The sequence below is a fragment of the Rhizobium sp. Leaf321 genome, assembly GCF_001423215.1.
Classification (GTDB): Bacteria; Pseudomonadota; Alphaproteobacteria; order Rhizobiales; family Rhizobiaceae; genus Neorhizobium; species Neorhizobium soli.
Genome location: NZ_LMOF01000008.1, coordinates 865022 through 920070, shown reverse-complemented (window position 1 = coordinate 920070; position 55049 = coordinate 865022). Strand labels below are relative to the sequence as shown.

At 61.0% G+C, this 55049-nt stretch carries 61 protein-coding genes (2 of these 61 running past the window's edge); 25 read left to right on the top strand and 36 right to left on the bottom strand.

What is annotated here, in order from left to right:
* The 5 genes from ASF70_RS21570 to ASF70_RS21550 all read right to left on the bottom strand — a co-directional run.
* Positions 1 to 365, bottom strand: the 5' portion of a protein-coding gene (locus ASF70_RS21570; protein WP_062455212.1) for an ABC transporter ATP-binding protein. 364 nt of this gene lie to the left of the window's left edge; 365 of the gene's 729 nt are visible here — the first part of the coding sequence; it begins with the start codon at positions 363 to 365; the stop codon falls past the left edge of the window.
* Positions 365 to 1243, bottom strand: a complete 879-nt coding sequence (locus tag ASF70_RS21565; RefSeq protein ID WP_062582650.1) for an ABC transporter ATP-binding protein — start codon at positions 1241 to 1243, stop codon at positions 365 to 367. The genes ASF70_RS21570 and ASF70_RS21565 overlap by 1 nt, the downstream gene beginning before the upstream one ends.
* Entirely contained in the window at positions 1243 to 2631 is a 1389-nt protein-coding gene (gene livM, locus ASF70_RS21560; RefSeq protein ID WP_062582647.1) for a high-affinity branched-chain amino acid ABC transporter permease LivM, read from the bottom strand. The genes ASF70_RS21565 and livM overlap by 1 nt, the downstream gene beginning before the upstream one ends.
* A 1-nt stretch (position 2632) precedes the next feature.
* A complete protein-coding gene (locus tag ASF70_RS21555) occupies positions 2633 to 3535 on the bottom strand; it encodes a branched-chain amino acid ABC transporter permease (protein ID WP_062455207.1) in 903 nt (300 codons plus the stop codon).
* Positions 3536 to 3815: 280 nt separating this feature from the next.
* On the bottom strand, positions 3816 to 6242 hold the full coding sequence (locus tag ASF70_RS21550; protein WP_062582646.1) for an FAD-dependent oxidoreductase: 2427 nt from the start codon (positions 6240 to 6242) through the stop codon (positions 3816 to 3818).
* A gap of 206 nt (positions 6243 to 6448) precedes the next feature.
* Between ASF70_RS21550 and ASF70_RS21545 the strand changes: the two genes are divergently transcribed.
* Positions 6449 to 6715: a hypothetical protein gene (locus ASF70_RS21545; protein WP_062582644.1), complete on the top strand. Its 267-nt coding sequence runs from the start codon at positions 6449 to 6451 to the stop codon at positions 6713 to 6715.
* 210 nt (positions 6716 to 6925) lie between these two features.
* On the opposite strand, the gene ASF70_RS21540 is transcribed toward ASF70_RS21545, so the two are convergent.
* From ASF70_RS21540 to ASF70_RS21525, 4 genes are all read right to left on the bottom strand, one after another.
* Positions 6926 to 7477, bottom strand: a complete 552-nt coding sequence (locus ASF70_RS21540) for a sarcosine oxidase subunit gamma family protein (RefSeq protein ID WP_062583164.1) — start codon at positions 7475 to 7477, stop codon at positions 6926 to 6928.
* A 10-nt stretch (positions 7478 to 7487) separates the two neighbouring features.
* Positions 7488 to 10445: a sarcosine oxidase subunit alpha family protein gene (locus ASF70_RS21535; protein ID WP_062582642.1), complete on the bottom strand. Its 2958-nt coding sequence runs from the start codon at positions 10443 to 10445 to the stop codon at positions 7488 to 7490.
* The gene (locus ASF70_RS21530) at positions 10442 to 10714 is read right to left on the bottom strand and encodes a sarcosine oxidase subunit delta (RefSeq protein ID WP_062582640.1); all 273 of its coding nucleotides are present in this window, start codon (positions 10712 to 10714) and stop codon (positions 10442 to 10444) included. Before ASF70_RS21530 ends, ASF70_RS21535 begins: the two co-directional genes overlap by 4 nt.
* A 62-nt stretch (positions 10715 to 10776) precedes the next feature.
* Complete coding sequence (locus tag ASF70_RS21525; protein ID WP_062582638.1) at positions 10777 to 12030, bottom strand: sarcosine oxidase subunit beta family protein; 1254 nt, start codon at positions 12028 to 12030, stop codon at positions 10777 to 10779.
* Between the two features lie 263 nt (positions 12031 to 12293).
* Here ASF70_RS21525 and ASF70_RS21520 point away from each other — a divergent pair, with 263 nt between their 5' ends.
* Both ASF70_RS21520 and ASF70_RS21515 read left to right on the top strand, forming a co-directional pair.
* Entirely contained in the window at positions 12294 to 13322 is a 1029-nt protein-coding gene (locus ASF70_RS21520) for a DUF2793 domain-containing protein (protein ID WP_062582636.1), read from the top strand.
* A 288-nt stretch (positions 13323 to 13610) separates the two neighbouring features.
* Positions 13611 to 13886, top strand: coding sequence for a DUF1153 domain-containing protein (locus tag ASF70_RS21515; RefSeq protein ID WP_062455190.1), 276 nt, complete (start codon positions 13611 to 13613; stop codon positions 13884 to 13886).
* Positions 13887 to 13974: 88 nt separating this feature from the next.
* Here ASF70_RS21515 and ASF70_RS21510 read toward each other — a convergent pair whose 3' ends face one another.
* Together ASF70_RS21510 and ASF70_RS21505 are read right to left on the bottom strand one after the other, a co-directional pair.
* Positions 13975 to 14433: a paraquat-inducible protein A gene (locus ASF70_RS21510; RefSeq protein WP_062455188.1), complete on the bottom strand. Its 459-nt coding sequence runs from the start codon at positions 14431 to 14433 to the stop codon at positions 13975 to 13977.
* Between the two features lie 154 nt (positions 14434 to 14587).
* A complete protein-coding gene (locus ASF70_RS21505; protein ID WP_062455186.1) occupies positions 14588 to 14938 on the bottom strand; it encodes a hypothetical protein in 351 nt (116 codons plus the stop codon).
* 427 nt (positions 14939 to 15365) lie between these two features.
* Here ASF70_RS21505 and ctrA point away from each other — a divergent pair, with 427 nt between their 5' ends.
* Positions 15366 to 16067 (top strand): cell cycle two-component system response regulator CtrA, encoded by a 702-nt coding sequence (ctrA, locus tag ASF70_RS21500; RefSeq protein WP_062455185.1) that lies wholly within the window; start codon positions 15366 to 15368, stop codon positions 16065 to 16067.
* A gap of 117 nt (positions 16068 to 16184) precedes the next feature.
* On the opposite strand, the gene ASF70_RS21495 is transcribed toward ctrA, so the two are convergent.
* The 3 genes from ASF70_RS21495 to ASF70_RS21485 all read right to left on the bottom strand — a co-directional run bounded on the left by ASF70_RS21495 (position 16185) and on the right by ASF70_RS21485 (position 17681).
* A complete protein-coding gene (locus ASF70_RS21495; protein WP_062582634.1) occupies positions 16185 to 16436 on the bottom strand; it encodes a hypothetical protein in 252 nt (83 codons plus the stop codon).
* Positions 16437 to 16490: 54 nt separating this feature from the next.
* Positions 16491 to 16853, bottom strand: coding sequence for a response regulator (locus ASF70_RS21490; protein WP_062455181.1), 363 nt, complete (start codon positions 16851 to 16853; stop codon positions 16491 to 16493).
* Between the two features lie 153 nt (positions 16854 to 17006).
* On the bottom strand, positions 17007 to 17681 hold the full coding sequence (locus ASF70_RS21485) for a histidine phosphotransferase family protein (protein ID WP_062455179.1): 675 nt from the start codon (positions 17679 to 17681) through the stop codon (positions 17007 to 17009).
* A gap of 255 nt (positions 17682 to 17936) precedes the next feature.
* On the opposite strand from ASF70_RS21485, the gene ASF70_RS21480 reads away from it, so the two are divergent.
* Both ASF70_RS21480 and ASF70_RS21475 read left to right on the top strand, forming a co-directional pair.
* Positions 17937 to 18473: an EipA family protein gene (locus tag ASF70_RS21480; protein ID WP_062457827.1), complete on the top strand. Its 537-nt coding sequence runs from the start codon at positions 17937 to 17939 to the stop codon at positions 18471 to 18473.
* A 100-nt stretch (positions 18474 to 18573) separates the two neighbouring features.
* Complete coding sequence (locus tag ASF70_RS21475) at positions 18574 to 19824, top strand: hypothetical protein (protein ID WP_062582633.1); 1251 nt, start codon at positions 18574 to 18576, stop codon at positions 19822 to 19824.
* A 16-nt stretch (positions 19825 to 19840) separates the two neighbouring features.
* On the opposite strand, the gene ASF70_RS21470 is transcribed toward ASF70_RS21475, so the two are convergent.
* Positions 19841 to 20662 carry an RNA methyltransferase gene (locus tag ASF70_RS21470; protein ID WP_062582631.1) on the bottom strand — a complete coding sequence of 274 codons (822 nt, stop codon included), beginning with the start codon at positions 20660 to 20662 and terminating at the stop codon, positions 19841 to 19843.
* Positions 20662 to 21051, bottom strand: coding sequence for a hypothetical protein (locus ASF70_RS21465; RefSeq protein ID WP_062582630.1), 390 nt, complete (start codon positions 21049 to 21051; stop codon positions 20662 to 20664). Before ASF70_RS21465 ends, ASF70_RS21470 begins: the two co-directional genes overlap by 1 nt.
* A gap of 45 nt (positions 21052 to 21096) precedes the next feature.
* Between ASF70_RS21465 and ASF70_RS21460 the strand changes: the two genes are divergently transcribed.
* Both ASF70_RS21460 and rpoH read left to right on the top strand, forming a co-directional pair.
* Positions 21097 to 22122 carry an RluA family pseudouridine synthase gene (locus tag ASF70_RS21460; RefSeq protein WP_062582628.1) on the top strand — a complete coding sequence of 342 codons (1026 nt, stop codon included), beginning with the start codon at positions 21097 to 21099 and terminating at the stop codon, positions 22120 to 22122.
* A gap of 205 nt (positions 22123 to 22327) precedes the next feature.
* Positions 22328 to 23230 carry an RNA polymerase sigma factor RpoH gene (gene rpoH, locus ASF70_RS21455; protein ID WP_062455169.1) on the top strand — a complete coding sequence of 301 codons (903 nt, stop codon included), beginning with the start codon at positions 22328 to 22330 and terminating at the stop codon, positions 23228 to 23230.
* 150 nt (positions 23231 to 23380) lie between these two features.
* On the opposite strand, the gene ASF70_RS21450 is transcribed toward rpoH, so the two are convergent.
* Positions 23381 to 25831 carry a hypothetical protein gene (locus tag ASF70_RS21450; RefSeq protein ID WP_062582626.1) on the bottom strand — a complete coding sequence of 817 codons (2451 nt, stop codon included), beginning with the start codon at positions 25829 to 25831 and terminating at the stop codon, positions 23381 to 23383.
* A gap of 58 nt (positions 25832 to 25889) precedes the next feature.
* A complete protein-coding gene (locus ASF70_RS21445) occupies positions 25890 to 27185 on the bottom strand; it encodes an adenylosuccinate synthase (RefSeq protein WP_062455165.1) in 1296 nt (431 codons plus the stop codon).
* Between the two features lie 337 nt (positions 27186 to 27522).
* On the opposite strand from ASF70_RS21445, the gene ASF70_RS21440 reads away from it, so the two are divergent.
* Positions 27523 to 28410, top strand: coding sequence for a DMT family transporter (locus ASF70_RS21440; RefSeq protein ID WP_062582624.1), 888 nt, complete (start codon positions 27523 to 27525; stop codon positions 28408 to 28410).
* An 83-nt stretch (positions 28411 to 28493) separates the two neighbouring features.
* On the opposite strand, the gene ASF70_RS21435 is transcribed toward ASF70_RS21440, so the two are convergent.
* Entirely contained in the window at positions 28494 to 29048 is a 555-nt protein-coding gene (locus ASF70_RS21435; protein ID WP_062582622.1) for a transglutaminase-like cysteine peptidase, read from the bottom strand.
* A 224-nt stretch (positions 29049 to 29272) separates the two neighbouring features.
* Here ASF70_RS21435 and ASF70_RS21430 point away from each other — a divergent pair, with 224 nt between their 5' ends.
* The 3 genes from ASF70_RS21430 to ASF70_RS21420 all read left to right on the top strand — a co-directional run bounded on the left by ASF70_RS21430 (position 29273) and on the right by ASF70_RS21420 (position 30737).
* The gene (locus tag ASF70_RS21430; RefSeq protein WP_062582620.1) at positions 29273 to 29620 is read left to right on the top strand and encodes a hypothetical protein; all 348 of its coding nucleotides are present in this window, start codon (positions 29273 to 29275) and stop codon (positions 29618 to 29620) included.
* A gap of 211 nt (positions 29621 to 29831) precedes the next feature.
* Positions 29832 to 29984 (top strand): hypothetical protein, encoded by a 153-nt coding sequence (locus tag ASF70_RS21425; RefSeq protein ID WP_210166808.1) that lies wholly within the window; start codon positions 29832 to 29834, stop codon positions 29982 to 29984.
* Positions 29985 to 30161: 177 nt separating this feature from the next.
* The gene (locus ASF70_RS21420) at positions 30162 to 30737 is read left to right on the top strand and encodes a hypothetical protein (protein WP_062455153.1); all 576 of its coding nucleotides are present in this window, start codon (positions 30162 to 30164) and stop codon (positions 30735 to 30737) included.
* Between the two features lie 35 nt (positions 30738 to 30772).
* On the opposite strand, the gene ASF70_RS21415 is transcribed toward ASF70_RS21420, so the two are convergent.
* Positions 30773 to 31201: a L,D-transpeptidase gene (locus ASF70_RS21415; protein ID WP_062457824.1), complete on the bottom strand. Its 429-nt coding sequence runs from the start codon at positions 31199 to 31201 to the stop codon at positions 30773 to 30775.
* 198 nt (positions 31202 to 31399) lie between these two features.
* Positions 31400 to 31789 (bottom strand): RidA family protein, encoded by a 390-nt coding sequence (locus tag ASF70_RS21410; protein ID WP_062582616.1) that lies wholly within the window; start codon positions 31787 to 31789, stop codon positions 31400 to 31402.
* A 180-nt stretch (positions 31790 to 31969) separates the two neighbouring features.
* Here ASF70_RS21410 and ASF70_RS21405 point away from each other — a divergent pair, with 180 nt between their 5' ends.
* Positions 31970 to 33010, top strand: coding sequence for a phytanoyl-CoA dioxygenase family protein (locus ASF70_RS21405; RefSeq protein ID WP_062582614.1), 1041 nt, complete (start codon positions 31970 to 31972; stop codon positions 33008 to 33010).
* Positions 33011 to 33053: 43 nt separating this feature from the next.
* On the opposite strand, the gene ASF70_RS21400 is transcribed toward ASF70_RS21405, so the two are convergent.
* The 5 genes from ASF70_RS21400 to galE all read right to left on the bottom strand — a co-directional run bounded on the left by ASF70_RS21400 (position 33054) and on the right by galE (position 36862).
* Entirely contained in the window at positions 33054 to 33677 is a 624-nt protein-coding gene (locus ASF70_RS21400) for an alpha/beta hydrolase (protein WP_062582612.1), read from the bottom strand.
* An 11-nt stretch (positions 33678 to 33688) separates the two neighbouring features.
* Positions 33689 to 34618, bottom strand: coding sequence for a VOC family protein (locus ASF70_RS21395; protein WP_062582610.1), 930 nt, complete (start codon positions 34616 to 34618; stop codon positions 33689 to 33691).
* A 143-nt stretch (positions 34619 to 34761) separates the two neighbouring features.
* A complete protein-coding gene (gene ung, locus ASF70_RS21390; protein ID WP_062582608.1) occupies positions 34762 to 35454 on the bottom strand; it encodes a uracil-DNA glycosylase in 693 nt (230 codons plus the stop codon).
* An 11-nt stretch (positions 35455 to 35465) separates the two neighbouring features.
* On the bottom strand, positions 35466 to 35861 hold the full coding sequence (locus tag ASF70_RS21385) for a VOC family protein (protein WP_062582606.1): 396 nt from the start codon (positions 35859 to 35861) through the stop codon (positions 35466 to 35468).
* A gap of 11 nt (positions 35862 to 35872) precedes the next feature.
* Positions 35873 to 36862: a UDP-glucose 4-epimerase GalE gene (galE, locus tag ASF70_RS21380; protein WP_062583162.1), complete on the bottom strand. Its 990-nt coding sequence runs from the start codon at positions 36860 to 36862 to the stop codon at positions 35873 to 35875.
* A gap of 193 nt (positions 36863 to 37055) precedes the next feature.
* On the opposite strand from galE, the gene ASF70_RS21375 reads away from it, so the two are divergent.
* A complete protein-coding gene (locus ASF70_RS21375) occupies positions 37056 to 37412 on the top strand; it encodes a YbaN family protein (RefSeq protein ID WP_062582604.1) in 357 nt (118 codons plus the stop codon).
* A 1-nt stretch (position 37413) separates the two neighbouring features.
* On the opposite strand, the gene ASF70_RS21370 is transcribed toward ASF70_RS21375, so the two are convergent.
* Genes ASF70_RS21370 through ASF70_RS21360 form a run of 3 tightly spaced genes read right to left on the bottom strand, consistent with a single transcriptional unit; the run spans position 37414 to position 40206 of the window.
* A complete protein-coding gene (locus tag ASF70_RS21370; RefSeq protein WP_062582602.1) occupies positions 37414 to 38196 on the bottom strand; it encodes a heme ABC transporter ATP-binding protein in 783 nt (260 codons plus the stop codon).
* A 22-nt stretch (positions 38197 to 38218) separates the two neighbouring features.
* Positions 38219 to 39307 (bottom strand): iron ABC transporter permease, encoded by a 1089-nt coding sequence (locus ASF70_RS21365; protein WP_082472008.1) that lies wholly within the window; start codon positions 39305 to 39307, stop codon positions 38219 to 38221.
* Positions 39307 to 40206, bottom strand: a complete 900-nt coding sequence (locus tag ASF70_RS21360; protein WP_062582601.1) for an ABC transporter substrate-binding protein — start codon at positions 40204 to 40206, stop codon at positions 39307 to 39309. The genes ASF70_RS21365 and ASF70_RS21360 overlap by 1 nt, the downstream gene beginning before the upstream one ends.
* A 161-nt stretch (positions 40207 to 40367) precedes the next feature.
* On the opposite strand from ASF70_RS21360, the gene ASF70_RS21355 reads away from it, so the two are divergent.
* Both ASF70_RS21355 and hutX read left to right on the top strand, forming a co-directional pair.
* Positions 40368 to 40715, top strand: a complete 348-nt coding sequence (locus ASF70_RS21355) for an antibiotic biosynthesis monooxygenase (protein WP_062582599.1) — start codon at positions 40368 to 40370, stop codon at positions 40713 to 40715.
* An 8-nt stretch (positions 40716 to 40723) separates the two neighbouring features.
* Positions 40724 to 41248, top strand: a complete 525-nt coding sequence (hutX, locus tag ASF70_RS21350) for a heme utilization cystosolic carrier protein HutX (RefSeq protein WP_062582596.1) — start codon at positions 40724 to 40726, stop codon at positions 41246 to 41248.
* A 78-nt stretch (positions 41249 to 41326) separates the two neighbouring features.
* Here the strand turns inward: hutX and ASF70_RS21345 are convergent, their stop codons facing one another.
* Entirely contained in the window at positions 41327 to 41569 is a 243-nt protein-coding gene (locus tag ASF70_RS21345; protein ID WP_062455136.1) for a hypothetical protein, read from the bottom strand.
* A 245-nt stretch (positions 41570 to 41814) separates the two neighbouring features.
* On the opposite strand from ASF70_RS21345, the gene ASF70_RS21340 reads away from it, so the two are divergent.
* From ASF70_RS21340 to ASF70_RS21330, 3 genes are all read left to right on the top strand, one after another.
* On the top strand, positions 41815 to 42105 hold the full coding sequence (locus ASF70_RS21340) for a hypothetical protein (RefSeq protein ID WP_062455134.1): 291 nt from the start codon (positions 41815 to 41817) through the stop codon (positions 42103 to 42105).
* A gap of 128 nt (positions 42106 to 42233) precedes the next feature.
* Entirely contained in the window at positions 42234 to 42626 is a 393-nt protein-coding gene (locus ASF70_RS21335) for a DUF983 domain-containing protein (protein WP_062455132.1), read from the top strand.
* Between the two features lie 99 nt (positions 42627 to 42725).
* The gene (locus ASF70_RS21330) at positions 42726 to 42974 is read left to right on the top strand and encodes a hypothetical protein (protein ID WP_139283784.1); all 249 of its coding nucleotides are present in this window, start codon (positions 42726 to 42728) and stop codon (positions 42972 to 42974) included.
* A gap of 329 nt (positions 42975 to 43303) precedes the next feature.
* On the opposite strand, the gene treY is transcribed toward ASF70_RS21330, so the two are convergent.
* From treY to ASF70_RS21305, 5 genes are all read right to left on the bottom strand, one after another.
* Entirely contained in the window at positions 43304 to 45841 is a 2538-nt protein-coding gene (treY, locus tag ASF70_RS21325) for a malto-oligosyltrehalose synthase (protein WP_062582594.1), read from the bottom strand.
* The gene (gene treZ / locus ASF70_RS21320) at positions 45838 to 47649 is read right to left on the bottom strand and encodes a malto-oligosyltrehalose trehalohydrolase (protein WP_062582593.1); all 1812 of its coding nucleotides are present in this window, start codon (positions 47647 to 47649) and stop codon (positions 45838 to 45840) included. Before treZ ends, treY begins: the two co-directional genes overlap by 4 nt.
* A 129-nt stretch (positions 47650 to 47778) precedes the next feature.
* Positions 47779 to 48465 (bottom strand): metallophosphoesterase, encoded by a 687-nt coding sequence (locus tag ASF70_RS21315; RefSeq protein WP_062457815.1) that lies wholly within the window; start codon positions 48463 to 48465, stop codon positions 47779 to 47781.
* 74 nt (positions 48466 to 48539) lie between these two features.
* Positions 48540 to 49343 carry a nucleotidyltransferase family protein gene (locus ASF70_RS21310; RefSeq protein ID WP_062457812.1) on the bottom strand — a complete coding sequence of 268 codons (804 nt, stop codon included), beginning with the start codon at positions 49341 to 49343 and terminating at the stop codon, positions 48540 to 48542.
* A 162-nt stretch (positions 49344 to 49505) separates the two neighbouring features.
* A complete protein-coding gene (locus ASF70_RS21305) occupies positions 49506 to 49742 on the bottom strand; it encodes a hypothetical protein (RefSeq protein WP_162238003.1) in 237 nt (78 codons plus the stop codon).
* 134 nt (positions 49743 to 49876) lie between these two features.
* Here ASF70_RS21305 and ASF70_RS21300 point away from each other — a divergent pair, with 134 nt between their 5' ends.
* On the top strand, positions 49877 to 50059 hold the full coding sequence (locus ASF70_RS21300) for a DUF3008 family protein (RefSeq protein WP_062582591.1): 183 nt from the start codon (positions 49877 to 49879) through the stop codon (positions 50057 to 50059).
* 80 nt (positions 50060 to 50139) lie between these two features.
* Positions 50140 to 51501: an amidase gene (locus ASF70_RS21295; RefSeq protein WP_062583158.1), complete on the top strand. Its 1362-nt coding sequence runs from the start codon at positions 50140 to 50142 to the stop codon at positions 51499 to 51501.
* Positions 51502 to 51525: 24 nt separating this feature from the next.
* Here ASF70_RS21295 and ASF70_RS21290 read toward each other — a convergent pair whose 3' ends face one another.
* Complete coding sequence (locus ASF70_RS21290; protein ID WP_062582589.1) at positions 51526 to 52539, bottom strand: zinc-binding alcohol dehydrogenase family protein; 1014 nt, start codon at positions 52537 to 52539, stop codon at positions 51526 to 51528.
* 106 nt (positions 52540 to 52645) lie between these two features.
* On the opposite strand from ASF70_RS21290, the gene ASF70_RS21285 reads away from it, so the two are divergent.
* The 4 genes from ASF70_RS21285 to ASF70_RS21270 form a co-directional block, all read left to right on the top strand.
* On the top strand, positions 52646 to 53035 hold the full coding sequence (locus ASF70_RS21285; protein WP_062582587.1) for a helix-turn-helix domain-containing protein: 390 nt from the start codon (positions 52646 to 52648) through the stop codon (positions 53033 to 53035).
* A 113-nt stretch (positions 53036 to 53148) separates the two neighbouring features.
* Positions 53149 to 53856, top strand: coding sequence for a hypothetical protein (locus tag ASF70_RS21280; protein WP_062582585.1), 708 nt, complete (start codon positions 53149 to 53151; stop codon positions 53854 to 53856).
* Between the two features lie 132 nt (positions 53857 to 53988).
* Positions 53989 to 54750, top strand: coding sequence for a glycosyltransferase family 2 protein (locus ASF70_RS21275; RefSeq protein ID WP_062582583.1), 762 nt, complete (start codon positions 53989 to 53991; stop codon positions 54748 to 54750).
* A protein-coding gene (locus tag ASF70_RS21270) for a hypothetical protein (RefSeq protein WP_062582582.1) crosses the window boundary here: on the top strand, positions 54747 to 55049 show its beginning. The gene runs 354 nt beyond the window's last position; 303 of the gene's 657 nt are visible here — the first part of the coding sequence; its start codon is at positions 54747 to 54749; the stop codon falls past the right edge of the window. The genes ASF70_RS21275 and ASF70_RS21270 overlap by 4 nt, the downstream gene beginning before the upstream one ends.

The following is a 55049-nucleotide window of genomic DNA, read 5'->3' as shown; positions in this document are numbered from 1 at the left end:
AAGATCTTTTCGACGTCCTCTTTGAAATACTTGAGGTTGTCGAGACCGGCGCCCATCTGCAGGTTTTCGTGCACGGTCATGCGCGGAAAGATGCGGCGGCCTTCCGGCGACTGGGCGATACGCCGACGCGCGATCAGATGCGTCGGCACCTGCGTGATGTCTTCGCCGTCGAAGATGACCTGACCCTTGCGGGCCTGCGGGCTGCCGCAGATCGTCATCATCAGCGTCGACTTGCCGGCACCGTTGGCGCCGATCAGACTGACGATCTCGCCCTTGTTGACTTCGACATTGACGCCGTCGAGGGCCCGGATGTTGCCGTAGTAGGTTTCGACGCCCTGGACTTTCAGAAGGGGTTCACCGGCCATCAGACGGACCCCTCTTCAATAATGCCCTTGTCGAGCTTTTCCTCGATTTCTTCAACTTCATCATCCTCGACGCCGAGATAGGCTGCGATCACCCTCGGGTCGTTCTTCACGTGATCAGGCGTTCCGTCGGAAATCTTCTGGCCGTATTCCAGAACCACGACGTGATCCGAAATCTCCATGACGACGGACATGTCGTGCTCGATCAGGAGCAGCGACGTGCCTTCGTCGCGGATGCCGCGCAACAGCGCGTTGAGCGTCAGCGATTCCTTCGGGTTGAGGCCGGCGGCGGGCTCGTCCAGGCACAGAAGTTCCGGCCCTGTGCACATGGCGCGGGCAATTTCCAGCCGGCGCTGGGCACCATAGGAAAGATCGCCGGCCGGGTCGTCGGCGCGGTCTGTCAGATCCGCCTTGTCCAGCCAGTATTCGGCCTTTTCGATCGCGGCCTTGGCAGCGTTCTTATAGGTCGGCAGACCCAAGAGGCCGAGGATCGTGTAACCCGAAGCCTTCATCAACTCGTTGTGCTGCGCGACCAGCAGGTTTTCGAGAACCGTCAGGCCGGAAAACAGCCGGATGTTCTGGAAGGTACGGGCAACGCCCGCGACCTTGTTGATCTCGAAATCGCGAAGGCGTTCCAGAAGGAACTCCCGGCCGTTGCTGCGATGCAGGGTCAGCATGCCCATCGTCGGCTTGTAAAAGCCGGTGATGCAGTTGAACACCGTCGTCTTTCCGGCGCCGTTCGGGCCGATCAGCGCGGTGATTTCGCCGCGCTTGGCTTCGAACGAGAAGTCGTCGATCGCCATCAGGCCACCAAACCGCATCGACAGATGCTCGACCCTCAGGATCGTGTCTTTCGTCATAGTCGTCATATCCGTCGCCATCAGCCGTGGCCTTCCTTGGTGAAGCTGCCGGAGATGGCCTTGCGCTCCTTCAGGAAGGCTGTCGGCTCACGCGAGCCCACGAAGCCACGCGGCTTGAACAGCATGACGATGATCATCGCCAGCCCGAACAGCAGCATGCGGTAGAGTTCCGGGGTGAAGTCGGGGCCGAAGATGATCTTCAGGAAAGACATCTCGCGCAGGATTTCGGTGCCGCCGACCATGATGACAGCGGCGATCGCGATACCGGTCAGAGAACCCATGCCGCCGAGAACCACGATAGCCAGGATGACCGCAGATTCCAGGAAGACGAAGCTTTCCGGAGAGACGAAGCCCTGGCGGGTCGCAAAGAACGAGCCTGCAAAACCGCCGAACATCGCGCCCGTGGCAAATGCCGTGAGCTTGGTGGTGACGGTGTTGATGCCGAGCGAGCGGCAGGCGATTTCATCTTCGCGCAACGCTTCCCATGCACGACCGATCGGCATGCGACGCAGGCGAATGGTGACGTAGGCCGTCAGCATGCAGAGCGCGAGGATGATGTAGAACAGGAAGATCTTGTAATAGACCGACGAAGCCGAGAGGCCCCAGGCCTTGACGAAATTGTTCGGGGAGCCCGTATCGAACGACCAGATGCCGAAGAACGACGCCTTGGCGATGCCCGAGATACCGAACGTGCCCTTGGTGACATCAGTCCAGTTGATCAGAACAAGCCGGATGATTTCCCCGAAGGCGAGCGTCACGATGGCAAGGTAGTCACCCCGCAATCTCAACACCGGGAAGCCGAGGATGACGCCCCAGAGTGCGGCGAGAATGCCGGACATCGGCAGCAGCAGCCAGAACGAGAAGCCGAAATAGGATGACAGAAGCGCGTAGGAATAGGCGCCGACCGCATAGAAGGCGACATAGCCAAGATCGAGCAGACCGGCGAGACCGACGACGATGTTGAGGCCCCAGGCGAGCATAACGTAGATAAGGATCTGGATGCCGAAGTTATCGACATATTTCAGCGAGCCCTGCTTGCCGACGATCAGCAGCGACAGGAATGGATAGATGAGCAGGAAGACCAGCGCGAACTTGAGGAAGTGGCGATGGAAGAAGCTCTTCTCTTCCGAAATCTCGAGAATGCCGGCTTTGGCCTTGGCAAGTTTGCGACGGTCGAGATGGGGCTTGATAAAGGCGACGGTCAGGAAGCGACCGACGGCAGCGACTGCCACGAACACCGCAAGCAGGCCCCAGCGGGTGCGCCAGACGAGCTGGTTGTTGATGTCCTGATAGGTCTCGATGCCGACGAACAGGAGGAACATCAGGAAGGCGATGACGCCTGCAAAGATGCCTTCCTTGATCGCCCTGGCCATGACGTTGTTGGGAACGGTTTCCGATACGGTCGCCATGTTACACCTTCTCCACTTCAGGACGACCGAGGATGCCGGTCGGCTTGAAGATCAGCACGAAGGCGAGGATCGCAAAGGTCGCGACATCCTTGTAGGCGATCGAGAAATACGCCGACCACAGGCTTTCGATGAGGCCGATCAGCAACCCGCCGAGAACAGCGCCCGGCAGCGAGCCGATGCCGCCGAGAACGGCTGCGGTGAATGCCTTCACACCCGGAATGAAGCCGTCGTTGAACGAGGCGACACCGTAATACATCAGGTACATGGCACCGGCGACGGCAGCGAGAGCCGCGCCCATGATGAAGGTGATCGAGATCGTCTTGTCGACGTCGACGCCGAGCAGAGCCGCCATCTTGCGATCCTGTTCGGTGGCGCGCTGGGCACGGCCGAGCGGCGTCTTGTTGACGATGTACCAGAACGCAAACAGCAGGATCGAGGTGATCACGACGATCAGGATCTGCTTCAGCGACACCGTGATCGCACCGAAATGATAGGTGTCGGTGACCAGCGGCGGGATCGGCTTGTTGCGCGGACCCTGCGTCACCTGGATGAAGTTCGACAGGAAGATCGACATGCCGATCGCGGTGATCAGCGGCGCCAGGCGGAACGAGCCGCGCAGCGGACGGTAGGCGATCCGCTCGATCGTCCAGTTCCACAGGCCTGTCATCAGCATGCCGACGAGCAGCATCAGCAAAAGCAGCAGCGCCACCGGAATGCCGGCGAAGAAGGATGTGGCAAGCAGGAACACGATCAGCGCGGCAAAGCCGCCGAGCATGAAGATGTCACCATGGGCAAAGTTGATCATGCCGATGATGCCGTAAACCATCGTATAGCCGATTGCCACGAGCCCATAGATGGATCCGAGAGTCAGCCCGTTTATGAGCTGCTGGATAAAATATTCCATATATTTTCCCCTGCGGATGCGATCCTTGGCGGCCGCATCTTTCGCTTGAATGTCCCTGATAGGATCTTCAATTTTTTTGATTCCTACCGGTTTCGATCGAAATGTGAAGTGCAAAAGAAAGAGGCAGACATAATTTCAGTGGCTTTTGCAGCACGTGACGCAAATCCGCTTGGCATTGTTGAAAAAACGGCACGATTTCCACACGAATGGCAAAAACTATAGAGAAATAACCTCTGGTCTGCTTCGGTCTTGGCTTATCCGCTTCTTCAGCTTTCGACGGTCAGGACCGCATGCGCGACCCGTTGGCGTCAAAGATCGGATGCGGCTGAAGCCGGGCGATGAGCATCTCGCCGAGCACCTCGATCTGCCACCCCTCCTCCGTTAGGGAGACCTCTTTCGGCACATAGCCCATGGCGACCGACACGCCGGCGGCATGGGCGTATCCACCCGAGGTCACCCAGCCGCAGACCTGGCCGTCAAGCGAGATCGGCTCGTCGCCGAGCACGTCCGCATCTTTTGCATCGACGACGAAGGTGACGAGACGCAGCGCGCCGCCCTCCGCCTTTTCCTCGATCGCCGCGGCCTTGCCGATGAAATCGGCCTCCTTGCCATAGGCGATAAAGCGACCGAGCCCCGCTTCCACGGGACCGTAAAGCGGCCGGTATTCGCGAGACCAGCTGCCGAAGGATTTTTCGACACGTAGCGCATTCAAGGCGCGGAGGCCGAACAGGGTGATCCCGAACTCCGAACCGGCCTCCATGATGAGATCGAACAGATAGCGCTGATATTCCGGCTTCATCCAAAGCTCGAAGCCGAGATCGCCGGTATAGCTGACACGGCCGAGGATGACCGGCGCCATGCCGAGATCGATCTCGACAATGCCCATGAACGGCAGAGCCGGATCCGACAGGTCGAGATGGGTGAGTTTTTGCAGCACATCGCGTGACCGGGGGCCCGCAATCGACAGGCCGACCAGACCGAGATTGAGGCAATCGAACGAAACCGAATCATCGTCCGGCAGATGCGTCTCGAACCAGCGCATATGAAAGTCTTCGGCAATACCGGAGCCGATCAGCAGGAACGCATCGTCGCCGAGATTGGCGAGCGTGAAATCGCCGATCAGATTGCCGGCCTCGTTCAGCATCGGCGACAGCGCCATGCGGCCGACGGGCGGAACCTTGCCCGCGAGAATATGATCGAGCCAGGCATGCGCGCCCTCGCCCCCGATCGAATATTTGGCGAACCCGGATGTCTCCATCAGCCCGACGCTGTCGCGCACCGCCTTTGCCTCGCGGCCGACATGCTCGAAATCGGTGGAACGACGCCAGGAAAACGCATCCTTGACGCCCTCTGGCGCAAACCACAGCGGCGTTTCCAACCCGTAGGACGCGCCGAACACCGCACCCCTCGCCTTCAGCGCGTCGTAGATCGGCGTCGTCAGCAGTGGCCGCGCAGCCGGCAGTTCCTCGTTCGGGTAGCGGATCGAGAAGCGGCGGGAATAGTTTTCGCGCACCTTCGCATTGGTATAGGCAAGCGACGCATAGTCGCCGTAACGGGTCACATCCATGGCGAACACGTCGAAGCCGGGATCGCCCTCGACGATCCAGTTGGCAAGCGCCAGCCCGACGCCGCCGCCTTGGCTGAACCCGGCCATGACAGCGCAGGCCGACCAGAAATTCGTCATGCCGCGCACGGGCCCAACAAGCGGGTTGCCATCAGGCGAAAAGGTGAAGGGCCCGTTGATGATCGTCTTGATGCCGGCATTGTTGAAGGCCGGGAAATGCCGGAAGCCAACCTCCAGCTCGTTCGTGATGCGCTCCAGATCTTCGGCCAGAAGTTCATGGCCGAACGTCCAGGGCGTCTCGATCGGCGACCACGGCCGGCAGTCCTTTTCATAGGTGCCCATCAGCATGCCGTTGCGTTCCTGGCGAATGTAGATCTCGCCGTCGAAATCGACGCAATGCATCAGCTCGCGACCGGAAGTCTTGTTGAAGTCGATGACCTCGGGCATATCCTCGGTGATCAGATACATGTGCTCCATGGCGAGAACCGGCAGTTCCAGCCCGACCATGCGCCCCACTTCGCGCGCCCAGAGACCGGCGGCATTGACCACATGTTCGCAGCGGATCTCGCCTTTGTCGGTGATCACCCGCCAGGTTCCGTCGGGACGCTGCACCAGATCCTCGACCTTGGTGTGCAGATAAATCTCGGCGCCGTTCTTCTTGGCCGATTTCGCATAGGCATGGGTGGTGCCGTAGGGGTCGAGATGGCCCTCATGCGGATCGAACACGGCGCCCACGAACTGGGTCGGGTCGAGCAGCGGCATCATCGCATGCGCTTCCTCGACCGAGACAAGCCGCGCTTCGCCGTTTGCGTATTTGCCCTTCGCGAGAAGCGACTTGAACCAGTCGAACCGCTCCGGCGTCGCCGCCAGCATCAGGCCGGAGGTCATGTGCAGGCCGATGTCCTGGCCGGAATAGGCCTCGATCTCCTTATAGAGTTCGACCGTGTATTTCTGCAGCTTGGCGACATTCGGATCGCCGTTGATCGTGTGCATGCCGCCGGCCGCGTGCCAAGTGGAGCCGGAGGTGAGCTCCGAACGCTCGAGCAACACGACATCGCTCCAGCCGAGCTTGGTCAGATGGTAGAGGACCGAACATCCGACGACACCGCCACCGATGACGACAACTCGAGCATGGCTTTTCATGGATCCCGTTCCCCTAACTTGATGCCTGTTTGGGGTGAGCCTAGAACCTCCCGAGAATTGCCAATAGGCTGTTCTGCGAACCCGGATTTGTCGTTTCCGACATAGTCGCTGTTCGTTTCGCGCCATCTTGCGACCGGAGCCTGAAACTAATTTTTCAATCGCCGCGTATGCCTTGTCATGAACGCCACGCAACAGGGAATAGCGCCATGACAAACGTGCTGAGCTTCGATGAACTGGTAGGCAGCGTATTGACCACGATGCGTGATGCGACACCGCGCAAGACAATCGAGTTCGGCGTGATCCAAGGCTTTTGCCGTGATTTCGCCGAGGACCTCGCCCCCGAATTCGTCGACCTCCTGAACCGCGTCGAAGGCCTTTCCAGTCTCGTCCCGGCGCTCGAAAAGCGGCCGGACCTCGTCATGGCAGCATCCGAAGAAAAGGGTCTCTGGAGCTTCGTTCGCGAGAAGCACTGAGGCGCTTCGACGCTCAGACCGCTGACAACCTTGAAGAAGCTCATTTGACGAGAGCGACACCCTATCCTCCCTCATCCTCGCCCTTGTGGCGGGGATCCAGTCAGCTCAAGTCCTTGAGCTGAAGGAGTCTTTGACCCGACAGACGTCGTGTCGCTGGATCCCCGCCACAAGGGCGAGGATGAGGGGAGTTTGGGCAACCGCCCACCACCGTCACCCGCCCGAAAACGATGCCGTCAGGGCGAATTCGCGGCCCATTTCCATCAGCTCTTCGTAGACCGAGCCGGCGAACGACCGGGGCGTGATGATCTCGAAGGCATCGGGGTCGGTGCGCGCCAAATTCACTGCGACGTGGCCGAACAGCATGTTTGCGGAATGCCCCTGCGCAAACGCCTGCGGATGCAGATCAACGCCGACGCATTTTGCAAGGATCTGCCGCACGCTGGGTCCCGAAATCGCCATCAGCACCTTGCCGTCGCTCTGGTCGACGACGGAGGCGCCGGATATTTCGGATAAGTTACCGGCAACGGTCTCTGAGCCTGCGGTGAGCGACACCGCCAGCCATTCCGCCGGGCCGCAGAAGCGCGGCGCGATATCCGGGGCAGCCTTGAGTGCTAGGCCCACGGCCTGCTCCTGGCCCGCATGGGCAAGCACCGAAAAGATCACCGGCCGCCGCGCGACGGACAGGTGGTTGGGGTTGGCGCTCGTCTCGAAGCCCAGGATGTGATCTTCGAGCGCATGGCGGTGGAGAAGTGTCAGAGCCATCGTCATGCCCTCAAAGATGCTGTTTTGTGTTTTGCGGATCGACAAACACCGGCAGGCAGACTTCCGCCGCGACTTCGGTGCCGCGAAGGCCGTCCCAGACAGTGATCTTCTCGCCGATCCGCTCGCGGCCGGATTTGAGAAGGCCGAGACCGATCGTGTGTCCGAGCGTCGGCGAATAGCAGGCTGATGATACGAAGCCCTGGTCGCCCGCAAGCGTCGCGGCCGCGCCATCTTTCAACAGATGGGCGCCCGCCATGAACTCCTTGTCGGTTTCCACAGGCTTCAGGCCGACGAGTTGGAGGCGATCGGCGGCGGTGAGGCCGAAACGGGTCGAGAGGCGCTTGCCGATGAAATCCGGCTTGGTCATCGCCATCATCTTTCCGTAACCGAGATCGTCGGGTGTCGTGCGGCCTTCCAGTTCGGCATGGGTGACAAAGCCTTTTTCGATGCGCAGGACGTTGAGCGCCTCGACACCGTAGGCACAGATCCCGTCCTCGCGGCCTGCCTGCATGATCGCATCGGCCACGGCTTCGCCATAGCCTGCGGGTACCGCCAGTTCGTAGGCGAGTTCGCCCGAAAACGAGATGCGGAACAGGCGCGCCTTCAGCCCGCCCTTGAGCGTGACGACCTTCGCACCGAGAAACGGCATCGCCGCATCGGAAATGTCGTCTTCCACAATCCGGGCAAGGATGATCCGCGCCTTCGGACCGGCCAGCGACATCTGCGCCCACTGGTCGGAAGAAGAGACGAAGCGCACGTCGAGATGAGGCCAGAAAGTCTGGCTCGCAAATTCCAGATGCGCCATCACTTCGGCCGCATAGGCTGTCGTGGTGGTCATCACATAGTGGTTTTCCGACAGGCGGCTGGTCGTGCCGTCGTCGGACACCATTCCGTCTTCGCGCAGCATCAGGCCATAACGCGCCTTGCCGACCGGCAGCTTCAGGAAGGCGTTGGAATAGACCCGGTTCAGGAATTCAGCCGCGCCCTTGCCAAAAATCTCGATTTTGCCGAGCGTCGAGACATCGCAGAGCCCAGCATTTTCGCGCACGTTTCGAACTTCGCGGTCGACGCTGTCGCGCCAGGTCTTTTCGCCGTCGCGCGCAAACCAGGATGACCGGTACCAGAGGCCGCTTTCCACGAAGGTCGCGCCGTTCTTCTTCGCCCAGCCATGCAGCGGCGAGGTCCTGACCGGCGCTGCGTGCTCGGCCCGCGACGTGCCCGCAAGCGCGCCCATCGAGACCGGCGTGTAGAACGGCCGGAAGGTCGTGGTGCCGATTTCGGCCGGTGATACGCCGCGCATGGCAGCGACGATCCCGATCGTCGCGACATTGCCGAGCTTGCCCTGATCGGTCGCCATGCCGGTCGTTGTATAGCGCTTGGTGTGCTCGATATGCCGGAAACCCTCGCGCTGGGCGAGGCCGAGATCGCTGACATGGACGTCGTTCTGGAAATCGACGAAGGCCTTGTCCTTGGTCCCCGGCACATACCAGAGCGGCGCGAAATCAGGATCGTATTCGCCTTCCACCTCGGGAATGTTTGCTTCATAGGCGGCAAAGCCGAGTTCGGTCGAAAACGCAGCTGCCTTCGACGCCCCGTCGCGAAGGCAGGCGGCAATGGTGTCGGCACCGCCAGCGGATCCCGCAGCAACAAAGCCTGATCCCACATCCGGCGCCAGAAACGCCTTCGCCGCGTCCGACCAGACGGGCTTGGCACCGCGCTGGCACATCAGATGCACGATCGGCGACCAGCCGCCGGCCATGGCCAGCGCATCGCAGGCGATCTCTTCCTCGAAACCGGCCCGCTCCGCCACCAGCGCATCGATGCGGTTGCGGCCTTTTGTGGCGACGACGGCACCGCCATGGATGACACGAACGCCGTAGGGCGCCGGATCGGTGGACGCGGCGCGCGCATCGATGATTGCGGCAACCTCGACGCCACGGGCCGAAAGATCGGCCGCCGTGCGATAACCGGAGCCACCGTTGGTGAAGACGGCCACCTTGGAGCCGACAGCGACGCCATAGCGATTGAGATAGGTGCGCGCCGCATTCGCAGTCATCACGCCCGGGCGGTCGTTGCCGCCGAACACAAGAGGCCGTTCTTCGGCACCGGAGGCAAGGATCGCCCGTTTGGCGACGATGCGCCAGACACACTCGACCGGCAGATCCGGCGACGGCGTTTCCACGTGCTTCTGCACCCGCTCGACGGCGCCGAACACCATGTCATCATACCAGCCGAACACGGTGGTGCGCGGCATCATCGTGACATTCGGAAAGGACGCGAGCTCCTCGACCAGACCGGCGGCATAGTCGCTCGCCGCCTGCCCGCCGATCACGACGTTTTCCGAAAGCAGCGAGCCGCCGAAGCGGGCGCTTTCATCGGCAATCAGCACGCGCGCACCGGCCCGGGCGGCAGAAAGTGCCGCCATCAGTCCCGCAGGTCCTGAGCCGACGACCAGCAGGTCGCAATGCGCCCAGGCTTTCTCGTAGCGATCCGGATCCGCCTCCATGGTCAGCTTGCCGAGACCGGCGGCCCGGCGGATGACAGGCTCGTAGAGCTTTTCCCAGAAGATCGCCGGCCACATGAAGGTCTTGTAGTAGAAGCCTGCGCCAAGAAACGGCGACAGCAAGCCGTTGACGGCCCCCATATCGAAGGCAAGCGACGGCCAGCGGTTCTGGCTGACGGCGGTGAGGCCATTGTAAAGCTCGGCCACCGTTGCGCGCACGTTCGGCTCGGACCGGGCACCGCTGCCAACAGTCATCAAAGCATTCGGCTCTGCGGAACCTGATGTCACCGGGCCACGCGGGCGGTGATACTTGAAGCTGCGGCCCATCAGCATCTGGTCGTTGGCAATCAGCGCCGAGGCGAGCGTATCGCCGTCGAAACCGGTATAGCTCTTGCCGTCGAACGTGAATGTCAGGGGATTGGCGCGGTTGACGAGACCGCCGGCATCGAGACGGTAAGCGCTCATCGGCTCCCCTCCTGAGACGCTTGCGCATCCGTCACGCCGAAGACCTCATGCGTAAGGTTGTCGCGATCGACCACCAGCCAACGGCGGCAGCCGGCCGCGTGATGCCAGTATTCCTGATATCGACCCTTCGGATTGTCGCGGACATAGACATAGCGGTGCCAGGCCTCGTCCTTTTCGGACGCCGACGGGCGGGCAATCACGGCGCCGCGCACCGAAAACTCTTCCTTCGGCCGCGTTCCGCAATGGGGGCAGGTAATCAGGCTTGCCATGTCTTAATCTCGGTCTTTGTGTCAGGCTCAGTCTTGGGTCTTCGTCTCGGTGCGGATACGGCTCAGTGCATGTTCGGTTGCGGGCCTTTGCCACCCTCGTCGAGCACATAGCCTCGCTCGAACCGGTCGAGCCGCATGAAGCGCGAGACGTGATGGGTTTCGTTCTTGGCGATCAGATGCGCGAAGCAGAAGCCCGAGGCCGGCGTGGCCTTGAAGCCGCCATAGCACCAGCCGGCGTTGAGGTAGAGGTTGTCGATCGGCGTGCGGTCGATGATCGGCGAACCGTCCATCGACATGTCCATCACGCCGCCCCAGGCCCGCAGCGCCTTGGCCCGAGACAGTCCGGGGATCAGCGACACGCCCTCCTGCATCGTCTCCTCGACGGTCGCAAGATTGCCACGCTGCGCGTAGGAGGAATAGTAGTCGATATTGGCACCGAACACGAGACCGCCCTTGTCCGACTGCGAGATGTAGAAATGTCCCGCGCCATAGGTGATGACGTTGTCGATGACCGGCTTCAGCCCCTCCGACACGAAGGCCTGCAGCACATGCGTCTCGATCGGCAGCGCCAGATCCGCCATTCGCCCGACGGTTGTCGTGTTGCCGGCAGCGGCGAGCGCCAGCCGGTTGCAGCCGATAAACCCCTTCGTCGTCTCGACACCCTCGACTTCGCCACCCGGCCCCCGGCGAATGCCGGTCACCTCGCAATGCTGGATGATGTCGACGCCTCTGGCATCGGCCCCGCGCGCATAGCCCCAGGCCACCGCATCGTGACGCACCGTGCCGCCGCGCTTTTGCAGCAGACCGCCCATGACGGGAAAGCGGCCGTGGTCGAAATTGAGATAAGGCGCGAGCCTGCGCACCTGTTCGCGGTCGAGCAGATCCGCATCGACGCCGTGAAGCCGCATGGCATTGCCGCGACGCGCGTATTCATCGCGCTGGCCGTCGGAATGAAAAAGGTTCAGCACGCCACGCTGCGACACCATGGCATTGTAGTTGAAGTCCCGCTCCAACCCTTCCCACAGCTTCAGCGACAGCTCGTAGAACGGATTGTTGCCTTCCAGCAGATAGTTGGAGCGGATGATCGTGGTGTTGCGGCCGACATTGCCGGAGCCGATATAGCCCTTCTCGATGACAGCGACATTGGTAATGCCGAATTCCTTGGCAAGGTAATAGGCGGTCGCCAGACCATGGCCACCACCGCCGACGATGATCACATCGTAATGCGGTTTCGGCTCCGGCTCGCGCCATGCCGGCGTCCAGCGACGATTGCCCGAAAGCGCCTGCTTGATGATCGATAAGGCGGAATATCGCATGCCGTGTTCCCGTGCTCGTTGCGCCCACATTCGCACATGCGGACGAAGAAACAAGGGCAATCGGGACATCGGAACGCCTGTTTCCAGCCATGGCGAGACAAGCCCCCACACCGTTGCCGTCCCGCCACGCCGGACGTTGCGGGCGCCGATTTTGGCGCAGGCACGTATTATATTTCAGTCACTTAACACGGGTTACATCCTTACGCGCAGGCACGGCCGTAAAATCCACGCGACCAACACAAGCCAACCTTTGGGAGCGCGACATGCCCGATACGACCACCCAACTCGACATGCCCTTCATCCTGCCGTCGCAGGCGCAAAAGCACGTCACCCACAACGAGACGCTGCTTGTTCTGGACGCGCTGGTGCATCTGACAATCCTCTCCGAACTGTCGGCTCCGCCGACGACGCCGGCCGAGGGCAATCGCCATCTGGTCGGTGCTAGCGCAACCGGTGAATGGACGGGCAAGACCGGCTGCATCGCCGCCTGGCAGGACGGCGCCTGGAACTTCCTGACCGTGAAGACGGGATGGCGGGCTTGGTTTACGGAAACTTCTCGCATGCGGGTCTTCGACGGCGCTACCTGGCGGGATGTTCCGCTGCCGGATCAGGGCACCCTGAGCCTGCTCGGCATAAACGCTGTCGCCGATGCCACCAACCGACTGTCGCTGTCGTCTCCTGCAAGCCTCTTCAACCACGCCGGCAACGGCCACCAGATCAAGATCAATAAAGCGGCCGCAACCGACACCGCATCGCTGCTGTTCCAGTCCAACTGGACCGGGTTCGCAGAAATGGGGCTTGCCGGAAACACCGAATTCTCCATCAAGATCAGCGACGGCACCACCTGGCGCACGGGTCTCGCCATCAGCCCGACAGGTCGTGTCAGCCGACCCAACCAGCCGGCAGCGCGCGCCTATCGCACCGGCACCACATTCACGCCGACATCAGGCCAGCAGAGCGGCTTTACCACCTACGCCTTCAACCAGGGCAGTTTCGGACTTGGCGCTTCGGCCGCCGGCGGCGGCAACGGGATCACGGTTCCAGCAGCCGGCATCTACCTCGTCACCCTCAATCTCGTCGTCACCACATCGTCGGGACACGGAGCCGTGCTGCTGCGCAACGGTACGGAGACACTGATGACACTCAACGGCATAACGGGTGGCGCGCAGTCGCAAGGCGCAAGCGGCGTGTTTTCGCTGAGCGCAGGCGATAGCCTGACGCTTCAGCACTCCGGCACCGCACAGGTGACACTGGGTGCCGGCAAGACGGAGCTCTCGCTGACCCTGCTCTGACCAAAATCGACGTGGCCGATTATCGCAATTCCAGTTGCAAAGATCGGCCATTTTACCCGCGCGGTGGCCACAATGTGTCCTCTTCCGGAGCAGCCATGAAATAAAACAAGAAATTTATCACTTAAGACAACTCTAACAATGCCTTGTTTTAAAAGGTTTTTGTCGGCTCGAATCAAGTGAATTGCGACCAATGCGGGTTTGGCCACAAATGGCGCGTCTCGTTTAGTCAAATGTTAAAACTGCCCCGGTAGGCTCTCGTTTGTGGTCTTGCGTTGTGTAGAGAGTCCAATGACCGAAATGATACGTCCCCGAGTTAAATATGTCATCGGTCCCGATGGCAGCCCGCTTACGATTGCGGATCTTCCGCCGGCCAATACGCGCCGCTGGGTTATCCGTCGTAAGGCAGAGGTTGTCGCCGCGGTTCGCGGCGGCCTGTTGAGCTTGGAAGAAGCCTGCGAGCGTTATACGCTCACCGTCGAAGAATTCCTGTCCTGGCAAGCGTCTATCAACGACCACGGCCTAGCCGGTCTTCGGACCACCCGCATTCAGCAGTACCGCCATTAGGCGAAGTCAGCAGACCACTGTTCATCGGTAAAATCGAAGTGCCGTTGCCTCACCGCAGCGGCACTTTTTATTTGCCCTGGTTTGAAACTTACCGGGACAAGGACGGTTCTCGCCGCGCCAGTTGCGGCAATATGCCGGCGATGATCGCCGAAGCCGCATAGAACCACAGGCCGGGTTGCGTTACTGCCTGCGCGAGGCCGGATGTCTTCGCCGCAAACACCACGAGTGCCACCAGCATCACATCCATCATCGACCATTTCGCAAGATGCGGCATCACGCGCGCGAAAAATCCCGGCTGACGATTGCCGCGAAAGGCTTGCGCGCCGAGCGCCATAAGCTTTGCAACCGGGAAGACGATCGAGAACAGTCCGACGATGAGCGCAAGCGCGACATCGCCCTGCCCCCATAGAGCAGAAACGAGTTCGACCAGCGACGGCGTCTCGCGAAAGAAATACAGCCGGTCGAAGCGAATGATCGGCAGGGAAAGTCCCAGGACCAGAAAAACGCAAGCGGCCGCATAAAGCGAAAACCAGATAAGCCTTCTCATCGGGCACCCATAGCAAAGCTCAGGCCGCACGTCTGCCCTGTTGCTCCTTGGGATCAGTCAAAAAAACAACAACGGGGGCACCGTTATGCGGTCCCCTCGTCAAAGTCCTCTCGCTATCGTGTGATGCGCTCGGCTGGCAACCAGCCGTAAGGCATCAGGCGCGGGCGCGCATACCGGTGTCGCGCTCTTCGAGCGCCGACGCCTTTGCAAATTCGGCTTCCGCCTCTTCCAGCGCAAGCTCGGCGGCATCCTGCTGGATCCGAAGTTCCCGGATCGAGACTTGCAGATTGTCGGCCCGCTGGCGGGCAGCCTTGGCAAAAGTTGGATAGGCGAAGTGATTCGGGTCGGAAATTCCCGATTTCTTCTCCTCGACGGTGATCTGGTGCTCCAGTTCCTTCGCCATTCTTTCGAATTCGGCCATCATCGTCTGCAACTGCTGCAGTTGACGACGCTTTTCGTTAACCTGAAAGTTCTTCAGGCGAACAAGATTGTCACGCGATTTCATACGCAATACTCCGTGGATAGCGAGACCCAGGCCGGTAAACCCCTGTTCAATACAGTGCGAGGCTCAAAAAATTTCCGAGGCGTTAACAAATTTGGCGCCGCGTTAACCTTTCATTTACAGGCATCATTAACAATAAGCCTGATCATTTAAGGGTCGGTAAATGCCAAGGCCGGTTTTCGGTCACGACAATGTCGGAGTCGTTTGAATCACTTAGCGGGGTTTCCTCCTCCGCTGAATCAAGCTGGCGATGGCCAATCCTTAAAGTAAAACAGGCTGCTACTAATTTTGCTTAACAAAATGATGCACCTTGCCAGGACCGCTCATAATTTGTTAACCAGTTTCTGGCAGCTTCCAAATCAGGCTCAGTCTGGATCCGTATCGAGTAAGGGGGCATCGGTAACCTTACGCGGCGGTAAAGGGGAAAATTATGCGGGTTCTACTCATCGAAGATGACAGCGCGACGGCCCAGTCGATCGAGCTGATGCTGAAATCGGAAAGCTTCAATTGCTATACGACCGACCTTGGCGAAGAAGGCGTCGACCTTGGTAAGTTGTATGACTACGATATCATTCTTCTTGACCTCAATCTCCCCGACATGTCGGGTTATGAAGTGCTTCGCACTCTGAGATTGTCAAAGGTCAAGACGCCAATCCTGATCCTGTCGGGCATGGCGGGCATCGAAGACAAGGTACGAGGCCTTGGTTTCGGCGCTGACGACTACATGACCAAGCCGTTCCACAAGGACGAACTGGTTGCACGCATCCACGCCATCGTTCGCCGTTCGAAGGGCCATGCCCAGTCGATCATCATCACCGGCGAACTGATCGTGAACCTCGACGCCAAGACCGTCGAAGTCGGCGGCCAGCGTGTGCACCTGACGGGCAAGGAATACCAGATGCTGGAGCTTCTTTCGCTCCGCAAGGGGACCACGCTCACCAAGGAAATGTTCCTCAACCACCTTTATGGCGGTATGGACGAGCCGGAACTGAAGATCATCGACGTCTTCATCTGCAAGCTGCGCAAGAAGCTCGCAAATGCGGCCGGTGGCGCGAACTACATCGAGACTGTCTGGGGCCGTGGCTACGTGCTGCGCGAACCTGACAATGTCGAGCTCGCAGAAACCGCCTGAGCCTGAAAACTTTTCCCTATCCCGGATTGAAGAGCACCCGCGCAAGCGGGTGTTTTTGCGTTTGAGATTGCCGAGGTGAAAGCGCTGAGGATTGGCGAATTCAGCGCGGTGTCCGGATCAAGTTTCCATAAACACGGTTCGAGCTTGTTGCCACTCAACCCAGCAGTTCTCAGGATCGATGTCGAGATAGCCGCGCTGCTCGTCCATTTTCTGAGCAACATCACGGGAAACTGCGATGACCTCACACGTGTCGGTGATTTCGAGGACCTCGTCTTCCGTCAGAGGGCTCCCCTTCGCTCTCTCGCTTTGAAGTAGCGTCGCGATGAGACTGGGTACGGGGTAGAGAACGAGAAGTTTGTCTTCGCTCACAGGACACCTCCGAGACGCGGCTTCACTCAGCGCACGCCGCAAACGCTGAAACTATCAAGCCGCAACAGCAAAGCCGCCGAACACCGATGTCAGGATCTTGCGGTCGAAAGGTTTGAGGAGAAAATCGCTGGCGCCGGCGCGTTTGCCGGCCATCATCTTCTTCAGGTCCGTCTCGATGACGCAGTAGAAGATCTTGACGTCCTTGCCGCGATCCATTGCACGGACAGAGGCGATCAGACCGAGCGCGTCGTCGAGGCCTGCATCGACGATCAGGAAGTTCGGCAAGGTTGCACGGCAGCCGGTCAGTGCTTCCTGCGCAGTGCCCGCTTCGGAAACCAGGAAGCCGATCTCCGAGAGAATGCGCTTGCCCACTTTGCGCACGATGTCCGAACTGTCTGCAATCATCATTCGCTGCATCGTGTTTCCCCTGATGCTGTGCCCGTCCCTAGGCAACATCCACCATGACCCGAATGAAGCTAAGAAAGAGTTACGCGTCAGGCGCAGCGCGAAAAGCGCGGGCCGCCTCAAGGCAACCCGCGCTTTTCACATGTCAGAGCGCTTGATCGGGTCTCAGACCTCTTCGGAAACGGCCGGCACTTCGGCAGGGACGGTTTCCGCGATGAAGGTGATCTTGTCTTCAGACACCACGTATTTCAAATCCATGCCGCATTCGTCGGCCAGCAGAACCGTGTAATAGGGCTGGATCGTGTGGGCATCGACCGCCTCTTCCATGGCACCCGACAGCACTTCGACGAATTTCGCCGGCACGCGCATCATCCGGCCTTTGATGGTGATGATGAACTTCGCGTCGAATTCCGGGTTTTCGAGTGTTACATCGAGAGAGCCGCCGCGCGGAATGCCGCCGTAAGCGACAGTGAAGAGGTTGAGGAGCAGCTTGACCCGGTTCTTCGGGATGATGGCGCGCGGGCCGTTCCAGGAGACTTCCGTCTTCTTTTCGGCGACCGCGAACTCCTTGGCAGCCTTTTCGGCCTCGCCCGTATCGATCGAGGCACCAACAGAGCCGGAGGCGCCGAAAGCAAGCCGCGCGAATTTCAGACGCACCGAGGCGTTCATGGCCGATGTACGGATCAGGTCGAGCGCATCCGCGTCGGCGGCTCCCTCATCGAGAAGCTCCAGGCCATTGTTGATGGCTCCGACCGGCGAGATGATATCGTGGCAGACCCGGCTGCAGAGGAGAGCTGCCAGATCCGGACCGCCGAGGGTTAGATTGGGATTTTTAGGCATGCGTGTCTCCGGCTGGATGAAAATATTCCCTCGCGCATGTGCCACAGCAACATTGCGCGGGGATTGTCGACGGTCAATGTGTATAGGTGCCGCCATAATGACACCATTTGTGGTAAACCGATTGTTAACGTCATGCCGCCAAGATAGAGGCGGCTTAAGCATGACGCTTGATAACGGAAGATTTAACAAACGGACTTCAATATGCGCCGCCAGAACCTTTCCGCCTTCGCTCGCTTTGCCACCGCTTTCGTGGTCATGGCAACCGCTTTCTGTGTCACAATCGAAAGGGCATCCGCCCAGCAGAATGCTTCGCAGTATTCGATGCAGGAAATTGTCGATGCCGGCCACGGCTTTTTCGGCTCCACCAGCGGCGGTCTCGCCAAGGTGGTGGAAAACGCTTTCTCGAAATACGGCCTGCCCAACGGTTACATTCTCGGCCAGGAAGGCTCCGGCGCCTTCATCGCCGGCCTGACCTATGGCGAAGGCCAGCTATACACGAAAAACGCCGGACAGCATCCGACCTACTGGCAGGGCCCCTCGCTCGGCATCGATTACGGCGGCCAGGGCACCCGCGCCATGATGCTGGTCTATGACCTGCCGACGGTCGATTCGCTCTATGCCCGCTTCGGCGGCGTTTCCGGCTCGGCCTTCGTAGTCGCCGGCGTCGGGATGACTGTCCTGCGCAACAACAACGTGATCCTGGTGCCGATCCGCACCGGCCTTGGCGCCCGTCTCGGCATCAATGTCGGCTATCTGAAGATGACCCGCGAAGCCACCTGGAACCCCTTCTGAGCGGCAGGCTGACACCTCCACCGGGCGAGCCCACTTGCCGGGTGCAGGCGCCCGTGCTTAAAAAGAGCCTGTCCGCTCCAGACACAAAGAACGGCTTTCCGTGATCCAATACGCACTCCTGTTTGGCCTGGGTTTCCTCAGCGCGGCGCTGCTTGCCATCCTGATTTCGCCGGCGATCCACAGGCGGATCGTGCGCTACACGGAAAACCGCATCCGCGCGACACTGCCGATCAGCCCTGAGGAAGTGCGTGCCCAGCGTGATATGGCACGTGCCGTCTATGCGGCGGAAAACGCCCGGACCTCTCAGGAACTGATCCAGGCGCGCGAGAAAAACACCCGCCTGATGCTTGATATCGAGGCCCTGAACGCGACCATCCGCACGCTTGAAGACGACCGGCAGGACCTGAAGATGCAGGCCGACACGCTGGATGTCGAGGCTGCCGCCACCCGCTCGCGTCTTCGCCAGGAAGACAGCTATATCCAGGAGCTGAAGGTGGCGCTGGAACAGTCCCACGACGACCTGCGGATGCGCGATGTCGAGATCGGCGAACGCCAGCAGCACGTTGCCCGGCTGATTGCCGATACGGACAATTTCCGCATCGACCTCTCGTCTCATGCGGCAGAGATGGAAGGGCTCAAGGCCCGGATCGGCAATCTTCGCGACGAACGCGAGACGCTGCGAACGGAAATCCGCGACATGACCACCCGCGCCAAGGAAGCCGAGGGCAAGGTCAAGCTGGAAGAGCAACGCCGGATAGCGCTGCAGGAAAGGCTGGACCGGGAGATCGCCGAGGGTGCCGACAGGGCCGAGGCGCTGGACCGCCGTCAGCAGGAAATCGAACGGCTGCGCGAAAAACTGAAAACTGCCAATGCGGAAGCCCGTGACGCGAGCCGGGCCCTGCGCAAAACCGGGTCGCCAGCCGGATCAAAACCGAAGTCGAATTCAGGCAAGATCAACACGCCCGGTCCCGAAGACATCCAGGCGGCGCATCTCCTCGAGGAGGGTGTGTTAGCCGTCGCCCGCCCGACGGGCATGGACCCAGAGCCCACCATGATGACAGCTGCGATGATGACGCCGGCCATGATCGATCTCGCAGACGATGCCCGCAACCGGGCAACCGCGGTGTCTGAACGGCTTTTAAAGAGCCGCGATGGCGCTAACGATGCAGCGCTTCGGCAGGAGCTTGCAACCATCGCTGCAAGTCTTGTGGCGCTCACGGCCGCGCGCGAAGGCAAGGCCTCGCCGATCAACACGATCCTGTCTGGAAAATCCGGCAACAGCGATCGCGAAAGCCTGGCTGCCAGGGCCAAGAAGGCCATGGCGAAACTGAACGAGCAGTCGTCATCCTGAACGACACCTGAAATTCCTAGAGCCGGCCCTGCCGCATGGCGATCTCGTAGAGCGCGATACCTGTCGCGGTTGCGGCGTTGAGACTGTCCAGTCCCGGCATCTGGGCAATGCGCGCGGTCTTGACCGCAGACAGGATATGCGCCGGCAGTCCCTCGCCCTCGGTCCCGGTGATCAGCGCCATCTGCGGATGCGGCGACACTTCGCGAATTTCGACGTGTCCGGCAGGCGACAAGCCCCAGATCGCGAAGTCGCGCGACATCAGGGCGTCCAGAAGCTCCGTCATCGTCCCGGTGCGTGCGTAGGGCACCGAGAGCACGGAGCCGACAGAAACCCGCAGCGACTTTCGATAGAGCGGATCGCAGCAGGCGGCATCCAGCAGCACCGCATCGGCGCCGAAAGCGGCCGCATTGCGGAAGATCGAGCCGATATTGTCGTGGTTGGAAATGCCGAAGGCCGCAACGACCAACGCCTTTTCCGGCAGGTTCTGCAGGAGGTCCGCAATCGACGGCTCCTCAGCCCTGCGACCGATCGCCAGCACGCCGCGGTGGAGGTGGAAGCCGACAATCCGGTCGAGAACGGCAGAGGATGCGACATAGACCGAAACATCGTCAGGGAAACGGCCAAGGATGTCTTCCAGCCCGGACACCCGATTTTCCAGAAGCAGAAGCTTCTCCGCGACGAAGCCGGACTTGGCCCTGTGGGCCTGCGCCAGCATGCGCAGCACGACCGTGCCCTCGGCGATAAACCGTCCGCCCCTCCCCGTCAGGTCGCGATCGCGGACCGCCTGAAATTCGGCGATCCGCGGGTCGTCCGCATCCTCGATGCGGATTGTCTCCATCACGGACCGGTGGCGATCGTCACGTCGGCGACGATCCGGCCGAGCACGATATCGAACACGAACACCTTGCGGGCGCCGTTGAGCTGGCCGAGGAACACGAGCTGGCTGCCGGACATCGACACGTTGTCGATCGCAAAACCGGTCGGCAGTGCGGCGGTGGCCTTCAGCGGCTGGTCGGACGGGACGGTGAAACTTCCCGACGTGGCGACCGTTGCCGGGCCGTCTGCGGGACGCTGGGAGATCTTGTAGACAATCGCGGCGAGGACCGCCATAAAGCAGACAAACAGGATCCCGCCCGAAACGAGCTGCAGAAGCACCATCTTCCGGCGGATTCTCTCCATCGCCGGATCAAGCGGCTCTTCCTTTTCCTCGACTTCTGGTTGGGGCATGAATTGTCCTTATGCGTGCAAGATTGCGAATTGACGGAAACCGGAATGAACGACCCCTTTAAACAAGCCGAAGCCCCGAGGAAAGTCCTGACTGCCGATGAGGCAGCAGAAGGACGGCTGGATGCGTGGCTGACACAGGTTCTGAACGGCGAATTCTCCAGAAACCGCATCAAGGCTCTGATCGAACAGGGCGTCGTCACTCTGAACGGCAAGGCCTGCACGGAGCCAAAGAAAAAGGTGTCCCCAGGCGATCAAATCGAGATCACATTGCCGGAACCGGAGGATCCCGAACCCAAGGGCGAGGATATTCCGCTCGATGTTCTCTATGAGGACGAGGACCTGATCGTCATCGCCAAGCCACCGGGTCTCGTCGTGCATCCGGGCGCCGGCAACTGGACCGGGACCCTCGTCAACGCGCTGATCCACCATTGCGGCGACACTCTTTCCGGCATCGGTGGCGTCAAGCGGCCGGGTATCGTGCACAGGCTCGACAAGGATACGTCGGGCGTGATGGTTGCCGCCAAGAACGATCTGGCGCATCGCCACCTCGCCGACCAGTTCGCCGACCATGGTCGTTCCGGTCCGCTGGAACGCGCCTATATGGCCGTCGTCTGGGGCCGCCCGAAAGGTTTGAAGGGCACGATCGACGCACCGCTCGGCCGCGCCGGTGGCGACCGCACCAAGCGCGCCGTCACCCGCGAGAATGCCGTGGACGCGCGCGAGGCGGTGACCCATTACGAGGTGATCGAGCGTTTCCACGAGACGCCCGAGGCAACCTCGCTGGCGGCCCTGATCGAATGCCGTCTGGAAACCGGCCGCACGCACCAGATCCGAGTCCACATGGCTCATATCGGCCATCCGCTGATCGGCGACCTCGATTATGCCGGCGGCTTCAAGACCAAGGTCAACAAGATCCCCGAGCCCGCCCGCACCGTCGTCAGCGCCTTCCCGCGCCAGGCGCTGCACGCCTATCTGCTTGTGTTCGAACATCCCCGCACCGGCGAGGTGATGGAATTCGAGGCTCCGATCCCCGACGACCTGGAACAGTTGATCGAAGCCCTGCGGCAATGACGGCCTGACCGTCGCCGGAAGTCTGGCCGATCATTACGCAATTGTAATGTCATAACGTTGGTGTGAACGCTTGAATCGCTGTTCCGCCACACTTATCTGACACTTGCATTGGTGCGGGGTCGGGAACGATCCGCGCCATAATCGGTTCGCCGTAAGGGCAGATGAAATCTGCCGGGAACCGACAACGATCGGAAAGGGGTGCTTCATGGCCCGTAACAATCTGCCTTCAATTACCGCCGGCGAAGCCGGTCTCAATCGCTATCTCGACGAAATCCGAAAATTTCCGATGCTGGAGCCACAGCAGGAATACATGCTCGCGAAGCGTTACGCTGAGCATGGCGACCGCGCTGCCGCCCACAAGATGGTGACGAGCCACCTGCGTCTCGTTGCAAAGATCGCCATGGGCTATCGCGGCTACGGCTTGCCGATCGGCGAAGTCGTGTCGGAAGGCAATGTCGGTCTGATGCAGGCCGTCAAGAAATTCGACCCGGAACGCGGCTTCCGTCTGGCGACCTATGCCATGTGGTGGATCAAGGCCTCGATCCAGGAATACATCCTGCGCTCCTGGTCGCTGGTCAAGATGGGCACGACCGCCAACCAGAAGCGGCTGTTCTTCAACCTGCGCCGCCTCAAGGGCAAGATCCAGGCGATCGAGGAAGGCGATCTGAAGCCGCACCAGGTGACCGAGATCGCCACCAAGCTGAACGTATCCGAGGAAGAAGTGATCTCGATGAACCGCCGCCTCTCCGGCGACGCTTCGCTCAACGCCCCGATCCGGGCTGCTGAAGGCGAAGCCGGCCAGTGGCAGGATTGGCTGGTCGATGATCACGAGAGCCAGGAAGCGGTCCTGATCCAGCAGGACGAGCTCGACACGCGCCGCCGCATGCTCGGCAAGGCACTTGCCGTGCTGAACGAACGCGAGCGCCGCATCTTCGAAGCCCGCCGTCTGTCGGAAGACCCGGTGACGCTCGAAGAACTGTCCACCGAGTTCGACATCAGCCGCGAACGCGTCCGCCAGATCGAGGTCCGCGCATTCGAAAAGGTGCAGGATGCGGTACGCAAGGAAGCGCTCGCCCAGGCTCAGGCCCTGCGCGTCGTCGACGCGTAACGAGAGACACCAGCACTCGCAGACCGAAGGCCGCATCTTGCGGCCTTTTTCTTTGGCCGGAGCCATGGGAGTTCGCAATGGGAGGCTGGAAATGGAAAAGGGCCGCTCTCGCGACCCTTCTCGTATGACCTATGTCCTGCGACCGGTCGATTACTGGCCCGTCTGGCCGCCGGCCTGGCCCCATTCGCGGATGGCCTCGTTGAACGCCTTCTCGCCTTCAGGCCCCTTCTGGAGCGTGAACAGCGCGCGGCGTCCGTTGCGATAGGCGACCGGGATGTCGATCCAGTTGCGGGTGCGCAGCAGCTCCATATTGGTGTTGCGAGCATCCGGGAAGTCGTTGAGCGCGATCATGTGGAAGTCGTCGGTGATCTTGGCCGGAACCGCGATCAGGGCGTTGCCGCGATCCTGCTCGGATGTCTTCATCGCAATGCGCTGGACGCTGTCGATGGCACCGCCCTCGAAGTCCGGCGGGACGGCAAAGACGATCTCGATCAGATGGCTCGCGGGCAGCGACGGATCCGAGTTGCGCTTGAACGTCACAAGCGCGGTCAGACCACGACCGGGTATGGTGATGCGGGCCTGGACTTCAGCCTGAGGCGGACCGCCGTTGGAACCCGGTTCGCGCTGCAGAGACCAGGAAACGCTTCCGTCGATCGCGGTCGGCGCGGTCTGGCCAAGACGCTCTTCATAGAGGAACATCTTTTCGCCGGAGACCGCAGGGGTCGCTGCCGGATTGGCGTCGGGGGCAGGCGCTGCAGGTGCGCCGGGCGCGGTTGCAGCCGTCGCGGCAGCACCAGGCGCCGCAGGCGGCGTGGTCGGCGGGGCGTTGAGCTGCGCCACCGACTGCCCTTCGGCGTTCTGGGCAAGGCTTCCGGCCGAACCCGGACCTTCATCCACCTCTGTGCCATCCGGCATCAGACGCTGGGTGAATTTCGGGCTGGCGGTCGAACCGTCCGCGGCTGGCGGCGGGCTCGTCTGACCGGCGGGCTGGCCATTTGCCTGCTGCGTCGAAGGCGTCGGGTTGGCCGGCGCTGTTGCCGGAGCCGTAGTTGCGTTCCCGGAGGCCGGTTGCGAGGTCGAGGGCGTTTCAGCGGTCGAGACCGCCGTGTCCGTCGAGGAAGACGGCATGAAGCCTTCGACCATCTCGCTCAGCGCGTCGCGGTTCATCCAGGCGGCATAACCAGCGCCACCCAGCAGCAGAAGGCCGACCAGTCCGAGTGCGAGGCCACCGTAATTGCGCTTGCGCGTCGTCGTCACCCGGTATGGCTTAGCCGGGGTCGGCATCAGGTCTTCGAGATTGTCATCCGACTGGGCCTGTCTCGGGCTCGAGGCGGCAGCGCCGGCGCCGGCAATTGCCGCGCCCTTGCTGTACCCGATCAGGTCATCCAGATCGCTCCAGGGATCCTTCTCGTGATCCTTGCCGGCAGGTTTTTGTGCCTGCTCATCCGCTTTTGCGTCAAGCTGGTAGCCTGCGAAGAAATCGTCGCTGTCGTCTTTGCGCCCGGTCTCCGTCCCGGTCTGGCCGAAACTTGGGAGCTCAGCGACCGATGGCATGCGAACTGCATCGGCAGAAACATGGGTTTCCTGGTCGAAATGCGCGTCGACACGATCACCACTGTGAAGATCGGCCTGCGGCTGGTTCTGATGAACCGGCTCGACGGGACCGGCCGGCACCAGTTCCGGAACGTCGTCCCAGGCGGCTGCGGCGGTGTTTTCGGAATGCGCCGGCTCATGCCAGGTGGGCTCTTCGAAGAGCGGCGCATGTTCCGTGCGCGCTGGCTCCGCACTGGTCTGCGGTGGCCACTGGACGTGGGCGACGTCATCGTCCTGACGGGCAGCCGAGTAGGGAAGATCGTCATCCCGCTCGTTTGCAACAGGCTCGTCGACAGTCCCGGGATACTGCTCGATCGGCGCGTCGACGGAATGTGCCCGGCCGTCATCGGCCACAGGTTCGTTGTGGACCTGCTCATCGCGTTCACCGACGGCAGCGACATCGCCGACCGGCCATCCGCCTTGATGAACAGTGTCCTGCTCCTCGGACGGCGCAGGCTCTTCGTAAAGCGGACGCTCGTCGTAGGCCGTGCGTGCCTCATACGTCTCCGGCTCTACAGCCGGTTCGTAATGGGCAACGTCAGGTTCGCGTTCTTCGGCTGCAACAGGAGCAACAGGCTCGTGCCGTTCCTCATAGCGCGGCGGCTCGTCATACGAATAGCCAGCCGGCTCGGTAGCGGCGAGCGGTGCTGCCTGTTCGGGCTCTTCGCCCGGAGCGGGTGCCGGTTCCTGCTCGGGCTCCGGAGGAGCCGGCAACACCGTCTCTTCAGCGGGCGCAGGCTGGCCGGCGGCAAATTCGTCGTCGGCAAAACCAGCCTCGTTCTCGAACGGCGCCAGCGCCTCCGCGTGCTCGCTCTCGACTTCGACGATCGCCGTTTCGAGCTTGTCCATCTGCCGCCGAAGCATTTCTTCCGGCGGCCGCGGCTTCATGTTCTCGAGCTGCCGTTGAACGGCACCACGCGCTTTTTCATACACTTTCGCGCGGGCTTCAGGCGAGTTTGTCGCCAGACCATCAACAGCGCGGCGGATCACCGCTACAAAATCTGCCATCAGCACTTCTCATTGTCGCCGGGCTCAAGCCGGCTGAATGGATAATCAATAGTTGACATTAATCTTCAAACGGGTCCGTCACAAGTATGGTGTCGTCGCGTTCCGGACTTGTGGAAAGTAGCGCAACTGGCGCGCCAATCAATTCCTCAACCTGACGAACGTATTTGATCGCCTGTGCCGGCAGGTCCGCCCAGGACCTCGCACCAACGGTCGATTCCTTCCAGCCTTCCAGCGTCACGTAGATCGGCTCGACCCGAGCCTGCGCCGCCTGGCTTGCGGGAAGATGGTCGATCCGCTGGCCGTCGAGCATGTAGCCGACGCAGATCTTCAGTTCTTCCAGACCGTCGAGAACGTCGAGTTTCGTCAGCGCGATCCCGGTGATGCCGTTGGTCGCGACCGACTGGCGAACCAGCGCCGCGTCGAACCAGCCACAGCGACGCTTGCGACCCGTGACGGTGCCGAACTCATGGCCCTTTTCACCGAGGAACTGGCCAATTTCGTCATGGAGTTCGGTCGGGAACGGGCCTTCGCCGACGCGCGTCGTGTAGGCCTTGGTGATGCCGAGGATGTAGCCCAGCGAGCCCGGGCCCATGCCGGAACCGGCAGCAGCCTGGCCGGCAACCGTGTTCGACGACGTCACGAACGGATAGGTGCCGTGGTCGATGTCGAGCAGCGAGCCCTGCGCGCCTTCAAACAGGATGCGCGAACCCTTGCGGCGCTCCTTGTCCAGCAGTTCCCAGACGGTTTCGCGGAACGGCAGAACCTGTTCGGCGACGGACGTCAGTTCCTGCATGATCGTCTCATGGCTGACTTCCGGCTCGCCCAGACCGCGGCGCAGCGCGTTGTGATGGGTGAGGATGCGATCGACCTTGGCCGACAGCGTATCGAGGTCGGCAAGATCCATGACGCGGATCGCACGACGGCCGACCTTGTCTTCATAGGCCGGGCCGATGCCGCGGCGGGTGGTGCCGATCTTGGTGCCGGTGTTGGATGCCGCATCTTCGCGCAGGCCGTCCAGCTCGCGGTGCAGCGACAGGATCAGCGTCGCGTTGTCGGCGATGCGCAGCACGTCCGGGGTGACCTTGACGCCCTGCCCGTCGAGCTTTGCGATTTCAGCGACCAGCGCGTGCGGATCGACGACGACGCCGTTGCCGATAACCGAAAGCTTGCCGCGGACGATACCGGAGGGCAGCAGCGACAGCTTGTAGCTGACACCGTCGATGACGAGCGTATGGCCGGCATTGTGGCCGCCCTGGAACCGAACGACGATATCCGCCCGTTCAGAGAGCCAGTCGACGATCTTGCCCTTGCCCTCGTCACCCCACTGCGAACCAACCACGACTACATTCGTCATCTTTGCTTTCCTGCGTTTCGGGCCTGCCCTTCAAGCACGCCACAGCGCCGCGACAGCACCGCTGCTCTGAGACAGCGGCGTTGCGAGCGCCAGATAGAGTTCTCTCCCACAAGGGCGCTCGTCCGAAACCGCGCCGGACCCGCCCCTGCAAACGCGCGCATCTATAATGCCTTGGCCCGAGGAAAGCGACCTGTTTGTGAATGCTGGACGGTTTTTGCGTGACAATTTGCAAATTCCCACGCTATGGCCCACGCCAAGCGTTCCGGCCAAGGTCGGCGCCGACGAAAGACGATAGGGCAAGGACGGGCCGTCGATACGGCACGCGGAGGAGATTATCGTGTACCGCAGAGCCTATATCTTCCTGATCGTTGCGACGCTGTGCTGGGGCGGCAATGCGGTCGCGGGCAAGCTTGCCATCGGTCATATCAGCCCGATGCTCCTGACCTTCTGGCGATGGGCGTTCGCGACCGTCATCATTTTCGCGATCTCCATACCCGATCTTCGCCGCGATTGGCCCGTGATCCGGTCGAACCTGCCGCTTCTCGCCTTTCTCGGCCTCGTCGGCTACGTCGTCTTTAATGCGGCGCTCTACACCGCGGTCAATTACACCACGGCGATCAACGTCACCGTCGAGCAGACGCTTATTCCGGTGCTGATCTTCCTGTTCAATTTCGTGCTGTTCCGGATGAAAGTATCCTGGCTGCAGATCGTCGGCTTCGCGCTGACCCTGATGGGCGGGCTTTTGACGGCAGCCCATGGCGACCTGTCGACCATCGTCACGCTCAGCGTCAATTTCGGCGATGCGGTCATGATGATCGCGATCGTCGCCTATGCGGTCTATACGGTGACGCTGCGTTTTCGCCCGGCCATCAGCTGGCGCAGCCTGATGGCAATCCCGGCGCTGTTCGCCCTGCTCGGCAGCATTCCCGCCGCCGCGTGGGAATATTCGGCTGACCGAATGATCTGGCCGGACGCCAACGGCTGGATCATCGCAGTCTACACCGCCGTCTTCGCATCGCTGATCGCGCAGGTGCTCTATATCCGCGGCGTCGAGGAGATCGGTGCCAACCGGGCCGGCCTGTTCATCAATCTGGTGCCTGTGTTTGGCACCCTGCTTTCGGTGATCGTGCTTAACGAAAACCTGCAGGCATTCCACATCGTGGCGCTGGTTCTGGCGCTTGGCGGCATAGCCATCGCAGAATGGGGAAAGCCCGCACAGCGATAGACGCGGGCGGGCGACAACTTGGAAAAAAAGGGCCGGCAGCGTCAGGGCACGTCGACGCCACCGGCCAGCAGGGTCAGTGAGCTTTAGATATCGTAATGGTCGGCAGTGGCAGCTGGCTCAGGCAGAGCATCGCTAGCCTTCGTGGTCTCGGTCATCGTCTGGGCAGTCCTGTCGACCGTCAGGCCGCCATGCGAGAGCACGATGTCGCCGCGCGGCGTTGCAACAACCAGGACCCGTTCGATCCGGCCCTCGTCGTTGAGAGCGTAGCCGATCGTCAGGTTGCGGCTATCCCAGCCGATGGAAACGAGACGGTCGCGCTTGAGATCGGCGCAATCGAGGCAGAGATCCTGATCGACCGCGAGGTCGCCGGTGAACGTGTCGAGATAGCCGTCGACGGCTGCAAGCGTGCCGTCGACCGCGTCGTTGACGCGCTTCAGCTCAACGGCCTGATCGATGGTAAATTCGGAAATCGTCTTGGAGCCTTCAGCGCCATGGGTACGGTTCTGGGCGACCTGAATGTGGAGAGCGGAAACGCCTGAGAGCGAGCGGGCAAACGAGCCCGGACCTGCAGCATTGGCTTCCTTGCCTGCAACCAGCGCGGTCAGTACGATCGCGGAAATGATGAGCTTCTTGATCATGGCCCGTACCCTGTTTGGCGGATGGCTCTGTTGCCACCTCGTTTCGTTATGGGACGACCATACGCAGCCAGGTTTGCGGCGCGCTTAAACGAATAGATGCAATTTTATTGAAATCCATTTTTTTCCCGCGCTGGCACACAAAAGGAATTGGCGCGCAATAGCTGGAACCAACTGCACCTGGGGCGGTTTGGTAACTGTGAGGACAACAAGAAGGAAACATTCCCATGAGCATTAAACTATTCACCGTCGCAGCCCTTTCGCTCGGTCTCGCAACCTCGGCTTTTGCACAGACCAGCGGCTCCGGTTCGGGCGGCAATGACGGATCCGGAAGCACCGGCAAGTCGATGCCGATGTCCGGTGTCGAACAGACCGCGCCGACAACGTCGCTGCCGGGCGTGGATTCGTCCTCGACCAACAGCACATCCGGCACAACGCCATCGACCAACTGCCAGGCAGGCACGATGAAGGATCCGGGCGTGGCTTCCGGCAACAACTCCAATCCGGGCGCCAGCACCAACACTGGTACCGCCGGTGGAGCCATGATGACCATGGAAACCAATCCAACTTGCTGATCGCCCTCTGGCGTATCGCAGACATGATCAAGGCCGCTCCATTGAGCGGCCTTTTTCTTTCGATATCGGGGCTTCAGCGAACACCCCTGCGACTGCGCTATAAAACTTTTCTGCGCAGCTCGTGTATGTGAAAACATACTCATGAATTGGAGAGATCTTCGTGCTATGTGTGCGGGCCGAGGCAACCGATCGGGCAACCTGGATGAAGCCGATGATCAACCGCATTCTATGGGCGCTGGCCGCCCTCGCCTACGGCGTCGCCACCGTGGTCGCGTTTATCGTGCTTTTGCCCGCAGCGCTGATCCAGTCAGCCTTCTCCAAAAAAGTGATGGTCGAGGACCGCGAACGATACCTCGACGATTAGTCCGAGTCTCCGCAACCCCTTCAATGTCGACGATCGCAAACCATCGCGCCGAGGCGAGCGCGTGGAGCCTTTCGGCTGCTTTCTGGGCCGTTAAACTTTTCGTTAAGTTTTAGTGGCATTGTTCCAGTCTGAAACCTCAGAGATAGAGCCTTAAGTCCAAGCCTGAAAGAACGCGCGATGCGTAATGCGTTTTACATCGCCCTTCTGATGATGTCCCTCACGGCTTGCGCCTCCGCGCCGAGCCGGATCGGAGATGCCTGCGCGATTTTCGAGCAGAGAGACGGGCTTTTCAACAACTGGGCCCGCCAGGCGCGCGCAGCAAGCCGCGAATACGGCGTGCCGGTCCCGATCCTGATGGCGACGATCTACGTCGAGTCGAGTTTCCGCGCCCGCGCCCGCCCGCCGCGCAAATATGTGCTCGGCATCATTCCCTGGGGCCGTATCTCTTCGGCCTATGGCTACGCACAGGCGCTGGACGGAACCTGGGACGGTTACCGCAAATCCACGGGTCGCTGGGCCGCCAGCCGCAGTGACTTCGGCGATGCCATCCGCTTTGTCGGCTGGTATCACCACCAGAGCCATATCCGGAACAACATCCCCCTCAGCGATACCTACAACCTCTACCTCGCCTACTATACCGGCCACGGCGGCTATGAGCGCGGCCAGTTCGGCGGCGGGGTTCGCCAGACCGCAAAGAAATCTGCCGCCATGGCAGCCAGATACGAGGCGCAACTGCGCCGTTGCGGATACTGAACCTTGGTTCCCGTGCAGGCTAAGCTGCACACGGCCTAGTAGCCGACGACGATGCGGGTGTTAGCGGTTCCATACCGGCTCGTCAGCGCGAAAAAGGTTGCGGCATTTTCCGGATGCAGCCTGATACAGCCATGGGAGGCTGGTCGACCGAGGCGCTTGGTATCGAACGTCGCATGCACGGCATAGCCGCCATTGTAGAACACGGCGAACGGCATTGGCGCGTTGTCGTACTTGCGCGACCTGTGGCTCCTCGAGAGCCATTTTGCGCTCCAGCTGCCGAGCGGCGTGCTGTAGCCTTTCCGAGCGGTCGATACCGGCCAGCGGTAGACATCAACACCGTCTTCGCTCACCGTCATCGTCTGGGACGACAGGCTGACGCTGGCGACCAGGCCGGCGGACAGTGCGGACGACGCAAAGACAAGCGCACACGAAAACAGTGCAGCTCCAACCATGTAGTGGCGCATGAAATGCCCCCCGGAAAGCCCCTTACCATGAAAAGACATCATCACTTTGCGAGAAACGTTTCAATATAGGCTAGCGTGGTCGTCGTTGATTATTTCGAATTTTGTTTAATCGGCACAGTAAATTTCGAATATAAGGCATCAACTGACAAGACTATTACCATTTGATCCTGATAGTATCGTGGCAAAGCGAGATCCGCCCTAAAATACCTTTGCAGCCGTCACCTCGACCTCGACCAGAAATTCCGCGCGGGTGAATCCGCCGACGATGATCAGCGTCGAGACTGGCTTTGGGTCGAGCGTGAAACGATCGCGCACCGCCATGTAGGCCTGGAAGTCCTCGCGCCTCGTCACGAAGCCGGAAATGCGGATGACGTCGGCATAGGTCATCTTGGCCTCGTCAAGGATCGCGCCAATCGCCTTAAAGCAGAGTTCTGCCTGGGCGGTAACATCGGCCGGGATTGCATCGTCAAGGCCAATGCCGAGCTGGCCCGAGGTGACCAGCAGACTGGCTCCTGGCGGCACGAGCAGACCGTGATTGTAGGCGCCGAACGGCTGACGGACGGATGGCGGATTGAATGTCGTCTTCATCGAGGAATGCTACTCTCTTCAAAGCATGGCAATGGCGCACTAGACCTCTCAACGGCCGACGCTGCAAGCCAACCCTCCCCTGAAAACGAGCCTGGGACGGGGCAAAGAGCAGGCGACCTGATCCCTTGCGGCCTCAATGCCTGATGGTATGATCGCAGCGACGAAGATACGGGGTTGGGTATGGCGCAGCAAACAATTCAATGGTGGCGCTATCCGCGGCTGGCGCTTGGCATTCTTGGCAGCGACAAGTCGTTTCGCAAAAACCCGCTGATCGGCCATCCGCACCTGAACGAGCTTGGCCTGCATCGGGAGCGGGTGCGGATAGCCGCTTGGATGGCAGACTACCGTCGCCGCATCCTGGGGTCACAGGTCAGACCGGAGGAACGCAGCGCGTTTGATCGCGACGGGTTCGTGATCCGGCAAAACGCATTGCCGCAGGACGTCTTCCTGCGCATCCGCGATTTCCTCAAAAGCGAGCCCCTGCCGGCACGCGAGATGCGGCAGGGACAGGCGGTGACGCGGATGATTCCGATCGGCCCGACAGCGCTGAAGCGCCTGCCGGATCTGGCTCGCTTCAGCCACAACGAGTCGATCGCCGGCCTCCTGCGCTATGTCGGCGGTGCCGGCGGCGATCCGATCCACTTCATCCAGACGGTGATTGCCGAACCGGCCCTGGCCAAGGCCGATCCGCAAACCGCGCTCCATGCGGACACGTTTCACTCGACCTCCAAGGCCTGGCTGTTTCTCGATGATGTCGAGGCGGACAACGGTCCCTTCGTATTCGTGCCGGGCAGCCACAAGCTGACGGAAAAGCGGATCGAATGGGAATATCGGCAAAGCCTGATCGCCAGTACGGACAACCGCGCCCATCACGCGGACGGATCATTCCGCATCACGCCGGAAGAGCTGACCACGCTTGGTGATTTCGAGCCGAAGAAGGTGACTGTGCCGGCCAATACGCTTGTCGTTGCCGATACCTATGCGTTCCATTCGCGCGCAGTCAGCTTCAAGCACACGATGCGGGTCGAACTGCATGCCTATCACCGCACCAATCCGTTCTCGCCGCTGCCCTTCTCACCGCTGAGCCTGGTTCCCGGCCTGCACGACCGCCGCCTCGATCTCTATCTCGGCCATTCCGACCGCAAGGCAAAGCGCGCAGGCAGAAAGCCGACATGGCAGGATGTCGGCGAGTGCACGGCCTATTCCGAGCCGCATATCTGACGGCTAAGCCAGGCCCGCGGATCTGCGGGCCCGGCGATCTCAATTATTCGCCGCGGGCACCATAGGGCGCCAGAAACGTCTTGATCGCTTCGATCTCGTTCGGGCGAATCTCGTGGCCGCTGGCATGCCATTCTAGCGTCACCTCGTCACCGGCCGCGCGGAGATAGTCGGCAAGTGCCTGCGTCTGCGGAACCGGGCAGATCGGGTCCCGCTCACCGGCGGTGATCAGCACATGCGCCTTCTCGCCCGTCGTGCGCGCAGATGGCGTGAACGGGATGAGCGGATGCATCAGCACGCCCGCCTCGAACAGGCCGGGCCTTTCGATCATCACATTGGCGAGAATGTTGGCGCCGTTCGAAAACCCGAGGCCAAGCACGGTCGAGGATTCGTAGCGGTCGCGATTGGCCTCCACGAACTCCGACATCCGCTTGGTTGCACGGGCGAGGTCATCGAGATCGTAGACCCCTTCTGCCTTGCGTCGAAAAAAGCGCGCCGCCCCATGCTCGGCGACGTCGCCGCGCGGAGAGATGATCGTCGCGCCCGGAACGAGCCGGCTCGCAAAATCGAAGAACTGGTTCTCGTCGCCGCCCGTGCCGTGGAAGGTGAACAGGATCGGCGCACCGGGTGCACCGGGCCGCGCCCGGTGCACATAACTGTCGAAACTCATCGTCTCTCTCCTTAGGCCAGCGGTTCCAAGTGCTCCTCGAGCGTCGAGCGCAGATGCTCGTGCTGGGTCGGCAGCTTCAGGGCCTCGCCCAGATGCGCGGTATCCTCGTCGCGGTCGAAACCGGGTTCATTGGTCGCGATCTCAAACAGCACGCCGCCCGGCGTGCGGAAGTAGATGGCCCAGAAGTAATCGCGGTCGATCACCGGAGTTACCTGATACCCCGTATCCATCAACGCCTTGCGGACTTCGAGCTGCTTTTCACGGTTTTCGACCGCAAACGCCAGGTGATGCACGGAGCCGGCACCGAGACGTGCGCCCGAAATATTCGGCATCGTCTCGACGTCGATAAAGTCGGCGCCGTTACCGCCGGGCATGCCGAACCGCGTGACACCGTCTCTGGCATCAACCTGTTCATAGCCCATGAACTTCAAGAGCTCGGCATTGGCACCGTCGTCGCGCAGTCTGAGCGAAGCGGAGTGAAAGCCGCGGATCGCTTCGTCGGCACCGACGCCGTTGCCCGTCCACTGGGCGCGGTCGTCATCCTTGACTTCGACCAGCGCAAACCCGTCGCCGTCTGGACCTGCAAACTGCAGGCGCTTTTCGCCAAAGGCTTCGTCGGCCTTCAAACCATCGGCACCGGCTTTGGTCAGACGATCCGTCCAGTAGCCGAGCGAGCCCTGCGGTACAGAGAATACGGTCGTGCCCACTTCGCCTGAGCCGGGGCGGCCCCTGGCGATATGCGGGAACGGGAAATAGGTCATGACCGAGCCGGGCGTGCCGATTTCGTCGCCGTAATAGAGATGATAGACGTCAGGCGCATCGAAGTTGACGGTCTTCTTGACCCGGCGCAGGCCGAGCGTATCGGTGAAGAACTTGTTGTTGGTGGACGCGCTGGCCGCCATCGACGTGACGTGGTGGAGGCCCTTGATCTGGTTAATCATGTCAAACCCCTTTTCAATTTGTCGGCTCGGGAGCGAGCCGTTGTCTGGGGTGATAATTGGTGATCGGATGCGAATTGGATAGAGGATCACATCCGAACGGATTGTTCATTTTTCGTTGACGAGGTGGCCTAAGCGTTCACCACTCAGACGTTTTCCGGCAGCTGCCAGTCGACAGGATCCTTGCCGATGGACTGCAGATACTCATTCGCCTTGGAAAACGGCTTCGAGCCGAGAAATCCGTTATGGGCCGAGAGCGGCGACGGGTGGGCGGACTTGATGACGAGATGCCGTTCCTCATCGACAAAGGCCGCCTTCTTCTGGGCATAGGCGCCCCAGAGAATGAAGACGACGCCGTCGCATTCCTCGTTGACGGTGCGGATGACGGCATCGGTGAAGCGTTCCCATCCTTTGCCCTGATGGGCCGCAGCCTTGCCCTCTTCCACGGTCAGCACGCTGTTCAAAAGCAGCACGCCCTGTTCGGCCCAGTGTTCGAGAAAACCGTGCTTTGCCGGCGCGATGCCGAGATCCGCTTCCATTTCCTTGTAGATGTTGACGAGTGATGGCGGGATACGAACACCGGGCCGGACGGAGAAGCACAGGCCATGCGCCTGGCCTTCACCGTGATACGGGTCCTGTCCGAGGATCACCACCTTCACCTCATCGAGCGGCGTCAGGTCAAGTGCACGGAAATACTCCGAACCCTTTGGAAAGATGAGCTTTCCCGCCTTCTTCTCGGACACAAGGAAGCTCTTGAGATCGGCCATATAAGGATCCTCGAACTCTGTTTCGAGCGCGAATTTCCAGGTTTCCTCGAGCTTGATATCGCCGTCCGCCATACAGATGTCCTTTAGGTGAAACGTCCGCCGCGCTGGATGACTTCGGTCCTGTAGCCATCCGGATCGGTGACGAAGAAGAATTTTGCAAACGGCCGGCCCTCATGCGGCATGTCCGCAAGCTTGCCCACCGTCAGGCCCAGTTCGGAGAAGCGCTTGTGTTCCGCCTCGACATCCTCGACCGTCACCGCCAGATGGCCGTAACCGTCTCCAAGGTTGTAGGGTTCAGAACGATCCGCGTTGACCGTCAGTTCCAGTTCGAAACCGGTTTCGAGATTGGAGAGGTAGATCAGCGTGAACCCGTCGAACGGCCTGCGATCGGCGACCTTCAGGCCGAACGCCTTGTCGTAGAACTCGACCGAGCGCGCTTCGTCCAGCACGCGGATCATCGAATGCACCATCTTTGCCATCGGAGCGCTCCTTAACGAAGGATGTGGTTCGACTTGGAATGCCAGTCCCAGGCTGAGCGGATGATGTCTTGCAGGGAATATTGGGGCTCCCAGCCGAGCACGGCCTTGGCCTTGTCGTTGTTGGCGACGAGCGAGGTGGAATCGCCCTCGCGGCGGCCGACATATTCGACTGGGAAGGGCTTGCCCGACACATCGGAGATGGCGTCCAGCAGTTCCTTGACAGTGGTGCCGGTGCCGGTGCCGAGATTGAGCTCGACCGTATCGCCGCCGGCGAGCAGGTAATCGACGGCGCGGACATGCGCGTCGGCCAGATCGAGAACATGGATATAGTCGCGGACGCAGGTGCCGTCACGCGTGTCGTAATCGTCGCCGAACACCTTGAAGCCCTGACGGCGGCCAAGCGCTGCCTCGATGGCAAGCGGGATCGCATGGGTTTCGGGCGTATGCCATTCGCCGATCCGGCCTTCGAAATCGGCACCGGCCGCGTTGAAATAGCGCAGCATGACCGACTTCAGGTCCTTGTAGGTGCCGTAGTCCTTCAGCGCCTGCTCGATGATGAATTTGGTGCGGCCGTAAGGGTTGATCGGCGCCTGCTTGTGAGTCTCGTCCATCGGCACCCGGTCTGGAAGACCGTAAGTTGCGCAGGTCGAGGAGAACACGAAGGCCTTCACGCCAGCGTCGATCGCGGCCGACAGAAGCGTCAGCGCACCGATGACATTGTTGTCGTAGAAACCGACCGGGTTCTTGACGGATTCGCCGACTTCGATCAGCGCAGCGAAATGCAGGATGGCGTCCGGCTTGTGCTTGGCGAGCACTTCGTCGAGCCGTGCACGGTCGCGGATATCGCCCTGTTCGAGCTCGCCCCAACGGACAAATTCCGCATGGCCGTTGGAGAGATTGTCGAAGACGACGGGCTCGTAACCCCGGTCCGCCAGAACGAGGCACGTATGGGACCCGATATACCCTGCCCCACCAACGACAAGCACCTTTTTCTTAGACATCATCGCTCCTGCTTCTTCGAAATCGGCGGCACTATACCGACAGGGTTTCAAATGGGAAGGGTAGAGGCCATATCAGGGGTCCCGCTCCCCATGGCAGAACACCAGACAGCATCCCCGTGCAGTTGATTCTTTACATGAAGACGGGCGCCGCGAACTTGTCTATCCTTGTCAGCAGATTCCCGTAGGTCCTTTGATGCGTTACATCTTTCTCAGTCTCGGCTGGCTGTTCGTGGGGCTTGGCGTGATCGGCGCCTTCCTGCCGATCCTGCCGACGACGCCATTCCTGCTGCTGGCCGTCGCCTGCTTTGCGCGCTCGTCGCCAAAGCTGGAAGCCTGGCTGATGGACCATGAGACGCTGGGCCCGCCGCTCAGGAACTGGCGCGAGCGCGGCGCTATTTCGCGAAGGGCGAAGGTCACGGCGATCTCGCTGATGGCCGTCAGCTATACCGGCTTCTGGTTCGGCTCGCACCCGGCAGCCTGGCTCGCCATTCTGGTCGCCGCGCTGATGATCGGCCCGGCCATCTTCATGCTGACGCGACCGGACGCCTGAGCTAGCGATGCCGCGACTGCGGCAGCACGTAAGGCACATGCGCTGCCGGCACGCGACCGACGGCACCGGCGATGCCATAGACGGAAGCAATCATCTCGTCGCTCACGGTGGCATGGCACGGACCTTCCGCCACCACGCAGCCGTGGTTCAAAACCACCAAATGGTCGGCAAATTCCGCAGCAAGGTTGAGGTCGTGCAGGATGGCGAGAACCATGCCACCGGCAGCCGCAAAATCGCGGGCGGTTTCCAGCACCGAGATCTGGTGGCCCAGATCGAGACTGGCGGTCGGCTCGTCGAGAAACAGCGCGCACGGCACGCCGTCGACCACCGCCCTTGGCACCTGCGCCAGCGCGCGGGCAAACTGGACGCGCTGCTGCTCGCCGCCGGACATCGACGGATAGGGCCGGCTTTCGAAACCGCGCAGGCCCACCCGTGCCAGAGCCTTGCGCGCTTCCTCTCCCGGATTGAGCGAACCGTTGGCAACCGCACCCATGCGGGCGATCTCCAGCGCCGAGAAGGGAAAGGCCAGCTGCGTCGCCTGCGGTAGCACCGCTCGGCGCCTCGCCAGATCGACCGGCTTGCAGGCCGCCACATCGGCACCGTAATAGGAAACATGCCCGCTATCCGGCACCATCTCGCCGGACAGGACCTTCATCAGCGTCGATTTTCCGGCACCGTTCGGGCCAATCACCACGCTGAAACGGCCGGGCTCCAGCGTTAGGCTGACTTGATCGATCAGCTTGCGACCGGCGCGGCTGACGGTGACGTTTTCTGCCCTGATCATGCCCGTCCTCCTCGTATGCCCCTCATGGCAGGTCCCGCATGCCGATGCCGTTGCGTCCGATCAGCAGGAACAGAAAGACCGGCGCGCCGAACAGCGCCGTAATCACCCCGATCGGCAGTTCCGCGGGTGCCGCAACGGTACGAGCCACGGCATCGGCGATCAGCAGAAGCGCGCCGCCGCCGAGCGCCGAGCCCGGCAGCAGAAACCGGTGCGACGGCCCCATCGCAAGCCGCAGCAGATGCGGCACCACGATCCCGACAAAACCGATCGAGCCGGCGACGGCGACCGTGGAGCCGCAGGCCGCTGCAACCGCGACGATGACGATCCGCTTCAGCCGCTGCACCGGCACGCCCATGTGGAAGGCCGCCGCATCGCCAAGCACAAGCGCATCGAGACCGCGCGCGACGAAGGGGATGATCGCCATCACAAAGACGATGAACGGAAGGATCGACAGCACCCGCCCGTAGGTGGCACCGCCGAGCGAACCGAGGCTCCAGAACGTGATGTCGCGCAACTGCCGGTCATCGGCCATGACGATCAGAAGGCCCATGAAAGCGCCCGACAGGGCACCGATCGCGATGCCGCAGAGGATCAGCGCCGTGGTCGAGGTTCGCCCGTCGCGGGTGGCGATGACATAGAGCATCCAGGTGTTGATCAGGCCGCCGAAAAACGCCATCAGCGGCAGGAACTGGTTTCCGAGCAGCATCGAGACCGGGGCAAGCACCGTGCCGCCGAGCACGATCGCCAGCACCGCCGCGAGCCCGGCACCGGATGTGACACCGACGATGCCGGGATCTGCAAGCGGATTGCGAAACAGGCCCTGCATCATCGCACCTGAGACAGCCAGCCCCGCGCCGACCAGAAGGCCGAGCGCCGTGCGCGGCAGGCGGACGGCTTCGAGGATGACCCGTTCCTGGGTGGTGAGGCTGTCGCCGTTGCCGGTCAGGTAGGCGAAGAGATCGCGAAGGCCGACGCCGGTCGGGCCAACGCCGAGCGACAGAAGGCAGGCGGCGATCAGGAGCACTACGAGAAGGACGATGACCAGCACGCCCTGCGACGTGCGATCGCCCTCGCCCGTGTTGCGAAACGGCATGGCCAGCGTCTTCATCATCAGTGCATCGCATCCGGATAGAGTTTTTCGGCAAGCGCCCGGCCGGCGTCAGGCGTGCGCGGACCAAAGCCCAAGAGCAGCAACCCGTCCATCGAGATCAGCGCCTTCGACGCAGCGGCCGGCGTCGTCTGCATCGACGGCAGCGCGAACATCTCATCCGGCGTGGTCGAATGGTCGCCGCGCGACATGGAGAGGATCACGTCAGGAGCCGCGGCAATCACCGCCTCGTCGGACAGCGGCTTGTAGCCTTTGATCGAGGGCGCGGCATTGACGCCACCCGCCATTTCGATGATCGCGCCGGCTTCCGTATCGGCACCCCCCGCCATCAGCCGCCCGTTGGCGACGGAGAGAACGAACAGCACCTTCTTCTTTTCGCCGGCAATCCTCACCACATCGGCAGCAAGCGCCTTCAGTCCGTCCTCGGTGTTTGCGGCAAGTACCCCCGCCTTGTCGGCAAGGCCGACGGCCGCACCGACGTCGCGGATCTTCTGGCCGATCTTTGCCGCATCCGGCGGTGTCGGGATCACCACGACAGGGATCTCGCTGGCCTTGAGGATTTCCAGCACCGGTGGCGGACCGGACCCCTCTTCCATCAGGATCAGATCAGGTTTCTGGCCGAGAATGCCTTCGGCAGAGAGTGCCCTGATATAGCCGACGTCAGGCTTGGAATTTGCGGCGGCAGGATAGGAACTGGTGGAATCTCGCGCTACAATACGGTCCTCGGCGCCCAGATCGTAGAGGATTTCGGTGATCGTGCCGCCGATCGAAACGATGCGCCGGGCGTCCGGATTGCCCCTGTCCGATGCCGCCGCGCCACCGAATGCGACCGCGGAAGAGACGACGGCAAGCGCAAGCAGATGTGCAAACCTTGGTGAGGAAACCCGGAGAGAGAAAACCATGAGACCCGCCCTTGTGATACCAGAGGGCAAACTCGGTTGCGATGCGATCCGCCCCAGCCGCCCTATAACTTGAGTTGACTAGACAAGTTTTTTCCGGTTTTCAAGACAGGCATCAAGAGATAACTTGAGTGCGAAGTGAAACATATGTGAGGATTGATTCCATGTACATCGCCATGAACCGTTTCCGCGTCGTGCCGGGCTTCGAGCAAGCATTTGAAGACATGTGGAAAAGCCGCCAGGGCCGGCTTGCCGAAGTGCCAGGCTACGTCGAGTTTCACATGCTGAAGGGACCGAAGGCCGACGATCACACGCTCTATGCCTCCCACACGATCTGGGAAACCGTTGAGCATTTTCAGGCCTGGACAAAGTCCGAACAGTTCCGTGCAGCCCATGCCAATGCCGGCCAGAACCGCGGCAAGGTCGAATACCTCTCCGGCCCGCAGTTTGAAGGTTTCGAAGTCATCATCAGTGAAGACAAGAACGGCGTCCGCGCCGCCGACGCAGCCTGAGGTCCGCAATGGACACCCACTCGGAGATCGCGCCCGACCGCCGCGAACGCGCGCTCAAAGCTCTCTCAGAAAAGCCCGACGGCGTCGTTGAATCGATTGCAGCAGGCGCCGATGTGACGGCGGCAGAAATCCTGGCAGTCCTGCCGGAGGGGTCGGCCGTCATTGCCGGCAAGGAACGCTTCGACGAAATCTGGTCGGAGCTGACCACCTGGGGCGTCGTGCTGTTTCTCGTTCACACGGAGGACGTGGTGGCCGAGATCGACGGCATCCTTCCGGCCGGATCGGAAAGCCACGGCTGGTTCAACATCCACGGCGACAGCCCGATCGGTGGCCACATCCGCAAGGACAACTGCGCCTCTATCACCTTCGTCGACCGTGCGTTCCATGGTCGCCGTTCCTGCTCGGTCTGGTTCATGAACCAGAAGGGCGCCGCCATGTTCAAGGTGTTCGTCAAGCGCGACGCTGGCCGTGAACTGATGGCGGATCAGCTGGTGAAATTCGAGGCTTTGCGCGATCGTTACGCGAGCCTGTAAGTGATGTAGGTTCGGATTGGATAATTTCCGAACCTCCACGATTTGCGCAGCAGCGCGGATCAGCGGACAACAGGCTCCTTAAAGAGCCGGCACCCATTTCCAGAACACGCCTTCCAATCTTTCCGGGTAATATTTGAACTCGCACTCGAGTTTTCGGCCGTAGGTTTCGGCCTGCGACAACGCCTCGGCACTGACAGGGCTCATGCCCGTCCCTGGCGCAAACCAGTCTTCCAGAAGATCTTCCGGCACATAGATGCCGGTCCTCAGAGGCAACGCCGTTAAGGCAGCATCGAGTTCTGCGGGTATCGTCCGTGGCGCCATTGTTTCATCCCTTCGATCGTTGATTGGAATCGAGCTCGATCTGTGAGCTTTCAGGAGGTTGTCCGTTTACAAGAATGCCCCACTGACACCGTTGCGTCGAGAAGAAATGGCGCCCGCGGTTCCCGCTCGCCCGCTGCCGACGGCATGAGCGCACAGGCAGAATGGTTCAATCTAGCCAAAAGCGCTCTGGACCCTAAGTTGGATAGAGGTGGGTGCAGCGTGTGCTAACCAATGAGGATAATGTCATGAAAATCGTCGCCTTCTCTGCCGGCCTTCTGGGACTTGCCCTGGCGCTCAGCAGTTGCACGACCGCCGGCGCCAGTGGTGGCGGATCTGACATTGCCCCGATCAAGGGGAGCATCACCTATGGCGGCCAGCCGCGTTCGAAGCTGACCAAATCCCCCATCGGCAGCACGTTTCCGCATGAGTTCATCGACCAGTTCGGCGACCGGGTGAGCGAGACCTATGTGATCGAGCCGGACCGCAGCCTGCGCATCATCGATCGGCACGTGATTTCAGAGTCTTTCTCCGACTAGAGGGCGCCCCGCGATCGACTTTCGTCGGGCGAGGCAGATTGACGCGCCTCACGCGCGCCTCTTGTGGGTTGCAGCCGTTGCACTTATTCCGTGTCGGGTAGATCGACATGGCATGATTGGGAGGCAACATGGCAGACGACGGGAACTGGGCGCCGCTTTCGCCTTACGCAACGGGCGTGCGAGGGCGCTGCCCGCGCTGCGGCCAGGGCCATCTCTTCAAGGGCTTTCTGACGATCAGGCCGCGATGCGAAGCGTGCGGGCTTGATTACGCCTTTGCGGATCCCGCAGACGGTCCGGCCTTCTTCGTGATCTGCTTTGCCTGCGTGCCCTCGGTGGCACTCGCAGTGTGGATCGAGACGGTGTTTTCGCCGCCGTTCTGGGTGCATCTTCTCATCTCTCTCCCCTTCCTGCTTCTGACCTGCATCCTGCCGTTGCGACCGCTGAAAGGCTGGCTTGTCGCCAGCCAATATATCTACCGGGCGCGGGAGGGCAGATTGCAAGGAAGCCCGAACGACGTCTGATTCTGGTGCGACCGGGTGGTCTCCGACTGCCGCTCGTCGCGCGAGTACCGGAACAATTTCCCGCGCCAACCATTCGACATGACAAGCAAGGAACCTGTCATGCCGGAAATGCAAGAGACTGAGACGGAAGCACAGCGGCGGTCGCTGGCGCTTGAGGGCGCAATGCTGCTGATGATCGACGGCCTTGCCGCAAGAGGCACCATTTCGGTGGATGAGGCAGAAGACATGCTTCGCATCCTGTCCACAAGCTCCGACGGATCGGCCCTCCGAGCCAACAATTCCCTGCGCGTCGTCAACCAGCTGAAGCGGTTGCGCCGGGGCGATGGCAGTGCAGCACCCGGCGCCTGAGGCGGACTCACATCTGTCGACGCAGAGATCACGTTTTCAGGAACCTTTTTTACGCCTCATCGTTCACCTCCCAACAGCAAAAGGAGACACTATCATGAATAGCATCGTATGGTTGGTAGGCGCAGTCGTCATCGTAATCGCGGTTCTGAACCTCGTTGGATTTGCTTGATTTGATTGCCCTTTTCCACTGAACTTCAAGTTCAGGTGGAGAAACAAAAAGGCGCCGGTTCTGATCGAACCGGCGCCTTTTTCGTATCTGTGACGTCCCGCCTGGGTAGGTCACTGCCCGCCGTCACTTCGGCGAGCAGTGCGATTAGATGAGGGCTCGCCTATTCGGCAGTCAGCAGTGCAAACGGATGATCGGCAAAGGCGAGGTTGACGGCGATGCTGTCCTTGGCCTCGACGTCCTTGCCGGTGGAGAGATCGCGGTAGCGACGGTTGGCGAGCTGTGCAGGCAGCTCCACTTCCGTCTCCGCCCAGCGCTCGCCCCGTGACGGATAGACGTCGCCGTTGAGCGCGCCGAAGACCAGCCGCGGTACGATCACGATCAGGGCTTGATCGCCATCGGTGCGGGCGAAGGCCAGGATGTTTTTAGCCCGGTTTCCGGTCGCCTTGAGCGGCACGTAGTCGCCCTTGCGGAACAGGTCCGGCGCGTCGCGACGCTGGTGCAGCAGACGCTGGATCAGGTGCTGTTTCAGCCGTCCGCTCAACCATCCGTCCTCTGTCGAGGAGTCCGGATTGTCGTTCTCCGCAGGGAGGTCCTGCAGCATGGCGAAATCCGGTTCGCGACGGTTGTCGGGGTCGACAAGGCTGAAATCAAGCGCCTCGCTGCCCTGATAGATGTCAGGCACGCCCGGTGCCGTCAGCTTGACGATCGTCTGGGTCAGGCTGTTGACCAGACCGGCCCGGATGAAGGGCTGGAGCGCCGAGGAGAAGTCCGCCAGGAATTCCTGGTTTTTCGGCGACAGCATGTAACGGGCGTAGTCGAGCACAGCTTTCTCGTAAGCCTCGTTGCTGTCGCCCCAGTTGGTGCGCAGCTTGGCTTCCTTGATCGACTTCTCGACATAGGCAAGGAAACGCTCCTCGAGTGCCTTGAGGCCGCTCTCGTCCTTCGGCTGCAGCGTTGTCGGCCAGACGCCTGCGAGCGCCTGATAGAGCATCCATTCGACTCCAGGCTCCGGTGCCGGGCCATCATCCAGCGAGACGACCTTCGTCGCGTTCATCTTGCGCCAGCGGGCAACGCATTCCGACCAGAGTTCCGGCGCCTCGGTCAGCACGTAGAGACGGGCACGGGCATCTTCGCCGCGCTTGGTGTCGTGCGTGGATGTCCCAGACAGCGCATCCGGCTGGCGCTCTAGCCGGGTTTCCATGTCATGATGGAAACGCTCGACCGAGAAGTCACGCGGCAGCGGTTCGGCGCCGACTTCGTTGAGTGCAAGCGCCATATGCTGACGGAAGAACAGCGTGTCTTCGACGGACTTTGCCATCAGCGGGCCGGTCAGCTGCTGGAAGCGGGTGCGGAAATTGGCCGCATCGCCCGAGGCTTTCTTGGAAACGTCGTTGCCGAGGATGCGGGTGATCAGATCGAGGCCTGCCTGATCCGGCGCATTCGGGCCCTGCCTGACCTTGTCGACGACGCTCTTCAGCATCTCGTGGCCCTCCGGCGGCAGACCTGCTTCCGTCCCATAGGTCCGGTAGACCGGGAATGCGACCAGCAGTTCGCGCAGTGCAGACCTCGTGGTTTTCTCGTCCACGCTGATGCCATCCGTGTTGGCGATCGCGACGGCAAGTTTCAGCAGCGTCGTGAACTCGCCCTCGAAGTTCTTGTCGGCCATCAGAAGCTTGGCAGCGCGCAGTTCGGCCGCCATGTCGACCGGCTTGCCGACAACGTCGTCATAGGCTTTGCGCAGACCGGCGATCTTTGCACCGTCCACAAGAGCGTCGGACAGCGAGGCGATGAACTCGTAACCCGTCGTGCCTGAGATCGGCCAGTCACTCGGGATGTGCTCACCTTCGCCGAGGATCTTTTCAACGGTGATGTAGCAATCGGGACCAGATTCCTGGCGCAGAAGCTCGATATAGGCCTTTGGATCGGCGAGACCGTCCACGTGGTCCACGCGCAAACCGTCGACGGCGCCGGAGTGAACCAGTTCGAGGATCAGGCGGTGGGTGTCGTCGAATACCTGTTTGTCTTCGACGCGGACGCCGGCAAGGCCGGTGATCTCGAAGAAGCGGCGGTAGGAGAGATCGCGCGGTGCTTCCCGCCACGACATCAGCCGGTAGGGCTGGCGCTCGTGCAGCTCTACAAGCGATGTCTTGTCGGTGAGCTTGGTCACCTCGGTCTCGCGGCCCTGATAAGTTTCCGGCGCGAGCGGATAGTAGCTGTCGTAATAGGCAAAAGCCGGCTTGCCGGTCTTCGGGTCGGGCTTCACCGAGATATCGCCATTGGAAAGTGCGGTCTCGAACGAGTCGCCGAGGAAAGGCAGCGTCAGCGGGCGCGACCAGTTGATGTCGAAATGCTTTGCGAACCGACTGTTCTGGCCATTTTCAATAACATCGCGCCACCACGTGTTTTCAAGCGATGCGGCCATGTGGTTGGGCACGATATCGAGGATCAGGCCAAGACCTGCGTCCTTCAACGTTTTCACCATGCGATCGAAGCCTTCGCGACCACCGATCGAGGGTTCGATCTCGTTAGCGTCGGTCACGTCATAGCCATGGGTTGACTCCGACGTGGCCGTGAAGATCGGCGACGCGTAGAGGTGGCTGATGCCGAGGCGCTTCATGTAAGGCACGAGCTCGCTCGCGCGATCGAAAGTCATGCCGTTGCGGAACTGGATACGGTAGGTAGCTGTCGGGATGGTCACTTGATGTCTCCGGCGGGCGCGAGGCGGACGATGATAGAGTTCTGGGGCAGATCCGGCGTTTCGGACGGCCAGGCAAAGAGCGTCTCACCCGGCAGATCGGGAAGCGGCTGCGCCTTTTCGCCGATGTTGAGCGCGATCGACAACGTTCCTTTCGGGAAAGTCCAGCTAACGGCCAGGAAGCCCTCGCCGGTCTTCAGAACCTTGCCCGAGTTGCCGGTGGCCGTTGCAAGCATCGGCACGATGTGCTGCTGGCGAAGGGAAAGCAGTTCCTTCGTCAGCGCAAGCCACTCCTTGCCATCGCGGCTATCGTGCTTCTTCCAGTCGAGCTTGGAGGCGTCGAAGGTCGTCTTGGCATTCGGATCGGGGACGACATCGCCCTCGTGGCCGGCATGGCCCTGGAATTCCTTCGCGCGGCCCTCGCGCACGGCCTTGGCAAGGTCGCCGTGGAAATCGGTGAAGAAGAGGAACGGATTCGTCTCACCATATTCCTCGCCCATGAATAGAAGCGGAATATGCGGCGAGAACAGAAGCGAGGCGTAAAGGACCTTGGTGCGATCGGCACCGGCAAGCTCGATCAGACGTTCGCCCTCGGCGCGGTTGCCGACCTGGTCGTGGTTCTGGATGAAATCCACAAAAGCGACGGGCGGCTGGCCTGCGCTTTTCACGCCGCGCTTTTCGCCGGCATGCGGCGAGACTTCGCCCTGATAGGCAAAACCTTCGGCCAGAACCCGGGCGACGAGCTTTTCCGGCTGCTTGGCGAAATCCTCGTAATAGGCGTGCGTTTCGCCGGTCGCGAAAACATGGACGGCATTGTGAAAGTCGTCGTTCCACTCCGCGGTAAACAGAGGTGCATTGCCGTCCTCGTCGCGCGGATGCAGGTCGATGATGTTGCGGGCGTCCTCGGTCGTCAGGTGGATCGGCCGGTCGGTAATCTCGGCGCGGATGCGCTCGGCGATCTCGTTCAGCACGTGGCTGTCGGAAATATCCTCGATCTGGTCGATCGCATCGAAGCGAAGGCCGTCGAAATTGTATTCATGCAGCCAGTAGAGCGCGGCCTCAACGATGTAGCGGCGGGTCGCATCGACGTCATAGGCGATGGCCGCACCCCACGGTGTCTGACGCTCCTTGTGGAAGAAGTCGGGCGCCAGAAGCGGCAGATAATTGCCCTCCGGGCCGAAATGATTGAGAACGAGGTCAAGCACGATGGAGATGCCGTGCGCGTGAGCTGCATCGACGAAGGCTTTGACATCATCGGGTGAGCCATAAGCGGCATGCGGCGCATAAAGAAGAACGCCGTCGTAACCCCAGCCACGGTTGCCGCCGAACTGCGCAATCGGCAGGATCTCGACCATGGTGATGCCGAGTTCGGCGAGATAGGGCAGCTTCTCGATCGCGGCGCGGAACGTGCCGTCAGGGGTGAAGGTGCCGACATGCATCTCGTAAACGACGGTTTCTTCCCAGGGGCGCCCAGTCCACTCCGTTGTCTGCCAGTCGTAGCTGGTCGGATCGATGACAAGCGAAGCGCCGTTGACCTCGGACTTCTGGGCACGGGATGCGGGATCGGCGACAACGGTACCATCGGCCAGCACGTAGTTGTATTCCGCGCCCGGTTCGACGCCGGTTGCCAGGATCTCGAACCATCCGTCGTCGCTGCGGCTCATCTCGGCATCCTTGCCGTTGAGACGGAGCACGACCGTTTCCTGGCCCGGAGCCCAGAGACGGAACCTTACCTCGCCAGCAGCGACATATTCCGCTCCCCAGGTTTTCGGAAAGCTTCGGAGTTCGGCGACGGCATTGACGTCCGACATGGGGTCCCTTTCATCAGGTTGAGAGCGACCGGCAAACGAGTGAAAGGCGTGACAGTTCCATCATGGAACAGGCAAACCTTTCACGATCCGTGATTTTCGCAGGCTGATGTTTTTCAGCCTGGAAAGCGCTCAGAGATCGAGCAGCGCATAAGGCCGACCTGTCGGCTTTTCGATATGCGAAGCAACGTTATAGACCGGCGCGCCCCCTGGCGTCCTGCCTTCGTAGCGGCCGCGGTGGGCATGGCCGTGGACAACAGCCTTGACCGGGAAGCGGTCGATCGTTTCGGCCAGACGCGACGAGCCGAGGAAGGGGAAGATTTCCTCCGGTTCGCCTTCCACCGTCTCGCGGATCGGAGCGTAGTGGAGCACGACCATGGCGCGTTCGGAGCGAACCTGACGAAGCGCGTTTTCGAGCCGCATCGTTTCCTCGACGCTTTCGGCCACCATCGCCTTGATCGCCGGCTCGCCGAAGGAACCCAGCATGTGACGCCCGAAGCCACCGGCAAAACCCTTGGCTCCGGCGAAACCGACGCCGTTGATTTCGACTGCCTGACCTTCGAGAAGGTGGACGCCGGCGTCCTTCAGGATGTGGGTGACTTCCTCGACGCAGCCACATTCATAATCGTGGTTGCCGAGTACGGCGACCATCGGGATCGAGCATGAGCGCAGATCGGCGGCAAGCAGTTCGGCTTCCTTGACCTTGCCAAGGTCGGTCAGGTCCCCGGTCAGGACCAAAATGTCCGCCTCCTGCGAGATCTCGGCAAACAGGTCCTTGTAGGATTCCGAGCCGTGTTCCTTGACGTGGAGATCGCCCATGGCAGCGATACGCTGCAGGCCCTCAGGCTTCTTGCGATCGCTTTTCTGTTTTTCGGCAGCCTTGTCAGACTTGCTCATACCGGGCCTCCTTCCAAAGTTTTTTCATCGACGCCCGCGCGCAGTTCTCCCTCGCCACCGACGTCGGCAAAACCCCATTCCTTGACGTCGATCTCGAAATCGATGCGGCTGAACATGCGGCCACGGCAGACCTTCATCTGCGGCAGGGGCAGTTCGCGCTGCGCCTTCAGGCGGTCGAGAAGCTCGTCGAGCAGCCAATCAGGAACCTTGTCGCGCTCGGTCGGGTAGATCCAGCGGAAGTTGAGAAGGTGGATCAGCAGCACTTCCCAATGCACTTCCATATGGTTGAGCAGCCGCTCCCAGTCAATCTGGTCATGGGCGCGCAGGATCGTGTGGACGATGTCGCCGCCGTCGTAGCGGTGACGAAGCTGGACGAAGCATTTCGACCAGATCAGCTCCGTCGGGGCGATAATACGGACCTTGTGGCCGTTCATCTCGATCTGTCTGGCATTCTCGAACCAGCTGTCGCTGATCGGCATCGTGCCGTTGGAGGCTGCAAAGATCACGTCGAAGAAGTGCTTGCCCTTCTTGACCTTGCCCAGCCAGCGGTCGTCCTCGACCTCGATCTCGTATCCCTTCTGTTTGAAATGCGAGAGGATCCGGGCGTAGTCACCGGCCTTGCAGAAGATATCGAGATCCTTGGTCTGACGGGTAATGCCGGTATAAGCGCTGAGCGCGAACGTGCCGGCCAGAAGGAACGGGATGTGGCAATCGACCAGATCCTCCAGCGCCACGGCAACGAAGGCCTCCGCATCGGCATCGGCCAGAAACGGTGCCGCCTTGACCTCGAGATCGGGCATTGCCTGGAGCGGATGGGGCGGCGTTTCCCGCGCCGCCGTCGGTGCGGGGGCGAGCCCATGGCGCTTTTCTACATCGGCATTCATCGGTTTTCTCCGAATGTCAGTGGGTAGCGGGAACAGCGCGTTTTCCCGCTGTTTCCCGCCTGAGCGTCAGGCTCAGCCTCACGGCTTTTCCTGGTTGTCCGCATTGGCCATCGGGCTTGGGCGTCCGTCCGGCTGGTCGCCGTCTTCGCGCTGGTCGATGTCTTCAAGATCGGTCTTGACCATGAAACGGTCGATTTCGCCGCGACGCGCGGCTTCGCGCACGGCTGCCGGGTTGGTCGTTTCCATCTGCTCGCTCAATTCGTCACGAACCGGTTCGCGCGCCTTGTCGTCTTCGTGCTTTTCGTTTTCCATCATGGTCTCCTTTGACGTCGTCAGGCCAGCAATGTGGCGAGCCGGTGGGGAAACCGCCGAGACGCTGCAGAGGTTCCGTGCTGTCGGGAACCGGGACACGGTTTGCCAAGTTTTAAGCGGAAACGAAGGAGGACGACATGCCGGCAAAATCAAGTGCGCAGCAAAAGGCAGCAGGCGCCGCGCTTTCCGCAAAGCGCGGCGAGACCAAGAAATCGGAACTGAAGGGTGCTTCCAAAAGCATGGAGAAGTCGATGAGCGAAAAGCAGCTCGACGAACTGGCCTCCACGAAACGCAAGGGGAAGCCGGAACACGCTTCCTGACGCTGGAGCGGCAATGTCTTCTCCTTTTGCACGAATCCGTTACACCTCTGATCCCAGGTGAACGGATAAGGATGAGCACTGTGACCAAGTCTTACGGATCGATGTCGATTGCCGAGCTTTCGACGCTTTTGCAGCTTGGCAAGGTCGATGCGGTTGAAGTGACCGAATCGGTCCTGTCGGCGATTGAATCCTATTCCGACAAGGCCGTGTTCGTGACGCTTCTGCGGGACCGTGCGCTTTCCGAAGCCCAAGCTGCGTCAAACCGCCTGCGCGAAAATCGCTCGCTCGGCATTCTCGATGGTATCCCGATCGCCTGGAAGGACTTATTCGACATCGAAGGCCTTTCGACCACGGCAGGCTCGAGCGTGATGGCCAAAGATCCGGCGGCGACCAAGGATGCAGCGGTCGTCGATCTCCTGAAACAGGCCGGCATGGTCGCGATCGGCCGCACCAACATGAGCGAATTCGCATTTTCGGGCATCGGCATCAATCCGACCTACGGCACGCCGGAAAATCCGCGCTCGACAGACATGCCCCGCGTGCCGGGCGGATCCTCGTCAGGTGCTGGCGTGGCCGTTGCAGCGGGCCTCGTGCCGGTTGCCATGGGAACCGACACGGGTGGCTCGGTCCGCATCCCGGCTGCCTTCAACGGCGTCGTCGGCTACAAGGCAACCCGTGGCCGATATGCCATGGACGGCGTCTTCCCGCTGGCGAGAAGCCTCGATTCGCTGGGACCGCTTTGCAATACCGTACAGGACGCCGTGTGGATCGACGCGGCAATGCGGGGTCTTGGCACACCGCTGACACCACGAAAGCCCACGCAGCCGCTCGATATCGTCATCCCCACCAATGGCGTGTTCGACGGCGCCGAGCCGGGTGTGGTCGAGGCGTTCGAGGCAGCGATCGAGAGGCTGGCAGCAGGCGGTGCCCGCATCACCCGCCTCGCCTTCCCGTCCTTCGACGAACTGCCGCAACTGATGGCGAAATACGGACCGATGGTGACGGCGGAAGCCTTTGCGCTCCATCGAGAACGACTGGCGGGTGCGGATGCTGGCGGAATGGACCCGCGCGTCGTTGCCCGCACCAGACTTGGCGAAAAGACCACGACCGCCGACTATCTCGCAATCATCGATGCTCGCGCCCGGATGACGGCAGAGACCGAGGCACTGATCGCCGATCGCCTCGTCGCCTTCCCCTCCGTCGCCCATGTAGCACCAGCCATTGCGCCATTGAAGGCCGACGACGAGGCGTTTTTCGCGGCCAACGGCAGGACGCTCCGCAATACCGGCTACGGCAATTTCCTCGACTGGTGCGGCGTGTCGATCCCCTGCGGAACCGGCGAAGCCGGCATGCCGGTCGGATTCCTCCTGTCGGCGGTTGCTCACGACGACGAGATGCTCCTCGCCGCCGCGATCGGAGCGGAAGAGGTGATCCGGGGCTGACCCCGGATCATTGTTTCGCAGGCCTCAGAACCCTTCGAGCACGATCTTGCCGCGGGCCTTGCCGCTTTCCAGCGTGGCATGCGCCTTCTTCAGGTTTTCCGCATTGATCGGGCTCATCACATCGGTGACGGTGGTGCGGATCCGGCCGGCATCGATCAGTGCGGCGACTTGGTTCAGAAGCTCTCCCTGCTCGTCCATGTCGGCCGTTTCATAGATCGACCGGGTGAACATCAGCTCCCAATGCACGGAAAGAGCCTTGCGCTTGAAACCGGTGATGTCGAAGGTTTCCGGATCATCGATCAGCCCGAACCGACCCTGCGGCGCGATCAGTTCGATGATCTCTTTCGTATGACGTGGCGTTTCGGTCGTCGAGAAAACGAAACCGGGCGCGCCGATCCCGAGCGCCTTCACCTGTTCGGCGATCGGCCTGGAATGATCGATGACGTGATGGGCGCCCAGTTCCTTGACCCAGGCCTGGGTCTCCGGCCGTGACGCCGTCGCAATCACGGTGAGGTCGGTCAGAGCCCGGACAAGCTGGATGGCGATCGATCCGACACCGCCAGCACCACCGATGATGACGATCGCATTGGCTGCACCTGGAACCGGCTTTTCGATATCGAGCCGGTCGAACAGCATTTCCCAGGCGGTAATCGCCGTCAGCGGCAAGGCGGCCGCCTGAGCATTCGAGATCGACTTCGGCTTGTGGCCGACGATCCGCTCATCGACCAGATGGAACTCGCTGTTGGCACCTTGCCGGATCAGCGAACCCGAATAGAACACTTCGTCGCCCGGCTTGAAGGCGGACACGTCATCGCCGACTTCGACCACCTCGCCCGCCACATCCCAGCCCAGCACCTTCCACTGGCCGTCTTCAGCCGAGACGTTCTTGCGGATCTTGTAATCGACCGGATTGACCGAAATCGCTTTCACCGCAACGAGAATATCCCGCCCCGTCGCCTTTGGCCGGTCCAGTTCGACATTTTCAAGCGCGTCGTCCCGATCGAGCGATCCGGCGGTCCTGTAGGCTATGGCTTTCATGGCGTTCTCCTTTGCGGGCAGAATTGATATAAGCCTCATATGGCGCTATGATCATCCAAAGCCAATACGCACAAAAACAGCCTATAGTGTCAAAAAGGATACCGTGATGGCCAAGGCCCACCATACCAGGTTCGACTGCAGCCCCGGCTGCTCGGTGGAAGCGGCGATCGGCCTGATCGACGGCAAGTGGAAGTCCGTCATCCTGTTTCATCTGCTGGACGGCACGCTGCGCTTCAACGAGATCCGCCGGCAGATCCCGGCCGTGACCCAGCGCATGCTGACCAACCAGCTGCGCGAGCTGGAGGCGGACGGGTTGATCACTCGCAAGGTCTATGCCCAGGTGCCGCCCAAGGTGGAATACAGCCTCTCGCCGCTCGGCCTCACCATCAAACCGATCCTGACCGCGTTAAAGGCATGGGGCGACGAGAATATCGGGCTCTACGGCAAGCCGAAACAGACCACGACCGATCTGCAGGCGGCGTCGATTCCGGCCTGAAAGAGGGCCTGACCTGCTCCGCACCAGCTACGGGGACTATCGCAGAGAGACAGGATCGGCGGGGGCAAGACGTTGATCAGCGACTGCGATAATCGTTTCCATAGGGGGCAACGTTGAGACTTTCCGTACTGATCCGGGGCAACAATTACATCGAGAAGGACCGTTTCGGCCTGCCGATGGATGCGCGCAAGAACATCGACTCGATCATCGAGAACATTGTCGCGCCGGTGCGTGAAAGCAATCCCGATGCGAAAATCTACCTCGCCACCTATGACAGCCCGGCCCTGGCCGAGCTTCAGGATAAGCTTGGACCGTGCGAGCTGATCAAGCTGGATGCGCAGGGCAGCTCGCAGATCGAGACCTACAAGGAAGGCCTCAAGCACGTGTTCGCCCAAGACGAATACGATGCGCTCGCCGTGATCCGCTTCGACCTGCAGTTCAGGAAGAAGATCTCGGACTGGAACGTCGATATCAGCCGCGACAGCATCTACTTTCCCTTCAAGGAATACAAATCCTACTGGCGTGACCACTGGCGCGTCGGCGACGCCGTGCATGTGATCGGCAAGAGCGCGATTTCACATTTCTACAATGCCATGATCATGAACCAGCTTTCGGGCCGCGCTCACCTGCATCTGATGTACTATTTCCTGCGCACCATGCACGCAAATCTGCGCTTCATCGAAGACGGCTACTTCGATTCCAACACGCTGTTTGCCAATCCCGAATGCGACAATCCGCTCTACAAGATCTTCAACCGGCCGCGACTGACGACACCGTCGCCGTCGATGGGCATGCAGCTCGGCGAAATCCAGGCCGAATAGGCGTTTCGACCTTGCCCGCGGTCGGGCGCGGACGCTGGAAATTGACCTGTTTGACAGCTTGGCACCAGCTTCAAGCCTTAAGGTTTCAGGCACTGGATCAACTGCAAACTTTTATTTTGGATACCGCCGCAGATGCTCAATATCGTCGTGCCGATGGCAGGTCATGGAAGCCGCTTTGCAAAAGCCGGCTACACGCTTCCAAAACCACTTCTGCCCGTGCATGACGTCGCGATGATCCGCCTCGTGATCGAGAACCTAAAGCCTTATGTCGAGCATCACTTCATCTTCATCTGCCAGGCATCGCATGTGAGGGACTACGGTCTCGACGCGCATCTGCGCCAGTGGGCGCCGGGTTGCGATATCTATCTGGTCGAAACCGTCACCGAGGGCGCCGCCTGCACCGTGCTTCTGGCGCGCGACGCCATCGACAACGGCAACCCGATGATGATCGCCAACTGCGATCAGTATGTCGATGTCGACATCAACGCCTACCTTGCCGCCGCAGACGGTCTCGATGGCCTGATCATGACCATGTCGGCGGACGATCCGAAGTGGAGCTTTGTCTCCTTCGGCGACAACGGCTTTATCGACAACGTCGTCGAAAAACAGGTGATCTCCAACCATGCCACCGTCGGCATCTACAATTTCGGCAAGGGATCGGATTTCGTCGCCCATGCCGACCGGATGATCGAGCGCGACTTCCGCGTCAACGGTGAGTTCTACGTGGCTCCCGTCTACAATTTCATGATCGAGGACGGCATGAAGATCGGCGCCTACTCGATCGGCTCCGTCGACAAGGGCATGCACGGCCTCGGCGTTCCCGAAGATCTTGAGAGCTTCCGCAATCTGCCGCTGTCTCTGAGAGTGACTCAGTCCATCAAGGAACCGGCATGATCCAGATCCTCAGTCATCGGGGATACTGGAAATCCCCCGAGGAAAAGAACACAGTCGAGGCCTTCGTCCGCTCCTTCTCGCTCGGCTACGGTACCGAGACCGATGTGCGCGACTGCCTTATCGGCGGCAAGCCGCGGCTGGTCATCTCCCACGACATTCCGAACGGTACCGAAATCTCCTTCGCTTATCTTCTGAGCCTCGCCAGACAGCACGGGTCTCCGACGCTTGCACTTAATATCAAGGCCGACGGGCTGCATGATATGCTGGCCGAGGTGCTGACCGCCGAAGGCTACGACAAC

Coding starts and splice junctions, on each gene's coding strand:
- ASF70_RS21565 (WP_062582650.1), bottom strand. CDS start 1,243: ATGGCGACGGATATGACGACTATGACGAAAGACACGATCCTGAGGGTC.
- livM (WP_062582647.1), bottom strand. CDS start 2,631: ATGGCGACCGTATCGGAAACCGTTCCCAACAACGTCATGGCCAGGGCG.
- ASF70_RS21555 (WP_062455207.1), bottom strand. CDS start 3,535: ATGGAATATTTTATCCAGCAGCTCATAAACGGGCTGACTCTCGGATCC.
- ASF70_RS21550 (WP_062582646.1), bottom strand. CDS start 6,242: ATGAAAAGCCATGCTCGAGTTGTCGTCATCGGTGGCGGTGTCGTCGGA.
- ASF70_RS21545 (WP_062582644.1), top strand. CDS start 6,449: ATGACAAACGTGCTGAGCTTCGATGAACTGGTAGGCAGCGTATTGACC.
- ASF70_RS21540 (WP_062583164.1), bottom strand. CDS start 7,477: ATGGCTCTGACACTTCTCCACCGCCATGCGCTCGAAGATCACATCCTG.
- ASF70_RS21535 (WP_062582642.1), bottom strand. CDS start 10,445: ATGAGCGCTTACCGTCTCGATGCCGGCGGTCTCGTCAACCGCGCCAAT.
- ASF70_RS21530 (WP_062582640.1), bottom strand. CDS start 10,714: ATGGCAAGCCTGATTACCTGCCCCCATTGCGGAACGCGGCCGAAGGAA.
- ASF70_RS21525 (WP_062582638.1), bottom strand. CDS start 12,030: ATGCGATATTCCGCCTTATCGATCATCAAGCAGGCGCTTTCGGGCAAT.
- ASF70_RS21520 (WP_062582636.1), top strand. CDS start 12,294: ATGCCCGATACGACCACCCAACTCGACATGCCCTTCATCCTGCCGTCG.
- ASF70_RS21515 (WP_062455190.1), top strand. CDS start 13,611: ATGACCGAAATGATACGTCCCCGAGTTAAATATGTCATCGGTCCCGAT.
- ASF70_RS21510 (WP_062455188.1), bottom strand. CDS start 14,433: ATGAGAAGGCTTATCTGGTTTTCGCTTTATGCGGCCGCTTGCGTTTTT.
- ASF70_RS21505 (WP_062455186.1), bottom strand. CDS start 14,938: ATGAAATCGCGTGACAATCTTGTTCGCCTGAAGAACTTTCAGGTTAAC.
- ctrA (WP_062455185.1), top strand. CDS start 15,366: ATGCGGGTTCTACTCATCGAAGATGACAGCGCGACGGCCCAGTCGATC.
- ASF70_RS21490 (WP_062455181.1), bottom strand. CDS start 16,853: ATGCAGCGAATGATGATTGCAGACAGTTCGGACATCGTGCGCAAAGTG.
- ASF70_RS21485 (WP_062455179.1), bottom strand. CDS start 17,681: ATGCCTAAAAATCCCAATCTAACCCTCGGCGGTCCGGATCTGGCAGCT.
- ASF70_RS21480 (WP_062457827.1), top strand. CDS start 17,937: ATGGCAACCGCTTTCTGTGTCACAATCGAAAGGGCATCCGCCCAGCAG.
- ASF70_RS21470 (WP_062582631.1), bottom strand. CDS start 20,662: ATGGAGACAATCCGCATCGAGGATGCGGACGACCCGCGGATCGCCGAA.
- ASF70_RS21465 (WP_062582630.1), bottom strand. CDS start 21,051: ATGCCCCAACCAGAAGTCGAGGAAAAGGAAGAGCCGCTTGATCCGGCG.
- ASF70_RS21460 (WP_062582628.1), top strand. CDS start 21,097: ATGAACGACCCCTTTAAACAAGCCGAAGCCCCGAGGAAAGTCCTGACT.
- rpoH (WP_062455169.1), top strand. CDS start 22,328: ATGGCCCGTAACAATCTGCCTTCAATTACCGCCGGCGAAGCCGGTCTC.
- ASF70_RS21450 (WP_062582626.1), bottom strand. CDS start 25,831: ATGGCAGATTTTGTAGCGGTGATCCGCCGCGCTGTTGATGGTCTGGCG.
- ASF70_RS21445 (WP_062455165.1), bottom strand. CDS start 27,185: ATGACGAATGTAGTCGTGGTTGGTTCGCAGTGGGGTGACGAGGGCAAG.
- ASF70_RS21435 (WP_062582622.1), bottom strand. CDS start 29,048: ATGATCAAGAAGCTCATCATTTCCGCGATCGTACTGACCGCGCTGGTT.
- ASF70_RS21430 (WP_062582620.1), top strand. CDS start 29,273: ATGAGCATTAAACTATTCACCGTCGCAGCCCTTTCGCTCGGTCTCGCA.
- ASF70_RS21425 (WP_210166808.1), top strand. CDS start 29,832: ATGATCAACCGCATTCTATGGGCGCTGGCCGCCCTCGCCTACGGCGTC.
- ASF70_RS21420 (WP_062455153.1), top strand. CDS start 30,162: ATGCGTAATGCGTTTTACATCGCCCTTCTGATGATGTCCCTCACGGCT.
- ASF70_RS21415 (WP_062457824.1), bottom strand. CDS start 31,201: ATGCGCCACTACATGGTTGGAGCTGCACTGTTTTCGTGTGCGCTTGTC.
- ASF70_RS21410 (WP_062582616.1), bottom strand. CDS start 31,789: ATGAAGACGACATTCAATCCGCCATCCGTCCGTCAGCCGTTCGGCGCC.
- ASF70_RS21405 (WP_062582614.1), top strand. CDS start 31,970: ATGGCGCAGCAAACAATTCAATGGTGGCGCTATCCGCGGCTGGCGCTT.
- ASF70_RS21400 (WP_062582612.1), bottom strand. CDS start 33,677: ATGAGTTTCGACAGTTATGTGCACCGGGCGCGGCCCGGTGCACCCGGT.
- ASF70_RS21395 (WP_062582610.1), bottom strand. CDS start 34,618: ATGATTAACCAGATCAAGGGCCTCCACCACGTCACGTCGATGGCGGCC.
- ung (WP_062582608.1), bottom strand. CDS start 35,454: ATGGCGGACGGCGATATCAAGCTCGAGGAAACCTGGAAATTCGCGCTC.
- ASF70_RS21385 (WP_062582606.1), bottom strand. CDS start 35,861: ATGGCAAAGATGGTGCATTCGATGATCCGCGTGCTGGACGAAGCGCGC.
- galE (WP_062583162.1), bottom strand. CDS start 36,862: ATGTCTAAGAAAAAGGTGCTTGTCGTTGGTGGGGCAGGGTATATCGGG.
- ASF70_RS21375 (WP_062582604.1), top strand. CDS start 37,056: ATGCGTTACATCTTTCTCAGTCTCGGCTGGCTGTTCGTGGGGCTTGGC.
- ASF70_RS21370 (WP_062582602.1), bottom strand. CDS start 38,196: ATGATCAGGGCAGAAAACGTCACCGTCAGCCGCGCCGGTCGCAAGCTG.
- ASF70_RS21365 (WP_082472008.1), bottom strand. CDS start 39,307: ATGATGAAGACGCTGGCCATGCCGTTTCGCAACACGGGCGAGGGCGAT.
- ASF70_RS21360 (WP_062582601.1), bottom strand. CDS start 40,206: ATGGTTTTCTCTCTCCGGGTTTCCTCACCAAGGTTTGCACATCTGCTT.
- ASF70_RS21355 (WP_062582599.1), top strand. CDS start 40,368: ATGTACATCGCCATGAACCGTTTCCGCGTCGTGCCGGGCTTCGAGCAA.
- hutX (WP_062582596.1), top strand. CDS start 40,724: ATGGACACCCACTCGGAGATCGCGCCCGACCGCCGCGAACGCGCGCTC.
- ASF70_RS21345 (WP_062455136.1), bottom strand. CDS start 41,569: ATGGCGCCACGGACGATACCCGCAGAACTCGATGCTGCCTTAACGGCG.
- ASF70_RS21340 (WP_062455134.1), top strand. CDS start 41,815: ATGAAAATCGTCGCCTTCTCTGCCGGCCTTCTGGGACTTGCCCTGGCG.
- ASF70_RS21335 (WP_062455132.1), top strand. CDS start 42,234: ATGGCAGACGACGGGAACTGGGCGCCGCTTTCGCCTTACGCAACGGGC.
- ASF70_RS21330 (WP_139283784.1), top strand. CDS start 42,726: ATGCCGGAAATGCAAGAGACTGAGACGGAAGCACAGCGGCGGTCGCTG.
- treZ (WP_062582593.1), bottom strand. CDS start 47,649: ATGTCGGACGTCAATGCCGTCGCCGAACTCCGAAGCTTTCCGAAAACC.
- ASF70_RS21315 (WP_062457815.1), bottom strand. CDS start 48,465: ATGGGCGATCTCCACGTCAAGGAACACGGCTCGGAATCCTACAAGGAC.
- ASF70_RS21310 (WP_062457812.1), bottom strand. CDS start 49,343: ATGCCCGATCTCGAGGTCAAGGCGGCACCGTTTCTGGCCGATGCCGAT.
- ASF70_RS21305 (WP_162238003.1), bottom strand. CDS start 49,742: ATGATGGAAAACGAAAAGCACGAAGACGACAAGGCGCGCGAACCGGTT.
- ASF70_RS21300 (WP_062582591.1), top strand. CDS start 49,877: ATGCCGGCAAAATCAAGTGCGCAGCAAAAGGCAGCAGGCGCCGCGCTT.
- ASF70_RS21290 (WP_062582589.1), bottom strand. CDS start 52,539: ATGAAAGCCATAGCCTACAGGACCGCCGGATCGCTCGATCGGGACGAC.
- ASF70_RS21285 (WP_062582587.1), top strand. CDS start 52,646: ATGGCCAAGGCCCACCATACCAGGTTCGACTGCAGCCCCGGCTGCTCG.
- ASF70_RS21275 (WP_062582583.1), top strand. CDS start 53,989: ATGCTCAATATCGTCGTGCCGATGGCAGGTCATGGAAGCCGCTTTGCA.